Source organism: Aeromonas encheleia, assembly GCF_900637545.1.
GTDB classification, from domain to species: Bacteria; Pseudomonadota; Gammaproteobacteria; order Enterobacterales; family Aeromonadaceae; genus Aeromonas; species Aeromonas encheleia.
The window spans coordinates 695001-751518 of sequence record NZ_LR134376.1; the positions used below are offsets into that span (position 1 = coordinate 695001).

General features: G+C 62.4%; 50 protein-coding genes, 1 tRNA gene, 2 rRNA genes, 1 pseudogene and 1 riboswitch (2 of these 55 only partly in view). Of the genes and pseudogenes, 39 read left to right on the top strand and 15 right to left on the bottom strand.

Going from position 1 to position 56518, the window contains the following annotated elements; translation table 11 throughout:
* The 9 genes from EL255_RS03325 to cbl form a co-directional block, all read left to right on the top strand.
* Positions 1 to 1709 (top strand): 23S ribosomal RNA (locus EL255_RS03325) (it extends 1181 nt beyond the left edge of the window).
* 124 nt (positions 1710 to 1833) lie between these two features.
* Positions 1834 to 1948 (top strand): 5S ribosomal RNA (gene rrf / locus EL255_RS03330).
* Between the two features lie 96 nt (positions 1949 to 2044).
* Positions 2045 to 2121, top strand: a tRNA-Asp gene (locus EL255_RS03335).
* Positions 2122 to 2465: 344 nt separating this feature from the next.
* Complete coding sequence (locus tag EL255_RS03340; protein WP_042653331.1) at positions 2466 to 3467, top strand: sulfate ABC transporter substrate-binding protein; 1002 nt, start codon at positions 2466 to 2468, stop codon at positions 3465 to 3467.
* 39 nt (positions 3468 to 3506) lie between these two features.
* On the top strand, positions 3507 to 4082 hold the full coding sequence (locus EL255_RS03345; RefSeq protein WP_042653332.1) for an RBBP9/YdeN family alpha/beta hydrolase: 576 nt from the start codon (positions 3507 to 3509) through the stop codon (positions 4080 to 4082).
* A gap of 289 nt (positions 4083 to 4371) precedes the next feature.
* Positions 4372 to 5211 carry a sulfate ABC transporter permease subunit CysT gene (gene cysT / locus EL255_RS03350; RefSeq protein WP_042653333.1) on the top strand — a complete coding sequence of 280 codons (840 nt, stop codon included), beginning with the start codon at positions 4372 to 4374 and terminating at the stop codon, positions 5209 to 5211.
* Entirely contained in the window at positions 5208 to 6095 is an 888-nt protein-coding gene (cysW, locus tag EL255_RS03355) for a sulfate ABC transporter permease subunit CysW (protein ID WP_042653334.1), read from the top strand. The genes cysT and cysW overlap by 4 nt, the downstream gene beginning before the upstream one ends.
* Positions 6096 to 6192: 97 nt before the next feature.
* Positions 6193 to 7260, top strand: a complete 1068-nt coding sequence (locus tag EL255_RS03360) for a sulfate/molybdate ABC transporter ATP-binding protein (RefSeq protein WP_042653335.1) — start codon at positions 6193 to 6195, stop codon at positions 7258 to 7260.
* A 357-nt stretch (positions 7261 to 7617) separates the two neighbouring features.
* The gene (gene cbl / locus EL255_RS03365) at positions 7618 to 8565 is read left to right on the top strand and encodes an HTH-type transcriptional regulator Cbl (protein ID WP_042653336.1); all 948 of its coding nucleotides are present in this window, start codon (positions 7618 to 7620) and stop codon (positions 8563 to 8565) included.
* Positions 8566 to 8632: 67 nt separating this feature from the next.
* Here the strand turns inward: cbl and gbpA are convergent, their stop codons facing one another.
* On the bottom strand, positions 8633 to 10057 hold the full coding sequence (gene gbpA, locus EL255_RS03370) for an N-acetylglucosamine-binding protein GbpA (protein ID WP_042653337.1): 1425 nt from the start codon (positions 10055 to 10057) through the stop codon (positions 8633 to 8635).
* A gap of 65 nt (positions 10058 to 10122) precedes the next feature.
* Positions 10123 to 10208, bottom strand: a riboswitch (cyclic di-GMP riboswitch).
* 465 nt (positions 10209 to 10673) lie between these two features.
* On the opposite strand from gbpA, the gene EL255_RS03375 reads away from it, so the two are divergent.
* The 7 genes from EL255_RS03375 (at position 10674) to EL255_RS03405 (ending at position 17539) form a co-directional block, all read left to right on the top strand.
* Positions 10674 to 12524, top strand: coding sequence for a M3 family metallopeptidase (locus EL255_RS03375; protein WP_042653338.1), 1851 nt, complete (start codon positions 10674 to 10676; stop codon positions 12522 to 12524).
* Between the two features lie 410 nt (positions 12525 to 12934).
* A complete protein-coding gene (locus tag EL255_RS03380; RefSeq protein WP_042653339.1) occupies positions 12935 to 13411 on the top strand; it encodes a L,D-transpeptidase family protein in 477 nt (158 codons plus the stop codon).
* A 121-nt stretch (positions 13412 to 13532) separates the two neighbouring features.
* The gene (locus tag EL255_RS03385) at positions 13533 to 14246 is read left to right on the top strand and encodes an AzlC family ABC transporter permease (protein ID WP_042653340.1); all 714 of its coding nucleotides are present in this window, start codon (positions 13533 to 13535) and stop codon (positions 14244 to 14246) included.
* A gap of 2 nt (positions 14247 to 14248) precedes the next feature.
* A complete protein-coding gene (locus EL255_RS03390) occupies positions 14249 to 14590 on the top strand; it encodes an AzlD domain-containing protein (protein WP_042653341.1) in 342 nt (113 codons plus the stop codon).
* Between the two features lie 116 nt (positions 14591 to 14706).
* A complete protein-coding gene (locus tag EL255_RS03395; protein WP_042653342.1) occupies positions 14707 to 16233 on the top strand; it encodes a YjjI family glycine radical enzyme in 1527 nt (508 codons plus the stop codon).
* Positions 16234 to 16243: 10 nt separating this feature from the next.
* Positions 16244 to 17113 (top strand): YjjW family glycine radical enzyme activase, encoded by an 870-nt coding sequence (locus EL255_RS03400; RefSeq protein ID WP_042653343.1) that lies wholly within the window; start codon positions 16244 to 16246, stop codon positions 17111 to 17113.
* Positions 17114 to 17215: 102 nt separating this feature from the next.
* Positions 17216 to 17539 carry a DUF1820 family protein gene (locus EL255_RS03405; protein WP_042653376.1) on the top strand — a complete coding sequence of 108 codons (324 nt, stop codon included), beginning with the start codon at positions 17216 to 17218 and terminating at the stop codon, positions 17537 to 17539.
* Positions 17540 to 17590: 51 nt separating this feature from the next.
* Here EL255_RS03405 and EL255_RS03410 read toward each other — a convergent pair whose 3' ends face one another.
* The 3 genes from EL255_RS03410 to EL255_RS03420 form a co-directional block, all read right to left on the bottom strand.
* Entirely contained in the window at positions 17591 to 18514 is a 924-nt protein-coding gene (locus EL255_RS03410) for a LysR family transcriptional regulator (protein ID WP_042653344.1), read from the bottom strand.
* Positions 18515 to 18666: 152 nt separating this feature from the next.
* On the bottom strand, positions 18667 to 19863 hold the full coding sequence (locus tag EL255_RS03415; RefSeq protein WP_042653345.1) for an amino acid aminotransferase: 1197 nt from the start codon (positions 19861 to 19863) through the stop codon (positions 18667 to 18669).
* 147 nt (positions 19864 to 20010) lie between these two features.
* Positions 20011 to 20286 (bottom strand): metal/formaldehyde-sensitive transcriptional repressor, encoded by a 276-nt coding sequence (locus EL255_RS03420; RefSeq protein ID WP_042653346.1) that lies wholly within the window; start codon positions 20284 to 20286, stop codon positions 20011 to 20013.
* A 71-nt stretch (positions 20287 to 20357) separates the two neighbouring features.
* On the opposite strand from EL255_RS03420, the gene dmeF reads away from it, so the two are divergent.
* Complete coding sequence (dmeF, locus tag EL255_RS03425; RefSeq protein WP_042653347.1) at positions 20358 to 21290, top strand: CDF family Co(II)/Ni(II) efflux transporter DmeF; 933 nt, start codon at positions 20358 to 20360, stop codon at positions 21288 to 21290.
* A gap of 20 nt (positions 21291 to 21310) precedes the next feature.
* Here the strand turns inward: dmeF and EL255_RS03430 are convergent, their stop codons facing one another.
* The gene (locus EL255_RS03430; protein ID WP_042653377.1) at positions 21311 to 21721 is read right to left on the bottom strand and encodes a hypothetical protein; all 411 of its coding nucleotides are present in this window, start codon (positions 21719 to 21721) and stop codon (positions 21311 to 21313) included.
* A 262-nt stretch (positions 21722 to 21983) separates the two neighbouring features.
* On the opposite strand from EL255_RS03430, the gene pulA reads away from it, so the two are divergent.
* Entirely contained in the window at positions 21984 to 26018 is a 4035-nt protein-coding gene (gene pulA / locus EL255_RS03435; RefSeq protein WP_042653348.1) for a pullulanase-type alpha-1,6-glucosidase, read from the top strand.
* Positions 26019 to 26236: 218 nt separating this feature from the next.
* Here the strand turns inward: pulA and EL255_RS03440 are convergent, their stop codons facing one another.
* Entirely contained in the window at positions 26237 to 28735 is a 2499-nt protein-coding gene (locus tag EL255_RS03440; RefSeq protein WP_042653349.1) for a zinc/cadmium/mercury/lead-transporting ATPase, read from the bottom strand.
* Between the two features lie 280 nt (positions 28736 to 29015).
* Here EL255_RS03440 and tpx point away from each other — a divergent pair, with 280 nt between their 5' ends.
* The 3 genes from tpx to EL255_RS03455 all read left to right on the top strand — a co-directional run bounded on the left by tpx (position 29016) and on the right by EL255_RS03455 (position 32544).
* Positions 29016 to 29516 (top strand): thiol peroxidase, encoded by a 501-nt coding sequence (tpx, locus tag EL255_RS03445; RefSeq protein WP_042653350.1) that lies wholly within the window; start codon positions 29016 to 29018, stop codon positions 29514 to 29516.
* 213 nt (positions 29517 to 29729) lie between these two features.
* Positions 29730 to 30950 carry a DEAD/DEAH box helicase gene (locus tag EL255_RS03450; RefSeq protein WP_042653351.1) on the top strand — a complete coding sequence of 407 codons (1221 nt, stop codon included), beginning with the start codon at positions 29730 to 29732 and terminating at the stop codon, positions 30948 to 30950.
* A 100-nt stretch (positions 30951 to 31050) separates the two neighbouring features.
* Entirely contained in the window at positions 31051 to 32544 is a 1494-nt protein-coding gene (locus EL255_RS03455) for an alkaline phosphatase D family protein (RefSeq protein WP_042653352.1), read from the top strand.
* A gap of 80 nt (positions 32545 to 32624) precedes the next feature.
* On the opposite strand, the gene EL255_RS03460 is transcribed toward EL255_RS03455, so the two are convergent.
* The 4 genes from EL255_RS03460 to EL255_RS03475 form a co-directional block, all read right to left on the bottom strand.
* Positions 32625 to 33416 carry a hypothetical protein gene (locus EL255_RS03460; protein ID WP_042653353.1) on the bottom strand — a complete coding sequence of 264 codons (792 nt, stop codon included), beginning with the start codon at positions 33414 to 33416 and terminating at the stop codon, positions 32625 to 32627.
* Positions 33413 to 34729, bottom strand: a complete 1317-nt coding sequence (locus EL255_RS03465; protein ID WP_042653354.1) for a sphingomyelin phosphodiesterase — start codon at positions 34727 to 34729, stop codon at positions 33413 to 33415. Before EL255_RS03465 ends, EL255_RS03460 begins: the two co-directional genes overlap by 4 nt.
* Before the next feature lie 314 nt (positions 34730 to 35043).
* Positions 35044 to 35343, bottom strand: coding sequence for a hypothetical protein (locus tag EL255_RS03470; protein WP_042653355.1), 300 nt, complete (start codon positions 35341 to 35343; stop codon positions 35044 to 35046).
* A 110-nt stretch (positions 35344 to 35453) separates the two neighbouring features.
* Complete coding sequence (locus EL255_RS03475; RefSeq protein WP_042653356.1) at positions 35454 to 37058, bottom strand: peptide ABC transporter substrate-binding protein; 1605 nt, start codon at positions 37056 to 37058, stop codon at positions 35454 to 35456.
* Positions 37059 to 37235: 177 nt separating this feature from the next.
* Between EL255_RS03475 and EL255_RS03480 the strand changes: the two genes are divergently transcribed.
* Positions 37236 to 37943 carry a ParB-like protein gene (locus tag EL255_RS03480; protein WP_042653357.1) on the top strand — a complete coding sequence of 236 codons (708 nt, stop codon included), beginning with the start codon at positions 37236 to 37238 and terminating at the stop codon, positions 37941 to 37943.
* A 48-nt stretch (positions 37944 to 37991) separates the two neighbouring features.
* Here EL255_RS03480 and EL255_RS03485 read toward each other — a convergent pair whose 3' ends face one another.
* A complete protein-coding gene (locus EL255_RS03485; protein WP_042653358.1) occupies positions 37992 to 38657 on the bottom strand; it encodes a CatB-related O-acetyltransferase in 666 nt (221 codons plus the stop codon).
* Between the two features lie 293 nt (positions 38658 to 38950).
* Here EL255_RS03485 and EL255_RS03490 point away from each other — a divergent pair, with 293 nt between their 5' ends.
* On the top strand, positions 38951 to 39379 hold the full coding sequence (locus EL255_RS03490) for a DUF2753 family protein (protein WP_042653359.1): 429 nt from the start codon (positions 38951 to 38953) through the stop codon (positions 39377 to 39379).
* Here EL255_RS03490 and EL255_RS03495 read toward each other — a convergent pair.
* Entirely contained in the window at positions 39372 to 40127 is a 756-nt protein-coding gene (locus tag EL255_RS03495) for an enoyl-CoA hydratase-related protein (protein ID WP_042653360.1), read from the bottom strand. The genes EL255_RS03490 and EL255_RS03495 overlap by 8 nt on opposite strands.
* Before the next feature lie 89 nt (positions 40128 to 40216).
* Here EL255_RS03495 and EL255_RS03500 point away from each other — a divergent pair, with 89 nt between their 5' ends.
* The 3 genes from EL255_RS03500 (at position 40217) to EL255_RS03510 (ending at position 42114) form a co-directional block, all read left to right on the top strand.
* Entirely contained in the window at positions 40217 to 40657 is a 441-nt protein-coding gene (locus tag EL255_RS03500) for a copper chaperone PCu(A)C (RefSeq protein WP_042653361.1), read from the top strand.
* A 92-nt stretch (positions 40658 to 40749) separates the two neighbouring features.
* Entirely contained in the window at positions 40750 to 41379 is a 630-nt protein-coding gene (locus EL255_RS03505; protein WP_042653378.1) for a TIGR04219 family outer membrane beta-barrel protein, read from the top strand.
* Positions 41380 to 41433: 54 nt separating this feature from the next.
* Positions 41434 to 42114 (top strand): SDR family oxidoreductase, encoded by a 681-nt coding sequence (locus tag EL255_RS03510; RefSeq protein WP_042653362.1) that lies wholly within the window; start codon positions 41434 to 41436, stop codon positions 42112 to 42114.
* Positions 42115 to 42199: 85 nt separating this feature from the next.
* Here EL255_RS03510 and EL255_RS21670 read toward each other — a convergent pair.
* From EL255_RS21670 to EL255_RS03520, 3 genes and pseudogenes are all read right to left on the bottom strand, one after another.
* Positions 42200 to 42319 (bottom strand): annotated as a pseudogene (locus tag EL255_RS21670) (His/Gly/Thr/Pro-type tRNA ligase C-terminal domain-containing protein); the annotation flags it as partial.
* A gap of 287 nt (positions 42320 to 42606) precedes the next feature.
* Positions 42607 to 43236, bottom strand: coding sequence for a 3'-5' exonuclease (locus EL255_RS03515; protein WP_042653363.1), 630 nt, complete (start codon positions 43234 to 43236; stop codon positions 42607 to 42609).
* A gap of 195 nt (positions 43237 to 43431) precedes the next feature.
* Entirely contained in the window at positions 43432 to 45156 is a 1725-nt protein-coding gene (locus EL255_RS03520; protein WP_042653364.1) for a proline--tRNA ligase, read from the bottom strand.
* Between the two features lie 250 nt (positions 45157 to 45406).
* Between EL255_RS03520 and ruvA the strand changes: the two genes are divergently transcribed.
* The 13 genes from ruvA to ybgF all read left to right on the top strand — a co-directional run.
* Positions 45407 to 46021, top strand: a complete 615-nt coding sequence (gene ruvA / locus EL255_RS03525; protein ID WP_042653365.1) for a Holliday junction branch migration protein RuvA — start codon at positions 45407 to 45409, stop codon at positions 46019 to 46021.
* Positions 46022 to 46081: 60 nt separating this feature from the next.
* Positions 46082 to 47092, top strand: a complete 1011-nt coding sequence (ruvB, locus tag EL255_RS03530; RefSeq protein ID WP_042653366.1) for a Holliday junction branch migration DNA helicase RuvB — start codon at positions 46082 to 46084, stop codon at positions 47090 to 47092.
* Between the two features lie 935 nt (positions 47093 to 48027).
* Complete coding sequence (gene cydA, locus EL255_RS03535; protein ID WP_042653367.1) at positions 48028 to 49584, top strand: cytochrome ubiquinol oxidase subunit I; 1557 nt, start codon at positions 48028 to 48030, stop codon at positions 49582 to 49584.
* A gap of 12 nt (positions 49585 to 49596) precedes the next feature.
* Positions 49597 to 50733, top strand: a complete 1137-nt coding sequence (cydB, locus tag EL255_RS03540; protein WP_042653368.1) for a cytochrome d ubiquinol oxidase subunit II — start codon at positions 49597 to 49599, stop codon at positions 50731 to 50733.
* A 14-nt stretch (positions 50734 to 50747) separates the two neighbouring features.
* Positions 50748 to 50864: a cytochrome bd-I oxidase subunit CydX gene (cydX, locus tag EL255_RS03545; RefSeq protein ID WP_033130708.1), complete on the top strand. Its 117-nt coding sequence runs from the start codon at positions 50748 to 50750 to the stop codon at positions 50862 to 50864.
* Positions 50851 to 51162: a cyd operon YbgE family protein gene (locus tag EL255_RS03550; RefSeq protein ID WP_042653369.1), complete on the top strand. Its 312-nt coding sequence runs from the start codon at positions 50851 to 50853 to the stop codon at positions 51160 to 51162. The genes cydX and EL255_RS03550 overlap by 14 nt, the downstream gene beginning before the upstream one ends.
* A 269-nt stretch (positions 51163 to 51431) precedes the next feature.
* The gene (gene ybgC / locus EL255_RS03555; RefSeq protein ID WP_042653370.1) at positions 51432 to 51839 is read left to right on the top strand and encodes a tol-pal system-associated acyl-CoA thioesterase; all 408 of its coding nucleotides are present in this window, start codon (positions 51432 to 51434) and stop codon (positions 51837 to 51839) included.
* A complete protein-coding gene (gene tolQ / locus EL255_RS03560) occupies positions 51829 to 52518 on the top strand; it encodes a protein TolQ (RefSeq protein WP_042653371.1) in 690 nt (229 codons plus the stop codon). Before ybgC ends, tolQ begins: the two co-directional genes overlap by 11 nt.
* Entirely contained in the window at positions 52519 to 52965 is a 447-nt protein-coding gene (gene tolR / locus EL255_RS03565) for a protein TolR (RefSeq protein ID WP_042653372.1), read from the top strand.
* Between the two features lie 5 nt (positions 52966 to 52970).
* Positions 52971 to 54113: a cell envelope integrity protein TolA gene (gene tolA / locus EL255_RS03570; RefSeq protein WP_042653373.1), complete on the top strand. Its 1143-nt coding sequence runs from the start codon at positions 52971 to 52973 to the stop codon at positions 54111 to 54113.
* Positions 54114 to 54206: 93 nt separating this feature from the next.
* Positions 54207 to 55532, top strand: a complete 1326-nt coding sequence (tolB, locus tag EL255_RS03575) for a Tol-Pal system beta propeller repeat protein TolB (RefSeq protein ID WP_042653374.1) — start codon at positions 54207 to 54209, stop codon at positions 55530 to 55532.
* A gap of 51 nt (positions 55533 to 55583) precedes the next feature.
* On the top strand, positions 55584 to 56108 hold the full coding sequence (pal, locus tag EL255_RS03580) for a peptidoglycan-associated lipoprotein Pal (RefSeq protein WP_042013644.1): 525 nt from the start codon (positions 55584 to 55586) through the stop codon (positions 56106 to 56108).
* 12 nt (positions 56109 to 56120) lie between these two features.
* A protein-coding gene (gene ybgF, locus EL255_RS03585) for a tol-pal system protein YbgF (RefSeq protein WP_042653375.1) crosses the window boundary here: on the top strand, positions 56121 to 56518 show its 5' end (the start). Its footprint extends 403 nt past the window's final position; the window shows 398 of its 801 coding nt (coding positions 1–398); its start codon is at positions 56121 to 56123; the stop codon falls past the right edge of the window.

Consider the following 56518-nt stretch of genomic DNA (forward strand, 5'->3'; position numbering starts at 1 on the left):
GCGTTCTGTAAGTCTGCGAAGGTGTATCGAGAGGTATGCTGGAGATATCAGAAGTGCGAATGCTGACGTAAGTAACGATAAAGGGGGTGAAAAGCCTCCTCGCCGGAAGACCAAGGGTTCCTGTCCAACGTTAATCGGGGCAGGGTGAGTCGACCCCTAAGGTGAGGCCGAAAGGCGTAATCGATGGGAAGCAGGTTAATATTCCTGCACGACTTGTAATTGCGATGGGGGGACGGAGAAGGCTAGGTGGGCCAGGCGACGGTTGTCCTGGTGAAAGTGCGTAGGCGGTATCTCTAGGCAAATCCGGAGATGCAACGCTGAGACACGAGACGAAGCCACTACGGTGGTGAAGCCATTGATGCCATGCTTCCAGGAAAAGCCTCTAAGCTTCAGATTACAAGTCATCGTACCCCAAACCGACACAGGTGGTCGGGTAGAGAATACCAAGGCGCTTGAGAGAACTCGGGTGAAGGAACTAGGCAAAATAGAACCGTAACTTCGGGAGAAGGTTCGCTCTTGACAGTGAAGTCCCTTGCGGATGGAGCAGTTGGGAGTCGCAGTGACCAGATGGCTGGGACTGTTTATCAAAAACACAGCACTCTGCAAACACGAAAGTGGACGTATAGGGTGTGACACCTGCCCGGTGCCGGAAGGTTAATTGATGGGGTTAGCGCAAGCGAAGCTCTTGATCGAAGCCCCGGTAAACGGCGGCCGTAACTATAACGGTCCTAAGGTAGCGAAATTCCTTGTCGGGTAAGTTCCGACCTGCACGAATGGTGTAACCATGGCCATGCTGTCTCCACCCGAGACTCAGTGAAATCGAATTCGCCGTGAAGATGCGGTGTACCCGCGGCTAGACGGAAAGACCCCGTGAACCTTTACTACAGCTTGGCACTGAACATTGAACCTACATGTGTAGGATAGGTGGGAGGCTTTGAAGGCGTGACGCCAGTTGCGCTGGAGCCGTCCTTGAAATACCACCCTTGTATGTTTGATGTTCTAACGCAGGGCCCTGAATCGGGCTCGCGGACAGTGCCTGGTGGGTAGTTTGACTGGGGCGGTCTCCTCCCAAAGAGTAACGGAGGAGCACGAAGGTTGGCTAATCCTGGTCGGACATCAGGAGGTTAGTGCAATGGCATAAGCCAGCTTAACTGCGAGACGGACAGGTCGAGCAGGTACGAAAGTAGGTCATAGTGATCCGGTGGTTCTGAATGGAAGGGCCATCGCTCAACGGATAAAAGGTACTCCGGGGATAACAGGCTGATACCGCCCAAGAGTTCATATCGACGGCGGTGTTTGGCACCTCGATGTCGGCTCATCACATCCTGGGGCTGAAGTCGGTCCCAAGGGTATGGCTGTTCGCCATTTAAAGTGGTACGCGAGCTGGGTTCAGAACGTCGTGAGACAGTTCGGTCCCTATCTGCCGTGGGCGTTGGATGATTGAAGGGAGTTGCTCCTAGTACGAGAGGACCGGAGTGAACGAACCTCTGGTGTTCGGGTTGTCACGCCAGTGGCACTGCCCGGTAGCTAAGTTCGGAATCGATAACCGCTGAAAGCATCTAAGCGGGAAGCGAGCCCTGAGATGAGTCATCCCTGACCCCTTGAGGGTCCTAAAGGGCCGTTGGAGACCACAACGTTGATAGGTGGGGTGTGTAAGCGCGGCGACGTGTTGAGCTAACCCATACTAATTACCCGTGAGGCTTAACCATACAACACCCAAGAAGTGTTCTGGGCCTTGTAGCAGATGAAGAACTACTTACTTAATTCAGTGATAGTGACCAAGCTAAGCGCTTAGTCGTTATTCACGTCAGCTTTCCGAGATTGAAGTTTTTGCCTGGCGGCCATAGCGCCGTGGAACCACCTGATCCCATGCCGAACTCAGAAGTGAAACGCGGTAGCGCCGATGGTAGTGTGGCATTCGCCATGCGAGAGTAGGACACTGCCAGGCTCCCAATTAAACAACGACGTGCACATCACGACGTTGGCCGAGAGGATGACACCTCGCTGAAACGGCAGACGATTTAGCAGAAGCTAGCCAAATTGCGGAGCGGTAGTTCAGTTGGTTAGAATACCGGCCTGTCACGCCGGGGGTCGCGGGTTCGAGTCCCGTCCGCTCCGCCAATATTAAGAAGCCCAGTCGAAAGACTGGGCTTTTTTTCATGTCTGCAATTTGCCAAATTCCCTCGATTTCACCTTCATACAGCCTGGCTTGGCGGCCTTTTGCATTACCACCATGGTTCGCATCCCATCCCTATCCCATTCCTCTGTCAGCCTGGCTGAATTCAGCCCCTTCCAGATACGCCACTAGCACGTCGCAGGGCGGTGGAGAGGTGGCTGGCAGGATGCATCGCCGTTCAAGGTTTACCTGATATGCGTAAAAGAGATAAGCAAAGCGCTATTTCTTTCTTCCTGGTATATGAAGGAGGAGGCATCCTGTACTCAACCCAACGATATGGAGTATCACCATGAAACTGCGAATGACCGCCCTGACCCTGTTATCCCTGCTGGCACTCGGCCAGGCCAATGCCGCCGAGATCCGTCTGCTCAACGTCTCCTACGATCCGACCCGCGAGTTGTTCCAGGCATATAACGGCGCCTTCGCCAAGGAGTGGAAGGCCAAGACTGGCGATGATGTGGTGGTTAGCCAGTCGCACGGTGGCTCCGGCAAGCAGGCTCGCGCCGTGGTAGATGGACTGGAGGCCGATGTGGTGTCGCTGGCGCTGGCCTATGACGTCGATGCCGTGGCCAAGGCGGGTCTCACCGCCGCGGACTGGGAGAGCCGCCAAGCCAACAATGCGTCCCCCTATACCTCCACCATCGTCTTCCTGGTGCGCAAGGGCAATCCCAAGCAGATCAAGGACTGGGATGATCTGGTGCGCAAGGATGTGTCCATCGTGACCCCCAACCCCAAGACCTCCGGCGGGGCGCGCTGGAACTATCTGGCGGCCTGGGGCTATGCCCTGAAGAAGAGCGGCACTGAGGAGGGGGCCAAGCAGTTCGTCGGCGATCTGTTCAAGAACGTGAAGGTGCTGGATTCTGGCGCTCGTGGCGCGACCACCAGCTTCATCGAGCGTGGCCTCGGCGACGTCTTGCTGGCTTGGGAAAACGAGGCCCTGTTGGTGCTGGGGCAGCCAGGTACCAGTGACAAGTTTGAACTCGTGGTGCCGTCTGTCTCCATCCTGGCAGAACCGCCGGTCGCTGTGGTGGACAAGGTCGCCAAGAAACACGGCACCGAAGTCGTCGCCAAGGCCTATCTCGACTACCTCTACTCCGATGAGGGTCAGCGCATCATCGCCAAGTATCACTATCGTCCCAGCAACCCGGCGATCCTAAAGGAGACCTCGGCTCAGTTCCCCACGCTGACTCTCTTCACCGTCAAGGATCTGGAAGGGGATTGGGACAAGGCGCAGAAGAAGCACTTCGCCCAGGGCGGACTGTTTGACCAGATCTACCAACCGGGCAGCTAAGCCACGCTGGCCCCTGTGCCAGCAGATAGGAGCACCATGATGAACAAGATCCTTCTGGTTCCCGGTCTGCACAACAGTGGGCCGGATCACTGGCAGAGCCGCTGGCATCAGCACTTCCCCCACTGGCAGCGGATGGTCGGTCTGCCATGGGACAAGCCGGACCTCACCGTCTGGAGCGCCAAACTGGCGAGTAAACTCAGGAGCCGGCGCAGTCAGGTTCACTTGGTGGCGCACTCCTTCGGGGCACTGACGGCCATCGCCGCCGCCAGGCTGCAACCGGAGAAGGTCGCCTCGATCCTGATAGTGGCGCCTGCGGATCCGGCTCGCTTCGGCATCCCGGACGAGGCACTGGCAGGCTCCGTCAAGGTCTCCGCCCAGCTCATCGCCAGCCGCAACGATCCCTGGATGACTTTCGAGCGGGCCGAGTACTGGAGCCGCCAGTGGCAGGTGCCGCTGTTCGATGCCGGCGAGGTGGGCCATATCAATGCCCAGTCCGGCCATGGGGAGTGGGGCCAGGGGCTCAATCTGCTGGGTACCCTCTATCGCCGGGCCGAGATGGTGGTCGAGCCGGTCCCGACGGAATGGGGCAAGCGGGCGGCCCTCAGTTTTCGTTAACCTTTTCACCATCAGACAGGGCAAGGGGGCTCACCGCCATCAGATCATTCGTCATATCCGTCAGCGTGCGCTCGTCGCGCTGACCTCAGGTTTCAAGGTTTCACGGCTCCGTTTGGTTAGGTCTTTTATTTATATAAAAGACCTTTTTTATTTTTACTGGGCTAAAAGCCCTGTTCCGCCGTCGTTAGACAAAAAAGTGATTAGCAAAGGCGTTATTGGTGTTTGTTGCCCCTGGCAGGAGTGAGCAGAATCGCTATATCGAAAGATGTTTATAACAAATGGATGTGTTATGCGATTAAGTTCTTATTCCGTCCTGCCAGGCCTGGGCCCGACGCTGGGCTTCAGCCTGCTCTACCTGAGCATACTGGTGCTGCTGCCACTCTCGGCGCTGGTGCTGTTTGCGGTGAACCACCTGAGCGCCGCCGAGTTCTGGCAGGTTATCGGCTCTCCCCGGGTACTCGCCTCCTTTAGGCTCAGCTTCGGGGCGGCCTTCATCGCGGCCCTGCTCAACAGCCTGTTCGGCCTGATCCTGGCCTGGGTGCTGGTGCGTTACACCTTCCCCGGCCGTCGCCTAGTGGATGCGCTGATCGACCTGCCGTTCGCCATGCCCACCGCGGTGTCCGGTATCGCCCTGTGCGCCATCTTCGCCCCCAACGGCTGGATCGGCCAGTGGGTTGCCCCCTTTGGCATCGAGCTCGCCTACAACCCAATCGGGGTGGTGATCGCACTCACCTTCATCGGTCTGCCCTTCGTGGTGCGCACCCTGCAACCCGTGCTGCGGGAGGCCGAGAGCGAGCAGGAGGAGGCCGCCGCCAGCCTGGGTGCCAACCGCTGGCAGACCTTCGCCCGGGTGCTCTGGCCTACTCTGATCCCGGCGCTGCTCACCGGCTTCGCGCTGGCGTTTGCCCGCGGGGTGGGGGAGTACGGCTCCGTCATCTTCATCGCTGGCAACCTGCCCATGGTGTCCGAGATAGCGCCCCTGATGATCATGAGCCACCTGGAGGAGTACGACTACGCAGGTGCTTCCGCCATCGCCGCCGTCATGCTGCTCATCTCCTTCATCCTGTTATTGCTGATCAACAAGTTGCAAGCCTGGAGCTGGGCCCGCATCGGAGGGAGCCGGATATGAACACCTCGACCATTACCCTGGACACCGTTATCCAGACGAGTGCGGCGGAGCGACATCAGGCCGTCACCCGCGAGCCGGTCTGGGTCAAGTGGCTGCTGATTGTACTCGGACTTGGCTGGTTCGCCGCGCTCTTGCTGTTGCCGCTGGCGACCGTCTTCATCCAGGCATTGTCACCGGGATTGGTCTTCTTCTGGCACGCCATCAGCGAGCCGGATGCCCTGAGCGCGCTCGGGCTCACCGCCCTGGTGACCCTCTGCTCGGTGCCGCTCAATCTGCTGTTCGGGCTCGCCGCCGCCTGGGCAATCGCCCGTTTTCGCTTCCCGGGCCGACAATTGCTCATCACCATCATCGATCTGCCGTTCTCGGTCTCGCCGGTGATAGCGGGGCTGATGTTCGTGCTGATGTTCGGCAGCCGCGGCTGGTTTGGCGACTGGCTCAGCGAGCACGACATCAAGATCATCTTCGCCACCCCGGGGATCATCCTGGCGACCACCTTCATCACTGTGCCCTTCGTGGTGCGCGAGCTGCTGCCGCAGATGGAGGCCCGCGGGCCGGAAGAGGAGGAGGCTGCCATCATGCTGGGGGCGAGCGGCCTGCAGATGTTCTGGCGGGTGACCCTGCCCGGCATTCGCTGGAGCCTGATGTATGGGGTGCTGCTCTGCACCGCCAGGGCTGTGGGGGAATTTGGTGCCGTCTCAGTGGTGTCGGGCCACATTCGCGGCCAGACCAACACCCTGCCGCTGCACATCGAGATCCTCTACAACGAGTACCAGACCGGCGCCGCCTTCGCGGTGGCCAGCCTGTTGGCCCTGTTCGGGATCTTCACCCTGCTGGGGGAGACCCTGTTGGCCAGGTTGCGTGGTCAGCCCACCAAATCCCATTGATATGGATTCGGGGATTATTGCGCGAGTGGCTCGGCGGAGTGCTCAGCCCAACCCAATCCATCACTGATTTCGATTTAACGGTTTACGAGAGGCAGCCATGAGCATTCAGGTCCAAGGACTCAACAAGCACTTCAACCAATATGCGGCCCTGGCCGACATCAACCTCGACTTTCACGACGGTGAACTGGTGGCGCTGCTGGGGCCGTCCGGCTGCGGCAAGACCACGCTGCTGCGCATCATCGCCGGGCTGGAGCAGGCTGACAGCGGCAACGTCATCATCCGGGGGGAGGATGCCTCGGCCCTCCATGTGCGCGAGCGCAACGTCGGCTTCGTGTTTCAGCACTATGCGCTGTTCCGTCACATGACGGTGTTCGAGAACGTGGCGTTCGGCCTGCGGGTCAAGCCGAGGAGCGAGCGCCCGAGCGAGGCTGCCATCCGCAGCCGGGTCAAGGAGCTGCTGGATCTGGTCCAGCTCAGCCACGTGGCCGACCGTTATCCGACCCAGCTCTCCGGTGGCCAGCGCCAGCGGGTCGCCCTGGCCCGCGCCCTGGCGGTGCAGCCCAAGGTGCTGCTGCTGGATGAGCCGTTCGGCGCCCTCGACGCCCAGGTGCGCAAGGAGTTGCGCCGCTGGCTGCGGGAACTGCACGACGAGCTGCACGTCACCAGCCTGTTCGTGACCCACGATCAGGAGGAGGCGCTGGAGGTGGCGGATCGCGTCGTCTTGATGAACGCCGGCCGAGTCGAGCAGATCGGCACCCCGGCCGAGGTCTATGACCAGCCCGCCAGCTCCTTCGTACACAGCTTCCTCGGCAGCGTGAATCTGTTCCGCGGCCGGGTGGCGGAGCAGGGGCTCGGCATCGGCGAACAGCGGCTGGGGGGATCCGCCATCTCCCATCTGGCCCAGGGCAGTGCCGCCATCGCCTATGTGCGACCCCACGAGCTGGAGATCCTGCCCGCTGATGCGCCCGGTGGCATCAGTGCCACCATCACCCGCCTGCTGCCCATGGGGCCGCGGATCCGGGTCGAGCTGCGCGGCACCGGGGATACCCAGGGGGCGCATTTCGAGGCCGAGCTGAGCAAGGAGGCCGCCCGGGCCTTCGCGCCGGGGCAGGGGGTGCGCCTGGTGGCCAAGCAGGCGCAGCTCTATCCGGACTATCAGATCTGATGGAGCGGACTCCGTTCATGGCTGTTAAGGCTCGGCTCTATCCCAAATCATCAGATCTGATGGAGCGGACTCCGTTCATGGCTGTTAAGGCTCGGCTCTATCCCAAATCATCAGATCTGATGGAGCGGACTCCGTTCGTGGCTGTTAAGGCTCGGCTCTATCCCAAATCATCAGATCTGAGGGAGCCGAATACGTGGTGGGGAGTCTTGGCTCTTATCCCCGGAAGAGCGGTGGCGGCTTGCCCGCGCCGGTGACACAGTTTCAGGTTTGCGGCCCGGTATGAGCCCGGGCTGGCAATAAAACAAGAAAGCGGCGGCGGGGCAGACCCGACGACCGGTCAGCGCAGGAGGCGATGACGTGAATTTTCAGCAACTACGCATTATCCGGGAGGCGGCGCGGCGGGACTACAACCTGACCGAGGTTGCCAACGCCCTGTTCACCTCCCAGTCCGGGGTCAGCCGCCATATCCGCGAGCTGGAGGAGGAGCTTGGGCTGGAGCTGTTCATTCGCTACGGCAAGCGACTGCTCGGCATGACGGAGCCAGGCAAGGAACTGCTGGTGATCGCCGAGCGCATCCTCAACGACGCCAACAACATCCGCAAGTTGGCCAGCACCTTCGCCAACCGGGATTCGGGCCGGCTGTTGGTGGCGACCACGCACACCCAGGCGCGCTACGCCCTGCCGCGGGTGGTGAAGGCCTTTCGCGAGCAGTTCCCGCTGGTGCAGCTGGAACTGCGCCAGGGCGGGCCGGAAGAGATAGTGCGGCTGGTGCAGACCGGCGAGGTGGATATCGGCATCAGCAGCGAGCAGCTCGACAAGAGCGAAGGGGTGGTGGCCTTCCCCTACTACCGCTGGCATCACAACATAGTGGTGCCAGAGCAGCACCCCCTGACCGCCGAGCGGGAGCTGACCCTGGAGGCGCTGGCGAACTGGCCCATCATCACCTACCAGGCCGGGCTGACCGGACGGGCGCGGGTGGATGAGGCCTTCGCCGAGGCGGGGATAGCGCCGCAGATCCTGCTGACCGCCCAGGACTCCGACGTCATCAAGACCTATGTCGAGCTGGAGATGGGGGTCGGCATACTGGCGGACATGGCGTTCGACGCCCAGCGTGACAAGGGGCTGGTGCAGCTCGATGGCAGCCGGCTGTTCGCACCGCACACCGCCTGGATCGGGCTCAAGCAGGGGCAGTTCCAGCACAACTTCGCCTGGCAGTTCATCCAGCTCTGCAACCCGGAACTGGCGCTGGCCGAGATCCAGGCCCGCGCCATGAGCCACGAGCCGGCCCTCGATTACCAGATCTGAATGGGCTGACATGCCATAAACAAACAGGGAGCCATCGGCTCCCTGTTTGCTTATCTGTCGACGCGCGTTATTTCAGTTCGGTCCAGGCATCCTGCCAGTTGCTGCCCACGCCGGGCTCATACTGGGTCGCCGAGCTGGACCAGATAGTGCACCAGCCGCTGTAGGGGTAGGGCTTGCACTGATACACCTTGCCGTTCTTGGGCTGCAGCACCTTGGTGCCTGCGGTGTAGGACTTCAGGCCCTCCGGGAAGCTGAACTGGTAGTCACCGCCGCTGGCCGGATCCTTGAGCATCAGATCCAGGGTCTGCTGCAGCGGCTCGCCACCCGCCTTGGGCTTGCCCTCGATCACCAGCTGATGGTGACCCGCGCTCAGGCCGCTCACCGGCATGGTGAAGCTCTGGCTGCTGTCCTTGATGTCGGCGCCGGTCTGGCCCTTGGCGACACCGCCATGGTCATACAGGGTATTGGTGACGGCGAGGTCCCCTTGCGCCGTGACGGTGAAGGCCAGGGTGACGCTGCCGTTGTCGAGCAGGTACTCGCTCTCCAGACCGCTCACGTTGATGTCGTTGCCCACCGGCGGTTGTTGCTGTTCGAGCTGGATCTCGACCCGTTGCAGGTTGCTGCCCGCCTTCAGGTAGATGGGGTTCTGGCCGTAGACCGGGTTGAACTGGCCGTCGCCACCCTGCTGACCGGCACGGATCTGGCTCTGCTCGGCGTTGATCTTGCCCGCCAGATCGTGAGCCCAGTTGTTCTTCTGGCCCTGCTCGGCGTTGGCGATGGTCAGCACCGTCTGCAGATCGGTGCGCTCGCCGCTGGCGTCGAACACCCGGGTCCTGGCCTTGTCGCCGGCCGCGAGATCGGTGGAGGGGTAGATGGTCCCGCCCTGGCTCCAGCTCAGCGGGGGCTGGGTGCCGCCTTCGAAGCGGGCGTCGATCAGGTTGTAGAAGCTGTTGGCGGTATCGCCCACTTCCCACACCCCGAGAATGACCTGGTAGCCGGTGCGTGCCGGCAGGGTGCACTGGTGGGTGACCTGCTTGGGCGGCTGCACCATGTTGCCTTCGATCACGCAGAATGGATTGAGATCGAAGGAGTCGCGGGTCAGCGGCTGGTTCGGGTTCCACTCCTGCTTGGTGAGGTAGTAGCGCCAGTTGCGGGTCACGTGGTTGGCGGTGAAGCTCCAGCTGATAGCGAAGGGCCCGGCCTGCACCTCGCGCTTGGTCCAGCGATCGCTGGTCTGGGCATTGAGCTCACCGAATTGCGGGTGGCCGGCCGAGGCGATCTGGCCGTCGGCGGGGCCGCCGTTGGGGAAGCCGGACGGTGCCTCCAGGCTCTGGGGCTCCCACTGGATGGCGCCACACTGGCTGTTGCCGCCGGTCTTGCACAGATAGTTGCGACCCTCCGGCTGGTTGATATAGCCGTGGGCGAGTGCGCCGCCACTGGCCAGCAACGCCAGCGCCGCGGCCACATGATTGAGTTGAATTTTTGCTGCCATACATTCCTCTGTTCGGTGATGTGGGCAGTCAAGTTGGCAGGGGAAATCCCCGATACACACCTGGGTGTGGCAACCCCGCTATCCTGGACGACATGTCTTTAGACCGGAGGCTTTGCGTCCTGGCCTTTCAACCAGTTTGCCAAATGACTACATAAATGGTCATGGTGTCGCGTTTGAAGACGACGACATCATCATGACTTATTTTGATTAAATTATTAAGTGTAAATCTTTACGGTTCGACTCATCGGAGTAGTGCCATTACTTAACTTTCTGTTTTTGCATGGGTATTCCCCTGGTCATGTTCACTGCCCCGGATTGTTGTTCTGATTAATATTCAGATTTCACGCATCTTATGCCGAGGCGGCATCCCCTTGCCGACCCTGGACTCCATGGCAGGGGAGGGATCCTGGATCGAGGTGGATCCTTTATGGCTCAGCCGGCTGCCCAGGATCGCGGGATGTCCGCTCATTGCCCCCATGAGCAGCAGACAGACAGGCCCACTTTTGATAGCGTGGTGACGCGCATCCCGGCGCACGTTTGTCCCGGCCCCGACCGGGGAGGGACACCACCAAAAAGGAACGGATGGCCAGGCGCCACCGATAACAAGAGGGAATTTATGAGTTCCATTGCCAGGAATTACCTGAACCAGCTCAACGCCGACTACCTGCGGGTGCACAGGCGCAAGGAGGATCTGTTCTGGTCCACCTACATGGGCACCAGCGACGATCAGGCCGGCTTCACCGCCGCCGAGCAGGCCTACAAGGCGTTCTGTGCCAATCCGGCGCGGCTGCCGGAGCTGAGGGAGATGCTCGCCCAGGCCGACGGGGCGGATCTCAGACGCGGCCTGGGGGGCTGGATCGCCTTCTTCGAGTGCAACGTCATCGAGGATCCGGCGGCGGCGGCCCTGATGGACGAGCTGGTGGTCGCCGAGGCGGACCTGTTCTCCCGTCGCAAGGGCTTGAAGCTGAGCCTGCTGGACGAGCGGGGCCGCCAGGTGGCCGGCAGCCTGCCGGCGGCCAGCACCAGCCTGGCCGCCAGCCCGAGCGAGGCGGTGCGCCAGAGTGCCCTCGACATGTTCCACAGCCTGGAGCAGTGGGTGGTCGACCATGGCTACCTGGACGTAGTGGCGCTGCGCAACCGCTTCGCCCGCGCCATGGGCTATCGCGACTACTTCGATTACAAGGTGCGCAAGAACGAGCAGATGAGCCCGGAGCAGCTGTTTGCGGTGCTGGATGACTTCATCGAGCGCACCGAAGAGCGGGTGCACCTGAGCCTGGCCGAGCTGAAGGCGGCGAAGGGGGAGGCGGCGCTGCTGCCCCACAACCTGCGCTACTTCGTCAGCGGCGACGTGACCCGCCAGCTCGACCCCTACGTGCCCTTCTCGCGGGCGCTGCAGGATTGGGTCGAGAGCTTCCGCCGGCTCGGCATCCAGTATCGGGAGGCGACCCTCACCCTGGACTTGCTGACCCGGGAGGGGAAATACGAGAACGGCTTCTGCCACGGTCCGGTGCCGAGCTTCTGGCAGGAGGGGCAGTGGGTGCCCGCCGTGGTCAACTTCACCAGCCTGGCCAATCCGTCCCAGGTGGGCAGTGGCTGGAGCGGCCTCAACACCCTGTTCCACGAGGGGGGCCACGCCGCCCACTTCGCGAACGTGACCGGCAACGCCCCCTGCTTCTCCCAGGAGTTCCCGCCCACCTCCATGGCCTATGCCGAGACCCAGTCCATGTTCTGCGACAGCCTGCTGGACGATGCGGACTGGCTCAAGCGCTATGCCAGGAGCGAGAGCGGGGAGCCCATCCCGGATGCGCTCATCGGGGCCATGATAGAGGCGCGGCAGCCATTTCGCGCCTTCAACGAGCGGCAGATCGCGCTGGTCTCCTACTTCGAGCGGGATCTCTACGCCATGGCCGATGGCGATCGCACCCCGGCCGCGGTGCTGGCGCTGGCGCGCCGCTGGGAGCGCAAGATCCTGGGGGTGGAGAGCCCGCGGCCGCTGCTGGCGATCCCGCACCTGCTCAACCAGGAGTCGGCCTGCGCCTACCACGGCTACCTGCTGGCGCTGATGGCGGTGGAGCAGACCCGTGCCTATTTCCTGCGGCGCGACGGTTATCTCACCGACAACCCGCGCATCGGACCGGATCTGGCCGCCCATTACTGGGGGCCGGGCAACGGCATGACCCACGATCAGACCCTGCAGAGCCTCACCGGCGAGGGCTTCAGCGCCGCTCCCCTGGCCCGGGTCTGCAACCGGAGCGTAGCCGAGGCCTGGGAGCTGGCATCGGCCAGCATGGCGGCGGCGCGGCAGCGGCCGCCGGCAGGCGAGGGCAGCCCGCTCAATGCCCGCATCCGGGTGGTGCACGGGGAGGCGCTCATCGCCGACAACAGCGAGTCGGAGGCGCGCATGCTGGCCGACTTCGAGGCCTGGATCCGGCGCCACTACCAGGCCGAGCCAGCTTCTATCGGCTAAGGGATCCCCACCCACCACAGAGTCCTGCCCCTTGGCAGGGCTCTGTCATTTCTGCGCGCTGGTGACGCCCTCGGTCGCGCGGCTGGACGGGGTTATCGGGGACGGCTGGCGGCGGGAAGGCGCGACGGCGCCTGCGGGGGCAGGCCGGATCCCGAGGTGGGGGCTGAGAGGGGGCTTGAATGAAACACTTAAAACGACCGCTTGGCGCCATCTAGCTGTTTTAGCTATTAATTAATGTGATGGGGCGGTGGATGGACGGGGCGTTCGTCACGCTGGTCACAGATATGTTTCTCTGGATATATTGAGTATTGATGGCGATCCCATATCATGGCGCTCGCTCGTCACCAGAGAGTGGCGATATTCAGATGATTTGCTAACAAAAAAGCCCTGAAGGCTTGTCGAGGGATGGAATGAGAGCCGTATTACTGTGTTTGCTGGGGCTGTGGCCCGCCTTAAGTTTTGCCACCCTGTCTGCCGACATGATAGTGGTCAAGAAGTCGAGCTATAGCCTGACCCTGATGAAGGATGGCAAGGAAGTCAAACGCTACTGGATCGCCCTGGGCCCGGCCCCGAAGGGACACAAGTTGCGGGAAGGGGATCAGCGCACACCGGAAGGGCGTTACATCCTCGACTACAAGAAGACCAACTCCGGCTATTACAAGGCCATCCACATCAACTACCCGAATCTGGATGACATCAAGATGGCCAACGAGAAGGGCGTCAATCCCGGTGGCATGATCATGATCCACGGTCAGCGCAACGACATCGGCAACCGTCGTCTGCAGCCGTCCAACTGGACCAACGGCTGCATCGCCATGCTCAACCATGATCTGGACGAGGTGTGGAGCGCCATCGAACCCGGCACCCCCATCATCATCCAGCCCTGATCCCGGTTCCTCACGCCCGCCATCGCGCGGGCGTGTCATTTCCCCCTGACGATGGCGTGACATCCCCGCCTGCACCGTGCTAGTTTTTCCGGCTCGCCGTGGATGTAACAAGGATGATCCCATGATGTCAGGAACGAGCGCCCCCGCGCCCGAGAGTACCAGCGCGCTCTGGTGGCGTGCCTCCCTCGATATTTTGCCCCTCTCCATCTCCGTCATCCCCTGGGGGATACTGTGCGGTGCCCTGGCGCTGCAGGTGGGGCTGAGCCCGTTGCAGGCCCAGCTGATGTCGCTGCTGGTCTATGCCGGCGCCGCCCAGCTCTCGGCCACCACCCTGTTCGGGGCCGGCACCCCCTTGCTGCCCATAGTGGGCTCCACCTTCGTCATCACCTCCCAGCACCTGCTGTACGGCTTCACCTTTCGCCGGGACGTGCTGCCGCTCTCCCTGCGCTGGCGCGCCAGCCTCGCCTTCTTCCTGACCGACGAGATGTTCGCGGTGGCGCTCAAGGAGAGGGAGCGTCAGGGCCGCTTCAATCCCGCCTATGCGCTGATCGCGGGCTTCGTCTTCTACCTGTTCTGGAACCTGGCGACCCTGCTCGGCATCGCCGCCGGTCAGTACATAGACGGGCTGGATCGGATGGGGCTGGACTTTGCCATCGCCGCCACCTTCATCGCCATGACCATACCCGCCCTCAAGAACCTGCCCATGGTGGCGGCGACTGTGGTGAGCGGCGGCACGGCGCTGCTCACCAAGCCGCTGCTGGCGGAGGTCTACATCATCATCTCGGCGCTGGCCGGCATGCTGGTGGGCTATGTGCTGCACCGGATGAGGAGATAACCATGAGCTGGCTGATGATAGGCCTGCTGGCCCTGATCACCTTCTTCAACCGCTTCGCCTTCTTCTCGCGGCTGACCCGCTATCAGCCGGGCGCCGAGATGGGGGCCTTCCTCAGCTTCTCGGCCCAGTCGGTGCTGACCGCCATCTGGCTGCCCATCGTCTTCAGCTATGAGCCGGGCAAGGGGTTGGACTGGGATCCTGACTATCTGGCCGCGACCCTGCTGGTGACGGCCCTGACCCTGTTGCGCCTGCCGACCCTGCTGGTGGTCGTGATCGGCATGGGGGGCTTCTTCCTGCTGCGCTGGCAGGGTGGGCTCGCCAGCGTGTTACCCTGGTTGGGCTAGGGCGTGATCCCGCATAACGGATGTCTTTTTATGACATCCGTTATGTTGTGAATGTCACTTCAAAAAAGGCCTCTCAAGTGTGAGGATTTAGGGACTATCCGCCAAGGAGCTCCCCCATGTCTTTCACCGCAACCTGCCAGCGCATAGTGCGCGATCCCCTGCTCTCCCCGGCTCAGAAGAGCCACGCCCTGGCCCTGGCCGCCGAGAATGCGCTGCCTTATCCCGAGTTGCCCGCGGCGGTGGCCGAGGCGATGGCACAAGGGGTGCTCTGCGACATGTTCGAGGGGCACACGCCCTACAAGCCGCGCTACGTGCTGCCGGATTACCAGAAGTTCCTGAGTCAGGGCTCGGCCTGGCTGGAGCTGGCGCCGCCCCGGGATTTCGACGAGGCGCTCGATGCCCTGCGCATCCTCTACCACCACGTGCCCTCGGTGACCGGCATGCCGGTCTGGCTGGGGCGGCTGGATCACCTGCTGCTGCCCTTCGTCGGCACGCTGGATGACGAGGCGCTCTATCGCAAGCTGAAGGGGTTCTGGATCTACCTGGACCGGGTGCTGCCGGATGCCTTCATGCACGTCAACATAGGCCCGGATGACAACCGGCTCTGCCGCCTGATCCTGCGCATCGACGGCGAGCTCAAGCAGGTGGCGCCTAACCTCAGCCTGTTCCACGATCCCGCCTCGACCCCGGACAGCCTGCTGCTGCAGGCGGTGCGGAACATCGCCGAGTGCAGCAAGCCGCACATCGTCAACTACCCGCTGCACCGCGACACCTTCGACGAGCGCGGCTTCGGCATCGTCAGCTGTTACAACGCCCTGCCCCAGGCGGGCGGGGCCAACACCCTGGTGCGCCTCTCCCTCAAGCGGGTGGCCGAGCGGAGCACCGGCATCGACGACTTCCTGGAGTTGTGGCTGCCCCACCATTGCGAGCTGGCCTCCCGGCTCATCGCGGCGCGGGCCGCCTTCCTGCACGAGGAGTCCGGCTTCTTCGACAGCTTCCTGGTGCAGGAGGGGCTGCTCGACGAGGGGCGCTTCGTGCCCATGTTCGGCATCTACGGCATGGCGGAGGCGGTCAACATCCTGCTGGGCAAGGAGGGGCTGGTGGGGCGCTATGGCCATGACGAGGGGGCGAACCGGCTCGGCCATCGCATCTCGGCCGCGCTCTCGGACTATGTGACCGGGGCGCCGCAGCCTCACGCCTGGCGGGGACGTGCCCTGCTCCATGCCCAGGGCGGCCTCAGCCTGGATCGCGGGGTGACCCCCGGTGTGCGCATCCCCTATGGCGAGGAGCCGGATCCCGCCAGCCACGTGCTGGCGCTGGCGCCCCACCACAGCTTCTACGGCTCCGGCATCAGCGAGATCCTGACCCTGGAGCCCACCATCCGTCAGAACCCTCAAGCCCTGCTGCAACTGTGCAAGGGGGCCTTCGCCCTCGGCATGCGCGAGTTCAGCGCCAACGTGGCGGACAGCGATCTGGTGCGGGTTACGGGTTACATGATCCGCAAGAGCGATCTCGCCCGCTTCGCCACCGACGGTTCCCGGCTGCAGACCACCTGCCTCGGCGCCGAGGCGAGCGAGCTGACCGGCATTCGCCAGCGCGCCCCGCGGGTGGTGGGGCTCGAAGCCAGCCTCTGTGACTATTGAGTCAGGCTCGATGACTCGCACCGCCATCGTCAGCCGGTTGCTGCCCTTCTCCTGCGTGGATGGACCTGGCAACCGGCTGGTGCTGTTCCTGCAAGGCTGCAACTTTCGCTGCCCTGGCTGCCACAACCCCCACACCATAGGGCTGTGCGATCACTGTGGCGACTGTGTGCCGGGCTGCCCGAGCGGCGCCCTGAGGCTGCACCAGGGGCGGGTGAGCTGGCAGCAAGATCTTTGCACCCACTGCGATCGCTGCCTCGACATCTGCCCGCGCCAGGCCAGCCCCAAGACCGAGTCCATGTCGGTGGCTGAGGTGCTGGCCCAGCTGCGCCGCTACGGCCCGCTGCTGAGCGGCATCACGGTCTCCGGCGGCGAGGCGACCACCCAGCTGCCCTTCGTCGTGGCGCTGTTCACTGCCATCAAACAGGCGTCGGATCTCGCTCATCTGAGCTGTCTGCTCGACAGCAACGGCTCCCTGGCCGAGACCGGCTGGCAGCGGCTGCTGCCGGTGCTGGACGGCGCCATGATCGATCTCAAGGGGTGGCGCGACTCGGTGCACCATGCCCTGACCGGCCAGGGCCGCGAACGGGTGCTGGCCTCACTGCAGCTGCTGGCCAGCCGGGGCAAGCTGAGCGAGCTGCGGCTGCTGCATGTGCCGGGGCGCAGCGATTTTCTCGACGGGAGCGGCGAGCTGGACGAGGGGCTCGCCCGCTTCCTGCAGGGCCTGGGGCCCGTGCCCATCCGGCTCAATGGCTTTCGTCGGCACGGGGTACGCGGTGGGGCGCTCGACTGGCGGGAGGCGACCCGCCCCGAGCTGGAGTCGCTCGCCAAGGCGCTGATCGCCAAGGGATTGGGCCCCATCGCTCTGCCGGCGATCTGCTGAGTCGTTTTGAGACTCGATATGACGCAACTGTGAACTTCGTCTATAGGGCGCGTGGGAAGTGGCCGCTAGAATGGGAAAACCGTCCACCATCAACAGATGCCCATGAGTGAAGCCAGCGCCTTATACCGAGTGCAGTTTATTTGCCACAACGAGCGTTACGAGGTCTATGTCAGGGAGGTGAACCAGGGTCAGCTGTTCGGTTTCATCGAGATCGCGAACTTCGTGTGGGACAACCACACGGCGCTCATCGTCGATCCCAGCCACGAGAAGCTGAAGAGCGAGTTTGTCGACGTCAATCGCACTCTGATCCCCATGCACCAGGTGCTGCGCATCGATCAGGTGCGCAAGCAGGGGGCCGCCCGCATCACAGAGCTGGGCAACAACGTCTCTCCCTTCCCCAGCCCCATCTATACCAAGAAACCCTGAGGCCGCTTATGCCGGCGCGTCCTGCCATCTGAGGGCAGGGCGTTGCCGGCATCAGGCCAACCCCTGGGCGAGTTGCAGGATCCGCTGCCGGAACCAGCGGCGGGCCGGCTCCTCCCCGGCCGGGCCGTACCACACCAGGCTGTGGGTCACGGCGCCATAGTCGAAGGGGACGGGCAGGCCAACCAGTCCAGGGAGCCTGGCCTGCTCGGCCCAACCTTTGACTGCTGTGAGGATCAGATCGCTCTGCGCCAGCAGGGCCGCCGCGCCGCCGAAATCCGGCAGGGTGGCGCCTATCCGGCGCCTGACCTGCAGCTGGGCCAGGCTCTGCTCGAAGAAGGGATTGGCCAGCTCGGTATCGCGGATGGCGATGTGGCGCCAGCTCAGGTAGGCATCCAGATCCCAGGGCATGGCGAGGGCCGGATGGCCCTCCCGCACCAGGCAGACCAGCTGGTCCTCCCGCAGGGTCTCCCATACCAGACCGGGTTGGCGGGGCAGGGGTTGGCTCTGATCATGGGGCAGGATCAGGAAGTCGAGCCTGCCCGCCGCCAGCGCCTCAAGCCCCCGCTCATCCTTGTTCCAGACGACGGGCACCAGCCCCGGCACCTCCCGCATCAACTGACCCAGAATGGGGCCCATGGGCCAGACCATGCCGCTCTCGCGCAGGGCAAATTTAAGCTCCCCCTGCCAGCTGGCGGGATCGAAGCCACCCTGGCTGGTGAGGCCGTTCAGCTCGCTCAATAGCCGGTGCAGACTGGGGCCGAGGCGCTCGGCGAAAGGGGTGAGCAGCAGCTGGTTGCCCTGGCGGTAGAGCAGTTGATCCCCCAGCAGATCCCGCAGCTGGTTGAGGGTCTTGCTGACGGAGGAGGGGGTGGTGCAGAGCCGTTCCGCCGTGCGGGTGACGCTCTGGCTGTCCAGCAGCAGATGCAGGGTGACCAGATGGCGTCCCCCCAGGCGGGAGAGGGCGATCAGATCCATGGAGCCTCCTGAGGCGGGACAAGAGCGGGCAGGGGATGCGGGGCGACCAGATGGCGTGCTCTCGGGCGGGAGAGGGCGATCAGATCCATGGGAACTCCTGAGAAAAGGCTGAGAGGGGAAACAAAAAGCCCCGCCGAAGCGGGGCTGAAGGCTTAGCCCTTGAGCACGGCGGCCATGGCGTCGGCCACGTAATCGACGTTGCGGCTGTTGAGGCCGGCCACGCACATGCGACCCGAGCGCACCAGATAGACGGCGAACTCCTCACGCAGGCGATCGACCTGCTCCGGGGTGAAGCCGGTGTAGCTGAACATGCCGCGCTGGCTGATGAAGTAGCCAAAGTCGCGGCCCGGCACCTTGGCGCTCAGCACCTCGAACAGCTTCTGGCGCATGGCCTTGATGCGGGTGCGCATCTCGCTCACCTCGTCCACCCAGAGGGCGTGCAGCTTGGCGTCGTTCATCACGGCCGCGGCTACCTGGCCACCGTGGGTGGGGGGGCTGGAGTAGTTGCGACGCACTGTCGCCTTCATCTGGCCCAGCACCCGGCCCGCTTCCTCTGCATCCTGGCAGATCACCGACAGGCCGCCGCAGCGCTCGCCGTAGAAGGAGAGGTTCTTGGAGAAGGAGTTGCTGACGAAGAAGCTGACACCGGCGGCCACCATGGCGCGGATGGCGTAGGCATCCTCTTCCAGCCCGTCACCGAAGCCCTGATAGGCGATATCCATGAAGGGGATCAGGTTCTTCTCGACCACCAGCGCGATCACCTGGTCCCATTGGGCGCGGGAGAGATCCACCCCAGTCGGGTTGTGACAGCAGGGGTGCAGCAACACTATGCTCTTGGCGGGCAGGCTAGCCAGGCAGTCGAGCATGGCATCGAACTGCACGCCGCCGCTGGCCTCGTCGTAGTAGGGGTAGTCGTGCACCTTGATGCCGGCCCCCTCGAACATGGCCTTGTGGTTGTCCCAGGTCGGATTGCTGACCCACACCTCTGAGCTCGGGAAGTAGCGCTTGAGCAGATCGGCGCCGATCTTCAGCGCACCCGAGCCGCCTATGGTCTGGATGGTGGCGATGCGGCCGGCCTTGACCGCCTCGTGGTCGGCGCCAAACAGCAGGTGCTGCACGGCGCTGCGGTAGTTGGCGGCCCCTTCCATCGGCTGGTAGGGGCGCGGCGCCGGGGCGGCGGCACGCTGGGCTTCGGCCTGCTGCACCGAGGCCAGCAGCGGAATGCGGCCCTGCTCGTCGTAATAGAGGCCGATCCCCAGGTTCACCTTCTGCTCACGGGTGTCTTTGTGGAAGGTCTCGACTAGCGTCAGTATGGGGTCGCCAGCATAGGCATCGACGTGTTCAAACATGGGGGGTCCTTGCGAAATGGAATCCAGGGTAAGGCGATCAACGATCGGCGGTCATCATGGCGTAAAGCGGGCGAGGGCTCAAGTCTGAAACGGCTTCGCCCAGCCTGCTTGACGACAGTATTCTATGGCAAGCAGGCAGGGGAGCCCTTACTTCAGGTAGGAGCGCAGCACCCTCACCACCTGATCCAGATCCTCAAGCCGCTCGGCCTGGGTGGCCTCTTCGGCCCCGAGATGTTCGCGCATGTGACCCTCCAGCACCTCCAGCATCAGGCCGTTGACGGCGCCACGGATGGCGGCTATCTGCTGCAAGATGGCGGCGCAGTCGGTCTCCTGCTCCAGGGCGCTCTCCAGCGCACCTGTCTGACCCTTGATGCGGCGCACCCGCGCCAGCAGCTTCTTCTTGTTGTGTACCGTGTGTGACATGCAGGATCCTCTCACGCGATAAAACTATACTGGGGTATAGTATATTGTATTGTCGCCCTCAGGAGAAATTCATGTCATCCGTCGCTAGCTTCCACTGCCATCAACCCGTCGTGCACGAAGGGAATCCGCTGGCCGAACAGAAGACCCGCTGGGCCGTGCTGCTCACCCTCATCATGATGGTGGCGGAGATCGCGGGTGGCTGGGTGTTCAACTCCATGGCGCTGCTGGCGGATGGCTGGCACATGAGCTCCCACGCGCTGGCGCTCGGTCTCTCGGTGCTGGCCTATCGCGCCGCCCGCCACTTCGCCCGGGATCACAGATTCAGCTTCGGCACCTGGAAGATAGAGGTGCTTGGCGGCTTCACCAGCGCCCTGCTGCTGGTGGGGGTGGCCGGCCTGATGCTGTTCGAGTCGGTCACCCGGCTGCTGGATCCCAGCCCGATCCACTATCAGCAGGCGATCGGTATCGCCCTGCTCGGCCTGCTGGTGAACCTGGCCTGTGCCTGGCTGCTCAAGGATGATCATCACCACGATCATCACGGTCACCAGCACGATCACCATGATCACGACCACGGCCATGCTCATCATGATCTGAATCTGCGGGCCGCCTATCTCCATGTGCTGGCCGATGCGGCCACGTCGGTACTGGCCATCTTCGCCCTGGTGGGCGGCATGCTGTGGGGCGCCGACTGGCTGGATCCCCTGATGGGGATAGTGGGCGCGGTGCTGGTGGCCCTGTGGGCCAAGGGCCTGCTGCGCGACACCGGTCGCGTGCTGCTGGATGCCGAGATGGATACCCCCCTGGTGGCGGAGATCCGCGAGGTGATCGCCGAGGGGCCGGCGGCGGAGATCCGCGATCTGCACGTCTGGCGGGTGGGGCAGCAGCAGTATGCCTGCGTGCTGTCGCTGCGGATGGCACAGCCGGTGCCGCCGCAGCAGATCCGCGAGCGGCTCGCCATCCACGAGGAGCTGGTCCATGTGACCATAGAGATAGCTCAGGGCTGAGGCGCGGCCGCCGCACCGGCTCAGTGAGGCTGGCTGGTGGCTGCCGAGGACTTATCCTTCCAGATGGAGCCGATCAGCAGCTTGAGCAGCAGCCCGGGCGGGTTGTCCAGCAGGCGGCCCGACTCCAGCAGCAGATGGCCGTCGGCCCTGAATCCCAGGCTGGCATGGAGCTGCTCCTCCTCATCGACGATCTGGATGATGCCGTGCAGGATGCCGTGTTCCCCCGGCTGGCAATGGAGCCGCAGCTCGCGCGGCTCCCCCAGCAGGGTGAAGGCCCGGATCCGCGGCGGTGTCTCCTCGTAGTCGGGCCACTTTAAGAAGCGGTACTGCTCGGCGAGCGCCCCGGCCTGCTGGCAAAACTGATCGAACAGCTGACTGATGGCCTGATACTCCTCATCCAGTCGCCTCGCTTGCTCATCGATTCGCGTCATCTGCATCACCCTCGGTATCCAGTTGATCGGAAATTGGTTTTTCCTGCGTCATGGGGTTCTCCCAAGTGATGGGGTGAATATCGCCCCAAGTCTGTGAGCTCGCTCCAATTTTCGTTATGAAAACGTTATCTTGTTGAAACTGGTTGGTTTTTTTTGCCTGCCTGCTCACATTTACAACAATCCCCGCTGACTAATATGACACCGCTCGGCTGCGACCGGGTACTCGAATATCGAGACTAACTACAGCGGGAATTATAAAAAAATGGATATGAAAAAGACCAAGGTGGCGCTGGTAACAGCCTCACTGCTCGCGCTTTTGTCTGGCTGTAATGACAACGGCTCCTCGCCCTCCACTCCACCCTCCCAGGATGGGCCCGTCGCCCGCCTCCCCAATGTACAGCCTCCGGCCGAGCAGCTGGTGGCCGGGCCCGATCAGGCGGTGATCGCCCTGGTTGACACCCAGACCGGCGCGGCGCGCGGCATCGAAGGGCCCTTCGCCGGCCACAGCCTGCACCTGTGGAACAACGATGCCTGTAATGCCACCGCCGACAGCGGCCTGAACGCGAGCTGGGATGACGCCAGCAAGACACCGGCGGCGGTGGACGGCTTCGGTCCCAGCTGGGTGGTGCCGCTCGCCAAGATGGAAGGCTGCATCAACTTCATCGCCCGCAACGGCGATATGGCGAACCTGACCGGCGCCGACATGAAGGTGATCTTCAGCGAGCACCCGGATCGCACCGTGGCCATAGTTGCGGGCAAGAGCGAGATCTTCGGCAGCCGTGCCGAGGCCTTCAGCGCCGCCTTCGGCGTGGCCGGGGCCAGCGCCCACCTGATCGATGGCAACACCCTGATCTGGCAAGGGGGCAAGGACAAACCCCATGTGCGGCTCTACTACACAGAGTCCGGCACCATCAAGGCCAATGCGGAAGGGGTGTTCGACTTCCCCTACCTCAGCCTGACCCCGACCAGTCTCAGTGCCGAGCAGCAGGCCAAGTATCCGCACCTCAAGGATGCCGCCGCCTTCGCCCTTCCTGCCGGTAAGGATCTCAAGCCCCTGCTCAAGGGTGAGCTGGTAGCGATCGGTACCGATGCCGAGGGCATACTGCAGGGGGCCACCCTGGTGCAGAGCGCCGGCGCCCTGGATGCAGTCTATGCCGAGGCCGCCACCAAGCTGAGCTATGGCGCCATGGTTGAGGGTGGCAACGTCACCTTCCGGCTGTGGGCGCCGACCGCCAAGTCGGTCAAGCTGGCGCTGTTCGATGAGCAGCATCAGTCCCTCGGCGAGCGTGCCATGACACAAGACGAGGCCAGCGGCAGCTGGAGCCTGCAGGGCGGCGCGGATCTGGTGGGCAAGTACTACCGCTACGCCATCGAGGTCTATCACCCCCTCAGCCGCAAGCTGGAATCCTACCAGGTGACCGACCCCTATTCCCTGAGCCTCGCCATGAACTCCGAGTTCAGCCAGGTGGTGGACCTGGACGATCCGGCCCTCAAGCCGGCGGGCTGGGACAGCCTGAAGGCGCCCCACAGCCAGCAGAACCCGGCCGACATCACCATCTACGAGGCCCATGTCCGGGATCTGACCGGCAACGATGAGAGCACCTTGCCTGCGCACCGCGGCAAGTTCCTGGGGCTGACCGACGGCGACAGCAAGCCGGTCACCCACCTGAAGGCCCTGGCCAAGAGCGGCGTCAGCCACCTGCACCTGCTGCCGGTGTTCGACATCGCCACCATCAACGAAGATCCGGCCAAGGTCGCCAACATCGGCGACGACTTCAGCAAGCTGTGCGAGGTGAATGCCGAGGTCAAGAACTCCAAGTTCGCCAGCCACTGTGGCGGCGGCCAGACCATAGAATCGGTGCTGACCGAGCTGCAGAGCGTAGACAGCAAGGAGAACCCCGTGGTGCAGGAGCTGTATGGCTATCTGCGCGGGGTGGACTCCTTCAACTGGGGTTATGACCCCTATCACTACACCGCCCCGGAAGGCTCCTACGCCACCAATGCGGAGGGGACGACCCGGATCAAGGAGTTCCGCGAGATGGTGCAGGCCATCAAGCAGAACATCGGCATGAACGTGGTGATGGACGTGGTCTACAACCACACCAACGAGGCCGGGCTCGGCGCCAAGTCGGTGCTCGACAAGATAGTGCCCTGGTACTACCAGCGCCTGAACCCGGAGACCGGCTCGGTCGAGAACTCCACCTGCTGCTCCAACACGGCGCCGGAACACGCCATGTTCGCCAAGCTCGTCGACGACTCCCTGGTGACCTGGGCGCGGGACTACAAGATCGATGCCTTCCGCTTCGATCTGATGGGTCACCATCCCAAGGATCAGATAGTGCAGGCGCTGGCCGAGGTGAAGAAGGTCAACCCCGAGATGTATTTCTACGGCGAGGGCTGGAACTTCGGCGAGGTGCAGGATGACAAGCGCTTCGTGCAGGCCACCCAGAAACACCTTGGCGGCACCGGCATCGGCTCCTTCTCCGACCGGCTGCGGGATGCGGTCCGTGGCGGCAGCCCGTTTGACGGCGGCGACCTCATTCGCAAGACCCAGGGCTTCGGCAACGGCGCCTTCGTGGATCCGAACGAGGTGGACGGCGTCGATCTGGCGACCGCGCTGCACCAGTCCGATCTGGTGCGCCTCGGCATGGCCGGCAACCTCAAGGAGTTCGTGCTGACCGACAAGGACGGCATGCCGAAGAAGGGGGCGGACATCGACTACAACGGTCAGCCCGCCGGTTATGCCCAGGATCCGACCGAGATCCAGAACTATGTCTCCAAGCACGACAACCAGACCCTGTTCGACAACCTGGTCTACAAGGCGCCGGCAGGGGCCGATCTGGTGCGGATGCAGGGGGTGTCGCTCGCGACTGCCATGCTGGGGCAGGGCATTCCCTTCACCCATGCCGGCAGTGAACTGCTGCGCTCCAAGTCCATGGAGCGGGACAGCTACGACTCCGGTGACTGGTACAACCGGGTCGATTACACCCAGGCCGACAACAACTTCGACAAGGGTTTGCCGCGCAAGGACAAGGATGGTGACAACTATCCGCTGATCGAGCAGGTGCTCGGCCAGCACGTCAAGCCGAGCGGGGCTGACATGGAGCGCATGCTGGGCTTCTATCAGGAGCTGGCCGAGCTGCGTCAATCCTCCCGTCTGCTGCGTCTTGGCAGCGGTGCCGAGGTGATCAAGCGGGTCGACTTCCGCAACACCGGGCCGGATCAGATCCCGGGCCTCATAGTGATGTCGGTGGATGACGGCGCGAGCGCCGGGGCGGATCTGGACCCGGCCATCGATGGCCTGGTGGTGATGATCAACGCCACCAACGCCAGCCAGAGTATCGGCGACTTCCGTGACGGCAAGGATCAACCTGTCGATCTCTCCGGCATGGTGTTGAGCAGCGCTCATCACGCTGGTAGCAGCATCGCCAGTGGCGCTGCGTTCGACAACGGCCAGCTGACGCTGGGGGCCTGGTCGGCCGCCGTGTTCGTCAAGCCACAGGCCGGTGCCCAGGGTACGGGCCTGCCGGTGGGCAAGAAGACGGACCTGAGCACGGTGCCACCCTTCGGTGATACCGAGGTCTTCGTGCGCGGTTTCCTGAACCAGTGGGATCCGGTCAACAAGATGAACTTCGGTGGCAACTTCAGCTACGAGTTCACCACCGAAGTGACGGCGGATCAGCTGGGGATGACTCAGGTGAAGATCGCCGGTAGCGACTGGGGTGGACCGATCAACTACGGCAAGTGCAGCGATACCGACCAGTTGGCGACGGGCCAGATCAGCGGGCTCTGTGCCAACGGTGGGGATCTGCCGTTCAATGCAGACAAGGCCGGCACCTACAAGTTCGTGTTTACCGCCATGAACAAGGACAAGCCCAGCCTGAGCGTCAGCTTCACCGAGCCGGTGCAGAGTTGCAAGGTGCTGGATACCGTAGCGGGCAATCCGCTCGGCTACAACCTGTTCGTCAAGGGTGAGCTGTCCGGCTGGAACGCCCAGCCCCAGTACCAGTTGAGCTACAAGGGGATGGACGGCGCACTCGCCATCTATCAGACCGCGTTCAGCTATGCGGGCACCACTGAGTTCAAGGTTGCCAACGAAGACTGGAGCAAGGAGTACCTGCTCAATGGTGGCGGTGCCGTCCAGCCCGAAACGGGTTACCCCTTCGCCTTCTCCGAGCCGGGGAGCTCCAACAACAGCATCACCCTGCCGCAAGGCCTGTGGAGCGTGCTGGTGAAGGTTGACCCGGCAGGGGTCAGCGCCGGTACCGTGGTCATTCAGGAGTGCAGCGCCAAGTAAGGAGACCCATCGAGCTCTGGGCTGGCTCGGCAGCCCAGGGTTGAATTCCACCTCGCCAAGGGTGGGATAAGCCGAGAGACTAAGCACAAAGCGCGACTGCCAGAGGGCAGCCGCGCTTTTTCTTTGCAGGTTCTGCTTCGCTGGTGCCAGGGGGAGGGGGAAAGAGAAAAGCCGTCACCCCGGGGTGACGGCTTTTGGTGTGTGGCCGGAGCCGAGGATCAGCGCTTGCGCAGCAGCCGCAGGGCGTTGGCGGTGACCAGGGCGGTGGCGCCGGTATCGGCCAGCACCGCTATCCAGAGCCCGGTGATGCCGAGCAGGCTGGTGACCAGGAAGATGGCCTTGAGCCCCAGCGCCAGCGCTATGTTCTGGTGGATGTTGGCGAGCGCCGAGCGCGACAGCCGGATCATGGCGGCGAGGCCACCGAGCTGGTTGTGGGTCAGGGCCGCATCGGCGGTCTCCAGCGCCACGTCGGTGCCGCCGCCCATGGCGATGCCTATGCTGGCCCGCTTCATGGCGGGGGCGTCGTTGATGCCATCCCCTATCATGGCCACCTTGCGGTGCTCGGCCAGCTTGGCGATCTCCTCCACCTTGCCCTCCGGCAGCAGGCTGGCGCGCCAGCCCATGCCGAGCTCGGTGGCAATGGCCTCGGCGGCGCGGGGGTTGTCCCCGGTCAGCATGATGCTCTGCAGCCCCAGCGCCCTCAGCTCCTGCAGCGCCGCGGCGGCGTCTGGCCGGATCTGGTCGCGCAGCGCCAACAGAGCGACCGGTGTGGTGAGAGCAGTTCCCTCTCCCTCTGGGAGAGGGTGGGGTGAGGGTGCCTGACAGAGCACCACCACCGTCTTGCCCTGTGCCTCCAGGCGGCTGACTTGCTGGTTGATGGCCTCATCTAGGCTCGGGATCCGGCTCGGGGCCAGCAGTTGCCAGAGGGCGCCGTCGATGAGTCCCTCCACCCCCATGCCCGGCAGGGCACGCAGTTCGCTTGCCGCGGCCAGGGTCAGCCCCTGCTCGCTGGCGGCGGCCACCACGGCCTTGGCCAGCGGGTGATGGGAGCCCTGCTCGATGGCGGCGGCCAGCGCCAGCAGCTCGGCCTCTGGTCGGCCATCCAGGCTTATCAGCTCGGTCAGCTGCGGCTTGCCCAGGGTCAGGGTGCCGGTCTTGTCGAAGGCGACCGTGTCCACGTGGGCCAGCCGCTCCAGTGCCGCGCCCCCCTTGATCAGGGCCCCTTGCCGGGTCGCCGCCGCCAGGGCGGAGGTCACCGCCGCCGGAGTGGAGATCACCAGGGCGCAGGGGCAGCCGATGAGCAGCAGCGCCAGCCCGCGGTAGATCCACTCGTCCCAGCTCTGGCCGAAGGCGAGCGGCGGCACTATCACCACCAGCAGGGCGACCAGCATCATGGCCGGGGTGTACCAGCGGCTGAAGCGGTCGATGAAGCGCTCTATGGGCGCGCGCTGGGTCTCGGCCTCCTCGATCAGGTGCAGTATGCGGTCGATGGCGTTGTTGCCGGGCTCGGAGACCACCTCCAGGCGCAGCACCCGATCCGCCGCCAGGCTGCCGGCGGGCACCTTGTCGCCCTGACGGCGCTCCACCGGGATGGATTCACCGGTCAGGGCGCTCTCATCAAAGGCCCCGAGGGCGTCCAGCAGGCGGGCATCCGCCGGCAGGCGGGCGCCGGGGGCTATCTCTATGATGTCGCCGGGGCGCAGCTCGTCGGCCGCGACCTCCTCCCGTTCCTCACCCTGTGTCGTGGTGCGAATGCGCAGCGCCTTGTCGGGCACCAGCGCCATCAGGGCGGTGACGCCGGCGCGGGCGCGGCCGGCGGCATAGGCCTCCAGGTGCTCCCCCAGCATGAACAGCAGCAGCACCATGGCCGCCTCGGCGGTCTCGCCGAGGAAGAGGGCGCCGAGCGCCGCCACCGTCATCAGGGTCTCGATGGCGAAGGGGGAGCCGCTTCTGGTCAGGGCCCAGGCCTTGCGGGCGACGGGCCAGAGTCCCCACAGGGTCGCCAGGATAAACAGCGGCTGGCCGATCTGGGCCGGCAGCAGGGCGGCCACCAGCATCAGGGCGGCCAGGGAGAGGGGTTGCCCATATTTGCCAAATAAGTTGCCGAGCAGGCTCATCACCGGGCTGCGGTGGGTTTCGGCCGTCTTGCCCCGGGTCTCGCCCTTGAGCCGGAAGCCTGCGGCCAGCACGGCGGCTGTGACGGGATCGGGGGAGAGCTCGGGGGCGAGATCCACCACCAGCTTCTCGGTGGCAAACAGCACCCGTGCCTGCTGCACGCCAGGGACCCGGCTGACGGCGGTCTCTATCTTGCGGGCGCAGCTGGGGCAATCCATCCCCAGCACCTGCCAGCTGTGGCGGCGACTGTGCTGCTCCGGCGCGCCCAAGGGCTCGCTCGCCTCGGCCGCTTCGGCATGATGCTCATGCTCATGCTCATGCTCATGCTCATGGTCATGGTCGTGGGAGGGGGACGGGCTGCAGCAGCCCTGGCCGTGACAGCCTCCTCGGGGGGGCTCGTCATCCCCGGGCGATTCGTTCCCCCCCTTATCCTGATGATCATGGGGGGCCGGGCTGGCGCAGGCGCTGACCGGCGCGACCTGGTCGCAGCAGTGGCTGTCGTGCCGATGCTGGGCCTGGCCGGTGTCTGCCCTATTTACGGCCTTGTTGACGGCCTTGATGGGGGCTGCGGCGTGCTGATGATTACAGCAGGATTTGCTCATGGTGAATCCCTCTTGAGTGGATCCCGTCGGTGCGGGAGCGCTGAAAACTGAGGGGAGTGTAAACCTTGGTGCTTAGTCCAAGGTCAAGCCCTAATCTCCCCTCTTGTTCGGGAGGCGGTTTGTCAGTCAGGGGATGAGGATATATCCCGCTCTTATTGTGGTGAGGGTAAGTCGACTTGAGCCGAACGGGACATATCCCTCTTATTGGCGGGTGTTTGTCCCGTCCGGCTGGGCCTATACTGGGAGCCTGGATCCCCCTTAGATAATTAGAGGACACAACATGAGCAATACCGTCACCCTGCAAGGCAACCCCGTCTCCGTTTCCGGTCACCTCCCCGTCGCCGGTGAGCAGGCCAAGGCCTTCTCCCTGGTTGCCAAGGATCTGTCCGATGTGACCCTGGCGGACTACGCCGGTCAGCGCAAGATCCTGAACATCTTCCCGAGCGTCGATACGCCGACCTGCGCCACCTCTGTGCGCAAGTTCAACGAGCAGGCCAGCGCCCTGAACAACGCCGTGGTGCTGTGCATCTCCGCCGATCTGCCGTTCGCCCAGTCCCGCTTCTGCGGCGCCGAAGGCCTGGACAAGGTCGTGAGCCTGTCCACCATGCGTGGCGTCTCCTTCCTGCAGGATTACGGCGTGGCCTTCTCCTCCGGTCCGCTGGTTGGCCTGGCCGCCCGTGCCATCGTCGTGCTGGATGAGCACAACAAGGTGCTGCACAGCGAGCTGGTAGCCGAAGTCGCCGACGAGCCGAACTACGCCGCCGCCCTGGCCGTGCTGTAATCTCGTAAGCACCCTGATTGCCCGACGGCCTGCCCTGTTTCAACACAGGCGCAGGCCGTTTTTATTTCTGGCGCGGGGAGTTCACCCCCGTTTCTTTATCCTGCCCCCCACAATCCTTGGCGGCGCCGGAGTCGGCACCATCCTTTTACTTATCAGGGCAGTCTGGCTAGACTTCGCCTCCCACTTCTTATTCAGCCGATACCTGCCTAGCCCATGACCTTTAACGAACTCGCCCTAGCTCCCGCCCTGCTGGCCGCCCTGCCTGCCGACTTGCATACCCCGACCCGCATCCAGCAACTAGCCATTCCGGTGGCGCTGGCGGGGCAGGATCTGCTGGCGCTGGCCCAGACCGGCAGCGGCAAGACCCTGGCGTTCGGTCTGCCGTTGCTGCAACGGCTGGACTCGACCTCCGATCGGGTGCAGGGGCTGGTGCTGGTGCCGACCCGCGAGCTGGCCACCCAGGTGAGCGCCGCGCTGCAGGGAGGTGCCGAGGCGCTGGGGCTGCGTGTCCTGACCCTGTGTGGCGGGGTGGCGCAGGAGCAGCAACAGGCCGAGCTGGCGCTGGGGCCGCAACTGCTGGTGGCGACCCCGGGGCGGCTGCGCGACTTGCTGGCCCAGCGCTTGCTGGGGTTGAGCAACCTGCGTGCGCTGGTGCTGGATGAGGCGGATCGCCTGCTGGAGATGGGCTTCTGGCCCGATATCCAGTGGCTGATGAACGCCATGCCTGCGCAGCGGCAGAACCTGCTGTTCTCCGCCACCCTGCCAACCGAGCTGGAGAGCCTGGCCACCGGTCTGCTGACGAACCCGGTGCGCATCGAGGCGGATCCGCTCAACGGCCTGGTGAGCGAGATCGAGGAGCGGCTCTATCTGGTCAACAAGAGCGGCAAGGTGCCGGCGCTGATCGGCTTGCTCAAGGAGCAGGATTGGCCTCAGGTGCTGGTGTTTATCAGCGCCAGGGACGATGCCGACGGGGTGGCCAGGAAGCTCGCCAAGGCGGGTATAGCGGTGGCGGCCCTGCATGGGGACAAGGATCAGGCGGTGCGGGAGCAGGCGCTTGCCGACTTTAAGGCGGGCAAGGTACGGGTGCTGGTGGCCACGGACCTGATGGCGCGTGGCATCCATGTGGAGGCGCTGCCCGTGGTGATCAACCTGGACCTGCCCGCCAGCGCCCCCGTCTATGTGCATCGCATCGGCCGCACCGCCCGCGCCGGGCGCAAGGGGCTCGCCATGTCCCTGGTCTGCCACGGCGAGACCGAGACCCTCGCCGCCATCCGCACCCTGACCGGCCGTGAGCTGGCGCTGGCCGAACTGGCCGGCTTCCCGGTGACCGACCAGCCCGCCAGCGGGGAGGGCAAGCGCGCCCCCAGAGACAAGCAGGCGAATCGCCGCACCGCCAACAAGCGCAGCGTCAAGCAGTTCAAGGGCAAGGCGTGATGTCGCTCGCCGCCGCCTGAGATAGCGCCTCCCAGCTGGTCAGTATCAAAGGACGCCTGTTTCGCTATGCTGCATGGGTGAAATCATGGAGGGATAAGCGATGACGACTTTGGTAATGGGCCCCCTGCTGGGGCTCGAATCCGACACACAATACAGCATCTGTTTTCTGGCGGGAGCGGACTGCAAGGCGGCTGACGTCAGAGTCAATGGCAAGCTGCTGGCCGCCAGCAAGCAGGCGGATACCCCCAAAGGCGGCTTCTGGCGAGCGCTCTGGTCGGCCCCCGCCAAGGCCAAGACCGGCACCATCGGCTACGAGATCCTGCTGGATGGGGTGCCCGCCCAGGATCTGGCCGGGGCTGAGCAGTGGCAGTTTCATCTGCCGGGCCTGAAAGATCAGGTGCTGATTGGCTATGCCTCCTGCAACGGTTTCTCCGACTTCAAGCTGCTCACCTCCACCCCCCAGCCCTACGCCATGTGGGACAAGCTTGCCGCTGAACACCAGGCGCATCCCTTCTCTCTGCTGCTGATGGGGGGGGATCAGGTCTATGCCGATTCTCTCTGGACCACGGTGCCGACCCTGAAGGCCTGGAACGAGCTGGACAGAACCGAGAAGGTCAAACGCAAGGCGACCCGCACCATGGAGGAGCAGATCGATCGTTTCTATTGCGAGCTCTACTGCAAGCAGTGGGGCCGCCCCGAGGTGGCGCGCATGCTGGCCCGGGTGCCCAATGCCATGATGTGGGACGATCACGACATCTTCGATGGCTGGGGCAGCTACCCCGCCGACTTGCAGGGCTGCGAGGTCTACCAGGCCATCTATGCCGCCGCCGCCAAGTATTTCCGGCTGTTCCAGCTGCGCTCCGGCGCCAATGGATCCTTGCTGGATCCGGTGAACCTGAGTCACCACTCCTGGCGGCTGACCTTTAGGGGCTATCAGATCCTGGCGCTGGACAACAGGGCGACCCGCAGCCAGAGCCAGGTGATGAGCCGGGGGCAGTGGGATCAGGTCAATGGGGCGCTGGCCGCTTGCAGCGAGGGGCACCTGCTGGTGATGGCGGGGGTGCCGGTGGTCTATCGGGACTTCGCCTTCACCGAGGCGGCGCTGGATGCCACCCCCTGGGAGGAGGAGCTGACCGACGATCTCAAGGATCACTGGCGCGCCAAGGCGCACGAGGGGGAGCGGGCCCGCCTCATCATGCGGCTGCTGGACAACGCCCAGCAGCGGCGCAAGGCCGACAAGGGGGCGTCCAGAACCCTGATCCTGTCGGGGGATGTGCACGTGGGTTGCCTCGGGGTCATTCAGGACAGGCGGGTGGGCAAGGGGGTGATGAATGTGCATCAGCTGGTCTCCTCCGGCATAGTGCATCCCTGCCCGACCCAGTTCCAGTGGATGGGGATCCTCGCCATGACCAACGATGAGCCCGAGTATCTCGACGAGAGCCGGCTGATCCGCACCGAGCTGATCAAGCCGTTCGGCGCCACCCTCTACCTGCGCACCCGCAACTTCGCCACCCTGCAGATGGGCAGCGATGACAAGCTGTGGGCCAACTGGCATTGCGAGAACGGGCTGGCGGCCAGCTACCCGCTGGCCTGAGGCGATTGAGCAATAAAAAGGGCCCGTAACGGGCCCTTTTTCGTGTCTGCTGCGTGCCGGACCGTGATGTCAGCCTGGCGTCAATCCGTTCGGGGCCTGCCCTGCTCCTGGACGAAGAAGTCGCGCCTGAACTGGCCAAGCACCTGCTCCCTGTGCTGCTGCCAGCGCTCGTCGTCCATGGCGCCCTGACTGGCCGCGAGTTGCTGTTCCAGCTCGGCCAGCTGCAGCTGATAGCGGCTGCGTTGATCCAGCTGCTGCTGGCGCGCCCCGGCGAAGGCCAGGCTGGCCTCGGCCCGCCCGGCGGGCAGGAAGTGGCGCGCCAGGGTCTCCAGCTCCTCGTCCCCCCATAGCTGACGCGCCTGCTGCAGGCGGGCATCCGGGTTGAACAGATCCGCCGCCAGATCCGGGTATTGCGCCGCCCACTCATCCTGCAGCCGGGTCAGGGCGGCCAGCCGCTCGGCCAGGGTCAGCTGTTCGCCATCGCTGGCCAGCTGCGCCAGCGCCTCGGCGTAGCGCCCCTGCAACAGGGTCAGGCTCTCCCCCTCGCTCAGCCACTGCGACTCCACGCCGGCCAGATTGGCCAGCCGCTCGACCAGCGGCTGATCGCTGTCGGCGATGTCACCGGCGAGCTGCTGGCTCATCCCCTCCGGCATGGCGCGCCAGCTCTGGGGTGCCTTGGTGGCGCCAGTGGCCGCGGTGGCGGTGGCGTCATGTGCGGCGACCCCCGGCTGAACGGGCTGCGGCGGGCTGGCACTCGGCGGCGTCCCTGCTTGGGAGGCTGCCGCCGCCGATCCGGACTCATCCTGCCGGCCGAGCGTGAGCAGCAACAGCGAGAGGACCGCCAGGGCCAGGATCCCGTGGCGGCGTTTCATCGGGCTATCTCTCCCTTGACCGGGAAGTGATCGGAGAGGTTGCTGGCGGGCCAGAGGCTGCCATCGCTGCTGCGCGGGATCCAGACGCTGTTGAGGTTGTGGCTGGCGGCGCCGTACTCCCGGCTCACCAGCAGATAGTCCAGGTACTCGACGTTGGCACCGCCGGAGAGGGGCCCGCCAGCGTAGGGATTGAGCCTGGGATCGAAGGTGGCCTCGGTGTAGCCGCCATAGGCGGGGGCATGGGCGTTCAGATTGGCCAGCATGTTGGCGTAGTCGTCGGCGAACTTGCGCTTGTTGACGTTGAAGTCGCCGCCGTAGATGACGGTGTCCGTGGCCGGGATCTTGAGGCTGGTGGCCAGGCTGCGGATCTGGCCGAACTGGATCTGGCGCAGCCGCCTCGCCTCGTCGGTGTCGAAGCTGGCGGTGTGGGTGGCGAACAGGTGCCAGGCCTTGCCGCCCTTGATCACCTCGGCGTACATCACCCCCTTGTCGGCGAAGCAGTCGGTGCCGGTGCACTGGGGATAGACCAGCTGGGCCTCGCGCACTATGGGGTAGCGGCTGACGATCACCACGCCGCCGTCGTGGATGTTGATCCCCGGCTTGTCGAGCACCTTGGTCTGGTAGGGATACTCCTTCGCCAGCGCCTGCAGGAAGCCCTCGCGCCGGCCATCGAACACCTCCTGCAGCAGCAGGGCGTCATAGCCCTTGAGATAGTCGGGCAGCAGGGTCAGCCGCTCGCCGATGCTGGAGGCGATCACCGGCAGGGCCCAGACGTTGTAGCTGGCCACCTTGAGCTTGTCCTCCGCCGGCTCCGGCTGTTCCTCTTGCCGGGCGGGGGTCAGCATATAGTGCAGATCGTCGTAACGGCCGGTGTACTTGGCGGCGAAGGCCAGCTCCTGCGGGCCTTGGGTGCGATGCAGGACGCGATCGCTCTGCCAGCCGGAGCTGGCGGTCGGCGTCTCACCGCCGTGCTGCAGTGTGGTGTTCCACCAGGTACCCTCCATCAGCTGGTTGAGGCGATAGGTGTCGCCGCCGGCGGTGGTGACACGGGTCTCGAACAGATAGTTTTTGCCCGCCTTCACCCCCTCGTAGCGATTGAAGCTGAGCACCATGGCGCTCTCCCAGGGGCCCAGCTCTGTCCTGTGCTGAGTCCACTGGCTGCCCGGCTGCAACTGGCCGCTGCCGCTCTGGCGGATCTCCAGCTGCAAGGGCTCGGGGCCGTTGTTGGTGAGGTAGACGTCGGTATCGGCCAGCGCCTGCAACGGCAACTGGCAGGCCAGCAGCAGGGCGGAGTAACTCAGGGTCTTGTGCATCATGAAGTCCTTTTGGTTGAGGCACGGTGGAAACTGACTGTTATGGCGGGCATAGAGGTCATTTCATTTACATTTTTGTTACAAGTAAATGAAAGGCCCCATATGGGTAGAGTGGGATTTATGGAGGGGAGTGAACGGTGCGGGGAGGGGCGCTGGTGTGGTCGGGGGCTCAGGGAGGCGAAGGGCGCGTTAAGGTCATGGACGAGTCGGCAGGAGCCGACTCAGGTATTGGTTCTATGGCTAAAAGGGGGACGCTGGCGGGAGAGGGTTAGCAGCCGCTGTCGCGACGGAGGGAACTGGTCGCGGGCCGGGGCTTAGCGCACCTGGCTGAAGTCGTGGATCTCGCCGGCCCTCGGGTTGAAGCGGGGATCCCTGTCCTGATCGCGGGCGACCCAGGCCATGGCCTGGCAGAAGCTCTCCCGCTTGGCGAACTCCTCGCGCACCTGATCGATGGCACGCTCGGCCTTGCGCCGCTCCATCTTGCTGGCCTTGCGATCGCTGAACTGCTGTTGCTGATCCAGCATCCATTCGGTGAAGGCCTGTCGGCATTCGGCTTCATTGGCCGCCTGGACGGGCAGGGCGCCGCACAGGGCAAGCAGGAGGAGAACACGCATTACGGATGGGGACGGGTGGCCGGCTGGAGTCAGGATGGCGGCATTTTATGCCGAGAGCGGGGATCGGGACAATGCCGAAATGGGGCCAGTCGGGCTGGCCCCGTTCCGTATCAGTGCTTGATGAGGTAGAGCTGGCGGCTGTAGGCCACGTCTTCCGGATTGTTGATGGGGTAGCCCTTGAGCCAGGGCTTGATCAGCCGGGCATTGGTGTACTGGTAGATGGGGGCGATCGGCGCCTCATCCAGCAGTATGGTCTCGGCCTCATCGAACAGCCGGGCCCGCTCGCGCTCATCCTGGCTCCTGGCCGCCAGGGCCAGCAGCTCGTCGTAGCGGGCGTTGGCGAAGCGGGCCATGTTACCGCTGTGATGAGAGCCCCACAGGCCGAGGAAGGCGGAAGGATCGTTGTAATCGGCCACCCAGGAGGAGCGGATCACCTCGAACTGGCCGCTCTGGCGGCTGTCGAGATAGGTCTTCCACTCCTGATTGGTGAGCTCGACCTGGGCCCCCAGTTTCTGCTTCCACAGGCTGGCGATGGCCAGCGCCATCTTCTTGTGGATCTCCGCCGTGTTGTAGAGCAGGGTCAGCTTGAGTGGCCTGGTCGGGCCGTAGCCCGCCTCTTTCAGCAAGGCCCTGGCCTTCTCGTCCAGCTCGCGCTGGCTGCTGCTGGAGAGCAGGTTGGCGGCGGGCTCAAAGCCCGCGGTCACGTCCGGGGTGAAGTGATAGGCCGGCTTCTCGCCGGTGCCCAGCACCTTGTTGGCGATCAGCCCCCGATCGATGCTGTAGGAGAGCGCCTTGCGCACCCGCACATCGTTCAGCGGCGCCTGCTGGGTGTTGAAGGCGTAGTAGTAGGTGCCGAGCTGCTCCGGGGTATAGACCTCCCCCGGGATCTGCTTCATCAGCTTCTGGTACAGCTCCTTGGGGAAGGATTCGGTGATCTGCAGATCGCCCGCCAGGTAGCGCTTGGTGGCGGCGCTCTCCTGGTTGATGGGCACGAAGGTAACCCTGGTCAGCACTGTGTGGGCGCGATCCCAGTAGTAGGGGTTCGGGGTCAGCTCCAGCTTCTCGTTCACCACCCGGTGACTCAGCACGAAGGCGCCGTTGCCGACCAGCTTGCCCGGCTGGGTCCACTGGTTGCCATATTGCTCCATGCTGGCTCGGTGCAGCGGCGACAGGCTGGGGTGGGTCAGCAGGCTCAGGAAGTAGGGCACCGGCTGGGAGAGCCTGACCCTCAGGGTGTGGTCGTCGAGCGCCTCCACCCCGAGTGCCTCGGGAGCCAGCTTGCCCGCCACTATCTCGTCCACGTTGGTGAAGTGGGCCAGCTGGGCGAACCAGGCGAAGGTGGCGGCCTCCTTGGGATCCACCAGCTTGCGCCAGCCGTAGACGAAGTCGGCGGCCCGCACCGGATCCCCGTTGGACCAGCGCGCATCCGGTCGCAGATGGAACGTAAACTGCTGGTTATCCTCGCTCTCCCAGCGTTCGGCGACCCCGGGCAATACCTTGCCATCCGGCCCCTGGGTCAGCAACCCCTCGTAGAGATCCCGCAGCACCTGCAGCTCGGGCAGACCGACCAGCTTGAGCGGGCTCAGGCTGGTCGGCTCGTCCTTGAGATGACGCACGACCGCCTGCTCAGCGGCGAGTTGGGTGCCGGGGGGAACATCGGCGGCCTGGACACAGGCGGCGCCAAGCAGGGCCAGCAGGGGACTCCATCCTTTCATGGTTGATCCTTCAAATTGTGTGAAGCGGGGAGAAAACTCGGCGAGAAATGATCGCCGCCAGATGGGAAATTATGATATCCCCTTTGCTGGTCAGACCGCCAGCCTGAGTCCCCTGATATCCGGGGCCTCATGGCGCCTTATTTGTCCCCGCGCCGCGCGCGGGAAGAGGAGTGAACGATGAGAGCATGGATGTTGCTGGCTTGCCTACTGAGCCAGGGTGCCTGGGCGCTGGCGCCCTGCGAGCGCACCAGCCAGGTGGGCAGCTGGTGCGAGGTCAGTCTGGATCAGCTGCACCCGACCCAGGGCGGTGTGGGCCAGATACAGGTCGACAGCACCCAGGCCGAGCTGGCCGACAAGAGTGCAGAGCAGCTCGACAAGTTGATGAAGAAGAAGGAGATCCCCGTCGTCATCGCCCCCGATGGCGGCTACTGGCTGGTGGACCGGCACCACCTGAGCAAGGCGCTGTGGCAGCAGGGGGTGAAGCGGGCGCGGGTCAAGGTGATCGCCCGGCTGCAGGACAAGGCCAGCTTCTGGAGCCAGATGCAGAATCACCACTGGGCCTGGCTGAAGGATGAGCAGGGCCAGCCGCTGACCCCGCAGCAGTTGCCGAGGCACATCGGCGAGCTGCCGGATTACCCCTACCGAACCCTGGCGGGCCTGCTGCAGGATGCGGGCTATTTCAGCAAGAAGGATCAGGTCTACTTCGTCGAGTTTGCCTGGGCCAGCTGGCTCGGCCAGCAGATGGACTGGCTGCCGGTCAATGCCGCCAACCTGGCGGATCGCCTCGCCCAGGCCAAGCGGCTGGCGTGCAATGACAAGGCCAAGGGCTTGCCGGGCTATCCCGGCAAGCAGTGTCGCCTCAACCCGCCGCGCAGTGGCAGCTGAATCAGGGGCAAGAATGGGACTGATGCGGGGCGCCTGGGCGCCCCGCATCTATTCTCCCTGGCTGGCATCCTGCCAGCGGGCGGCGGCTTGTTCCAGCAGCGCCACCTCTCCTTGCTGGATCAGCGGTAGCAGGGCCTGCACCTGCTCATCCGGCCAATCCCACCAGGCCAGCGCCAGCAACCGGGTTATCTCGTCCTGGGGGAAGCGCTGGCGGATCACTCTGGCGGGGGAGCCGGCCACCACGCAATAGGGCGGCACATCCCGGGTGACCAGGCTGCGGGCGGCGATGATGGCGCCATCCCCTATGGTGACGCCCGGCATGATCATGGCTTCCATGCCGATCCAGACGTCATTGCCGATGCGGGTATCGCCGGCGGGTCTATAGCTGCGTTGCAGGGCCTCCGGGGTGGCGAAGGGATAGGTGCTGATGAAGGCCGGGTTGTGGGTGTGGTTGCCGCCCATGATGATCTTCACCCCGGCGGCGATCTGCACATAGTCGCCTAGATGGAGCCGGTCTATGTGCCAGATCGGCTCCCAGCCGGTGTCGGCGGAGCGGCTCCAGCGGTCGCCGTGCAGGTAGCGCACGACTTCCTCTTCGAAGGGGCCGTCCCAGGCTCCCGAGTAGTAGCTGTGTCGCCCCTTGAGGCAGATGTTGGGATTGGTCACCGTCAGATGCAGGTATTCGACCTGCGACCAGTGTTGGCAGATGGTCATTGCTGTGTTCCTCGTTGAATGGATCGGGATTGGATGCGCGAGTCGGCGCAGCTAATAGATCCAGACCAGCAGGCGGGGCACGCACAGGATGGAGCAGCCCAGCGCCTGGGATGAACGGGTTTTTTGCATGAGGAAGGGGCTCCCGACAGAAGAGGCCAGATGGTAAGGGATGGGGAGGGCGATGCCAAGTCGATGGGGCAGAGGTGGTCAAAACCTGCACAAAGGGTCTGGTTGATATTTATTCTCAATTGGCCATGATACAGGCTCCACTCATGTAGGTAGAGGAGAGGAAGATGACGAATCAGAACTGGCAGCGTTACATGCTGGAGGCGGAGAATGCCCTCGGCAAGGGGGCACTGGGGGCGGCCATCTGCCTCTATCAGCAGGCCCTTGGCGAGGTGTATGAGCTGGCGTCCGGCGATCTGGACGAACTGGCCAGCATGCGGGTCGCCACCTGTCACCGGCTGGCCGATTTCTGGCGCGCCATGGAAGAGCCCGCCTACGAGCTGCGTTACCTCAAGCTCGCCTCCGAACTGGTCACCGCCCTGGTGCCGCAATGTCCCAACCGCGAGTGCGAGAGCCTGATCAGCGAGCTGGGCTGCTGTCGCGCCGCCCTGCTCTCCTTCCTCAAGCGCCACCCCAATCCCGAGATCGCCAGGCTGATCCAGCTGCAGGACAAGGTGCAGGGCTGCGAGCTGATCGGCCGCTTCCGCCTCAACTAGCGGCTGTGCGCCTGAGCTTGTGGGCGATGCGTTCCTGGGCCTCTTCCCCCTGCAGGGCGAGGGAGAAGGCGCGGGCCTCCAGATCGATGACGAAATGCACCGCCTGCTTGAGCTCCTGCCTGAGCAGGGCCTTGCTCTTCTGCAGCGCCTTCGGCGGCTTGGCCGCCAGCTTCAGCCCTTGTGCTCTGGCAAAGGGGAGCAGTTCATCCACCGCCAGCACCCGGTTGGCGAGGCCGAGCCGCAGCGCCTCCGCGGCATCGATAGCCTCCGCCAGCAGCAACAGCTCGGCCGCCTTCAGGTGGCCGACGGCCCGGGGCAGCAGCAGGCTGGAGGCAAACTCCGGCACCAGCCCCAGCTCGACGAACGGCAGCTGCAAACGGGCATTCTGTGCCAGATAGACCAGATCGCAGTGCAGCAGCAGGGTGGTGCCTATGCCGACCGCCGGGCCGGCGACGGCGGCGATGACGGGCTTGGGGAAATCCACCAGGGTGTGCAGGAATTGCAGTATGGGGTCGTCCGCCGCCAGAGCCGACTTGCCGACGAAGTCGGCGAGATCGTTGCCGGCGGTGAAGCAATCCTGCTGCCCCTGCAACAACAGCACATGGACCCGCTCGTCCAGCGCCGCCTGCTGCAGCGCCTGGGTGAGGGCCAGATACATCTCGGTGTTGAGGGCATTGCGCTTGTCCGGCCGGTTGAGGGTCAGGATGAGCAAGCCATCCTGCTGCTCGGCCAGAATTGTGAGGGCCATGTCTGAATCCTTGTTGTCGGGGGCTGTCAAAGCCCTCTCTTGAGGGTAAGCTTCGCTTCGTTTGACAACATCATAAAAGGATTTCAACCATGTTTAAACGTGCGTTCTACTCCATCCTGACCCTGTGTCTGGCGGCCCCCGCCCTGGCCAAGGTCGAGGCCGTCGATGGCTATGTCCGCCTGCTGCCCCCCGGCTCCCCGAACACGGCCGCCTTCATGGTGCTCAAGAATGATGGTGACCAGCCGGTGACCCTGACCGCCGTCTCCTCCCCCGAGGCCGCACGGGCCGAGCTGCACACCCATCTGCACGAAAACGGGGTGATGAAGATGCGCCAGGTCGATGGCATCCAGATCCCGGCCAAGGGCGAGGTCACCCTCAAACCCGGCAGTTTCCACATCATGCTGTTCGAGGTGCGCGACCTCTCGCAGACCGTCCCTGTCCCCCTGACCCTGACGCTGGACGATGGCCAGAGCCTCACTCTGAGCCTGCCGGTGAAGCCGGTTGAGCCGACGAAAGGCATGCAGCACTGACATTAATGGACGCGTGTTCAGCTTTTTACTCTAGGTATTCCCGAAACACTGGGTAAAATGATGGCCTTTCCAGTCCATTAGGGAGCGATATGATGAAAAAGACTTTGATTGCCGGCAGCATGCTGGCCCTGTTCAGCCATGCAGCCATGGCCGCCGATGACTGGCGTTTCGCGGTTGGCGCCGACATGTGGAACTCCCAGGGGAGCGGCCAGGTCAGCGGTGTCGATGCCGATGGCAGCTATGACGACAACTACAACTGGAGCGGCTACCTGCAACTGGAGCACGGCATCATCTTGCTGCCCAATGCCAAGCTCGAGATGACCGACTTCAGCACCAGCGGCGGCGCATTCAACAACGATCTGCTGGCCTATGATCTGAGCCTCTACTACCGCCTGATGAACAACGACATGTTCCAGCTCGATCTGGGTCTGACCGGTCGTCGTTACGATGGTGACTTCAACACCCAGCACTACTCCTATGACAAAGACGTGCTGATGGCCTACACCGGTGGTGAAGTGCGCATCCCGGGGACCGGCTTTGCCGCCTTCGGCGATCTGCGCATGCAGGATGGCGACAACTACGACTACCGTCTGGGTGGTTCCTACAAGTTTACCTCCCTGCCGCTCAAGATCCGTGCCGGCTGGCGTGAAGCCGAGATGGACTTCGACAAGGTCGATCAGAACATCGACGGCTGGTTCATCGGTGGTGAATTCACCTTCTGATCGGACGGGACATGATGATGGGCTCCATCATCGGCATGTGACGAGGACAATATAATGGGCCACATCATAGTGACTGGCGCAGGCTCCGGCCTCGGACGCGCGCTGACAATCGGACTGGTTGAGCGCGGTCATCGGGTCTCCATGATGGGGCGCCGTTATCAGAAGCTGCAGGAGCAGGAGCGGCTGCTTGGCCACGCGGTGGTCGGCATCGCCGCCGATCTGGCCCACCACGAAGAGGTGGAGATGGCGTTTTCCGCTGCCGTGGCCTGGGGTGGTTTGCCTGATCTGGTGATCCATTGTGCCGGCGTGGGCGAATTCGGCCCGGTCGGCGTCTACACCGCCGAGCAGGTGCGCAGGGTGGTGGAGAGCAATCTCATCTCCACCATACTGGTGGCCCAGCAGACGGTGCGCCTCATCGGCAGCAAGGGCGGCGTGCTCGCCAACGTGCTCTCCTCCGCGGCGCAGACCGGCAAGGCCAACGAGAGCCTCTATTGCGCCTCCAAATGGGGCATGCGAGGCTTCCTGGAGTCCTTGCGGGCCGAGCTCAAGGGTTCGCCCCTGCGACTGGTGAACCTCTATCCGAGCGGGATCCGCAGCGAGTTCTGGGATGGATCCTCCCATGTGGATTCGAGCAACTTCATGACGCCGGAAGACGCCGCCGCCTATATGTTGGATGCGTTGGAAGCCAGAAGCAGCTGCCATGTGACCGATCTCTTCATCGGTCGCAACGAGTAAGCCCCGCCTCGCCACGCCTTCCCGGCAGGCAGACAACAAAAAGCGCGCCATTGGCGCGCTTTTTTATTGCTGCATGGCGGCGGTATTAACGACCCGGCTTGCCCTTGAGCAGGGCGACGATGTCGTCGATCGCCACTTCCTGCTTCTCGCCGGAGCGGCGGCACTTGTACTCCACCACACCGTTGTCCAGGCCGCGATCGCCGATGTTCTGGGGCATCGCCAGCGGGGCATGGGGAATATGTTGTGCAATTGGATGTGGGAATGATGGATATATTTTAAGGCCGACAATGCAATGTATTAACTAAGGTAGAAATTATCAACATGTAAAAATAAATGTTTAGAGTGAAATGACAAAAGCACCGATTTTTATAATGCGTTATCGCTACTTACTACTCCAGTATTTAATGTTTAGAATATAATAAACGTATATCCAGTCCCATGCAGAATCATATTTAACTTCTGGTGGAGATTAGCTAATCGTACCTGAAGTTATCATTTTTTAGCCGCATATCCCTGCAGGAAGGACTGAACTGCATGCTTTGATTTTTTGCCAAGGGTTAGCAGCAATTCAAAATCAGGGTTGATAATGCCATGCCGGCACTCTAATTCCTTTAACAGGGCGAGCCACAGGTGCGCCGTCACCTCGGCATCCGCCAGTGCGCGGTGAAATACCCCGTCATTGGGTAAGCTCTGGTACTGTACCAAGGTAGCCAACTTATGGTTCGGCGCCTCGGGGAATAACCGTCTCGACAGCAGCAAGGAGCAGGCGAACTGCCCAGGATAGTGCGTCGAAAGTCGCTCTATTTCAGCATCCAGAAAGCGCTTGTCGAAGGAGGCATTATGGGCGACCAGATTATCATCACCGATAAACTCGACGAAGTCCGCCATCACCTCCCCGCAAGGTGGCGCCTGTTTCAGCATGGCATTGCTGATCCCGGTATATTGCTCAATAAAGCTGCTGACGTTAAAGCCAGGATTCATCAACGCCGAAAAACGTTCACTGATATGGCCGTTTTCAATCCGGACGGCGCCAATTTCGATCGCTCTATCACCTTGTCCCGGTGAGAGCCCGGTAGTCTCGAAATCGAGCACGACGACGGTATTGGCTAAGGCGCTGGACATAATCTCTCGGGCAATCTGGATAAAGAACGTCAGTCTAGGAAATCTGCTACTTCATGTACAGCGCAATATCGCGATACAACTGGAGCCTTGTGTTTGTGATGAGCAGCAGAGACAGGCAACATATAAAAAGCCCCGAGTGCAATTCACACTCGGGGCTTTTTTATCGAAAACGAAAAGCAGAGTTAGCAGGCGCTATTAGCGACCCAGCTTGCCCTTGAGCAGGGCGACGATGTCGGCGATCGCCACTTCCTGCTTCTCGCCGGAGCGGCGGCACTTGTACTCCACCACGCCGTTGTCCAGGCCGCGATCGCCGATGACGATGGCGTGCGGGATACCGATCAGCTCCATGTCGGCGAACATCACGCCCGGACGCTCCTTGCGGTCATCGAACAGCACGTCCACGCCGGCGGCCTTCAGCTCGGCGTAGAACTGCTGCGCCTGCTCGGCGACGCGCTCGGACTTGTGCATGTTCATCGGCACTATGGCCACTTCGAACGGGGCTATGGCCTCCGGCCAGATGATGCCGTACTGGTCGTTGTTCTGCTCGATGGCGGCGGCCACCAGGCGGGAGACCCCGATGCCGTAGCAACCCATCTCCATGGTGACGGACTTGCCGCCCTCGTTCAGCACGCTGGCCTTCATGGCCTCGGAGTACTTGGTACCCAGCTGGAAGATGTGGCCCACTTCGATGCCGCGCTTGAGCAGCAGCTTGCCCTGGCCGCAGGGGCTGGGGTCGCCTTCCACCACGTTGCGCAGATCGGCCACTTCATAAGTGGCGATGTCGCGATCCCAGTTGGCACCGGTCAGGTGGAAGCCGGTCTCGTTGGCGCCGCAGACAAAATCGGCAAGATGGGCGGCGCTGCGATCGGCGATGATGCGACCATTGAAGCCGACCGGGCCGATGGAGCCCGCATCACAGCCGGCGGCGGCCTTGATCTGCTCCTCGCTCGCGAAGGTCAGCGGGTTGGCGACACCTAGCAGCTTCTCGGCCTTGATCTCGTTCAGCTCGTGGTCGCCACGCAGCACCAGGGCGATGACCGCCTGCTGGCCGTGCTCGTCCGCCTCGGCCAGCACCAGCAGGGTCTTGGCGATGACAGCCGGCGCGACACTCAGGAAGGCGGCCACTTCATCTATGGTGTGGACGGCCGGAGTCGCCACCTTGGTCAGGGCGGCAGTGGCTGCGGCGCGCACGCCGGCCGGTGCCAGCGCCTCGGCCATCTCGATGTTGGCGGCGTAATCGGAGCTGTCGGAGAAGGCGATCAGATCTTCACCACTCTCGGCCAGCACCTGGAATTCGTGGGAGCCGGTACCGCCGATGGAGCCGGTATCGGCCTGCACCGGACGGAAATTCAGCCCCATGCGGGTGAAGGCGGTGCAGTAGGCCGCGTGCATCTTCTCGTAGGTCTCGATCAGCGAGGCCTTGTCGATATGGAAGGAGTAGGCGTCCTTCATCAGGAACTCGCGTCCACGCATCACGCCGAAACGGGGACGCACCTCATCGCGGAACTTGGTCTGGATCTGGTAGAGGTTGAGCGGCAGCTGCTTGTAGCTGTTCACTTCGTAACGGACCAGCGAGGTGATCACCTCTTCGTGGGTCGGGCCCAGCACGAAGGGACGGTTGTGGCGGTCGGTCAGACGGCACAGCTCGGGGCCGTAGTCGTCCCAGCGGCCGGACTCCTGCCACAGCTCGGCCGGTTGCACCACCGGCATGGAGACTTCGATGGCACCAGCATTGTTCATCTCTTCGCGAACAATGTTCTCGATCTTCTTCAGTACCCGCAGGCCGGACGGCAGCCAGGCATACATGCCGGAGGCCAGTTTGCGGATCATGCCGGCGCGCAGCATCAGCTGATGGCTGACGACTTCCGCATCGGAGGGGGTTTCCTTGAGAGTGGAAAGCAGATATTGGCTGGTACGCATCGCGGTAGACCTTAGCTAGTTCGGGCGCTGGACCCTGGAAAATTTCAAGGGCCGGATTTTAACATGGGTCCATATCCTAACGCGATTTTCTATCTTCAATAAGTGACTAAATGCGGCCGGGTCGTCGTCATCCTGGCCTTATATGGCGGCCAGAGGCAGACACTGTCATCAGTATGCTGGATACTTATCCAGTAATTATTTAAGCTAAGCGCTACTTTATGGCTGGCTGTGTTGGTTGAGGAGAGATGTCGTGATTGGTCGCGTGAGAGGCATTGTGATTGAGAAGAATCCCCCCGAGGTGTTGCTCGAGGTGGGTGGCGTGGGCTATGAGGTACAGATGCCCATGAGCTGCTTCTATGATCTGCCCGAGCTCGGGAAGGAAGCGACCATTCACACTCATTTCGTGGTGCGGGAAGATGCCCAGCTGCTCTATGGCTTCAACCACAAGCAGGAGCGGGCGCTGTTTCGCGAGCTGATCAAGACCAATGGGGTCGGCCCCAAGCTGGCGCTGGCGATCCTGTCCGGCATGACTGCCACCCAGTTCGTGCTGAGCGTCGAGCGCGAGGAGATAAGCTCCCTGGTGAAGCTACCCGGCGTGGGCAAGAAGACCGCCGAGCGACTGGTGGTGGAGATGAAGGACCGCCTCAAGGGCTGGGTCAGCCACGATCTGTTCTCCCCCGCCACCATCAGTCTGCCCGCCCAGGAGAGCCAGCTGCGCGCCCCCGATGCGAGCGAAGAGGCCGCCAGCGCCCTGGTGGCACTCGGCTACAAGCCGCAGCAGGCGAGCCAGATTGTCAGCAAGGTGGCCAAGGAGGGGATGTCGGTTGAGTCGATCATCCGTGAATCCCTGCGTAGCCTGGTGTGAGGATGAACATGAATCAAGCGGCTCGCCCTGTCTCGATCTTCGGTGTACGTGGGGTAATGCATGATTGAAGCGGATCGTCTTATCTCGGCCGGTGCCGCTCGCGAGGAGGAGGTCATCGATCGGGCCATCCGGCCCAAGAAACTGGCCGATTACACCGGTCAGGATCCCGTCTGCGCCCAGATGGAGATCTTCATCGAGGCCGCGCGCCAGCGCGGGGAGGCGCTCGATCATTTGCTGATCTTCGGCCCGCCCGGCCTTGGCAAGACCACGCTCGCCAATATCGTGGCCAACGAGATGGGGGTCAATATCAAGACCACCTCGGGTCCGGTGCTGGAGAAGGCGGGGGATCTGGCGGCGCTGCTCACCAACCTCGAGCCGAACGACGTGCTGTTCATCGACGAGATCCACCGTCTCAGCCCTGTGGTGGAGGAGGTGCTCTATCCGGCCATGGAGGATTACCAGCTCGACATCATGATAGGGGAAGGGCCTGCTGCCCGCTCCATCAAGCTGGATCTGCCCCCCTTCACCCTGATCGGCGCCACCACCCGGGCCGGCTCGCTGACCAGCCCGCTGCGGGACAGATTCGGTATCGTCCAGCGGCTGGAGTTCTACAACGTCAAGGATCTCACCGACATAGTCGCGCGCAGCGCCCGTTGCCTCGGGCTCGAGATGTCGGGGGATGGGGCGTTGGAAGTGGCGCGCCGCTCCCGGGGTACGCCGCGGATTGCTAACCGTTTGTTGCGGCGGGTACGGGATTTCGCCCAGGTGAAATCTGATGGCCGGATTGATGGACCCATAGCGGCCCGTGCCATGGACATGCTGGACGTGGATAATCAGGGTTTCGACTTCATGGACCGCAAGTTATTGTTGGCTGTCATCGACAAGTTTATGGGGGGCCCGGTCGGCCTCGATAACCTGGCGGCCGCGATCGGCGAAGAGAAAGACACCATAGAAGATGTGCTTGAGCCTTATCTCATCCAGCAGGGCTACCTGCAGCGCACACCCAGAGGGCGGCTGGCGACCCCGAGAGCCTATGCTCACTTCGGCCTGCAACGGCCCGATGAGGGATAAAAACAGCTGATTGAACAAAAAACCGCCTCCAGGGGCGGTTTTTTACTATTCTGACAAAAAAAAGCCCACCGCTGAGCAGGGTGGGCAAAGACAATTCAGGATGGATGTTCACAGACAGTGAGAGTGTCCAGAGACAGACCGGAAAAACACAAAGGAGCCGTCGCGAGGCTTCAGAGTCGGTTCATTTGATAGAGCTGAACGAACGAAAGCTTGTAGTAACGAATGGTCTTGGCAACAAACTTTTTCATCTTAAATTCCAACAAACAGGTTCGAGATGTTCATCGAATACATACCGGGAACCCAGAATGACCGGCCTGTACTCAGGGGCGTACCCTCACTGCGAGGCGCATTGTAGGAGCTCTTTCCGGGCCGGGCAAACAAGAAAATTTACCTGTTTCGGATTAGATAAAGTAATTGATATGGTGGCCGGTCAAATAAGCATAAACATGTGTTTTTGTTGGTTTTAAATTGGAATTGCCGCGGGTGGTTCAGATTGGGAAATACAGAATGAAATCGCCCCGTCACACTATTCTTTTAACAGAATTGAAACTAATATCGATTTATCTAAAGTTGATTTAAATCAAACATTTAAAGGTAAGTGTTTTTTGTGAACAAGCTCTCAAAATTAACCTGCACCCGTTGGTAAGTTGCCTTGAAAAGGCATGTATTGATGATGGTTTTACATTGATTTCAATCAAATAAAGGTGATATAAAACGGCGGTCATTATAGGCGGGAATGGAATTACAGTTCTTGTTTATTAAATGTTAAACATTAGCTTTTTTTGTTCCTGTATATTGCCTTGTTGTTAATGTGGTGGCAGTCGAATCCGGTCACCGGTGTCAACCGGGGTGTGACCGACCATTCGGGGACTTCCAATGGAAGCTTTGTCCTTAAAACTTAAAATAGCCGTGCCAATAATCGGTGAGGAAACATCATGATTGCTGAGCATGTGGTAGACCTATCGCGGTTCCAATTTGCCGCGACGGCCCTTTATCACTTCCTGTTTGTACCCCTGACGCTGGGAATGGCCTTCATTCTGGCGATCATGGAGTCTGTCTATGTGATGACCAACAACTCTGTTTACCGGGACATGACCAAGTTCTGGGGCAAGTTGTTCGGGATCAACTTCGCCCTCGGGGTCACCACTGGGCTCACCATGGAGTTTCAGTTCGGTACCAACTGGGCTTACTACTCCCACTATGTCGGCGACATCTTCGGTGCCCCGCTGGCCATCGAAGGGCTGATGGCCTTCTTCCTGGAGTCCACCTTCGTCGGTATGTTCTTCTTCGGTTGGGATCGCCTCACCAAGCGCCAGCATCTGGCGGCCACCTGGTTGATGGCGCTGGGGACCAACCTCTCCGCCCTCTGGATCCTGGTCGCCAACGGCTGGATGCAGAACCCGGTCGGTGCCGAGTTCAACTTCGAGTCCATGCGGATGGAGATGGTGAGCTTTGCCGATCTGGTGTTCAACCCGGTTGCGCAGGTCAAGTTCGTCCACACGGTGGCGGCTGGCTATACCACGGGTGCCATGTTCGTGCTGGGTATCTCCTCCTATTACCTGCTGAAGAGTCGTGATGTGGCCTTCGCCCGTCGCTCCTTCGCCATCGCGGCCGCGTTCGGCATGGCCTCTATCCTGTCCGTGCTGATCCTGGGTGACGAGTCCGGTTACGAGACGGGTGAAGTGCAGAAGGTGAAACTGGCCGCCATCGAGGCGGAGTGGAACACCGAGCCGGCACCGGCTTCCTTTACCCTGTTCGGCATCCCGAATCAGGAAGAGATGCGCACCGATTACGCCATCAAGATCCCCTATGCCCTCGGCATCATCGCGACCCGTTCCCTGGACGGCCAGGTGACCGGTCTGAAGGATCTGAAGAGCGAGCATGAACTGCGCGTGCGCAACGGCATGGTGGCCTATGACCTGCTGACCAAGCTGCAATCCGGTGACAAGTCCGACGATACCCGCGCCCGTTTCGACGAGGTGAAGCAGGATCTGGGCTACGGTCTGCTGCTCAAGCGTTACACCAGCAACGTGACCGACGCGACCGACGAGCAGATCAAGTCCGCCGTGGATGACTCCATCCCGCAGGTGGCCCCGCTGTTCTTCGCCTTCCGCATCATGGTGGCGTGCGGCATGTTGATGCTGCTGCTGATCGGCCTGGCCTTCTATGACAGCACTCGCCACAAGATCGGTGAGCGCAAGTGGCTGCTCAAGGCGCTGCTGTGGGGTATCCCGCTGCCCTGGATCGCCATCGAGTGTGGCTGGTTCGTGGCGGAATATGGCCGTCAGCCCTGGACCATAGCCGAAGTGCTGCCGACCTCGGTCTCCGCATCCAACATTCCTGCGTCCGAGATCTGGTTCTCCCTGATCGGGATCTGCCTGTTCTACACGGTGCTGCTCATCATCGAGATGTACCTGATGTTCAAGTATGCGCGTCTGGGCCCCAGCAGTCTGAAAACGGGCAAGTACCACTTCGAACAGAGCAAGGCATAAGGAGAGGATCTCATGTTTGATTACGAATTATTGCGCTTGATCTGGTGGGTGCTGGTCGGTGTCCTGCTGATCGGGTTCGCCGTCACCGACGGTTTCGACATGGGGGTGGGCGCTCTGCTCCCCTTCGTCGGCAAGAAGGATGTTGAGCGTCGGGTGATGCTCAACACCATGGGCCCGCACTGGGAAGGTAACCAGGTCTGGCTGGTCACGGCGGGTGGGGCACTGTTCGCCGCCTGGCCCATGGTCTATGCGGCGGCCTTCTCAGGCTTCTACATCGCCATGATCCTGACCCTGATGGCGCTGTTCTTCCGTCCGGTCGGCTTCAAGTACCGCTCCCTGCAGGAAGGCGCCAAGTGGCGCAACAACTGGGACTGGGCACTGTTCATCGGTAGCGCCGTGCCGCCGATCATCTTCGGGGTGGCCTTCGGCAACCTGCTGCAGGGTGTGCCGTTCAGCTTCAACCAGTTCCTGATGCTGACCTACCACGGCAACTTCTTCGGTCTGCTCAACCCGTTCGGTCTGCTGACCGGCCTGGTCAGCCTGTTCATGATCGTGACCCAGGGCGCCGCCTGGCTGATGATGAAGACCGAGGGTGAAGTGCTGGCCCGTTCCCGCACCGCCGCCACTGTGTTCTCGCTGTTGACCTTGGTCACCTTCGCGCTGGCCGGTGTCTGGGTCAGTGGCATGGATGGCTATGTAGTGGTCAGCAACATGGCGACCGATGCCGTCACCAACCCCCTGCACAAGGAAGTGGTGGTGCAGGCCGGTGCCTGGATGCAGAACTACAACCTCTACCCCTGGATGATTGCCGCCCCCGTGCTGGGTCTGGTGATGAGCCTGCTGACCGCGCTTGCGGCCAAGCTGGGCAAGGGCTGGATGGCGTTCCTGTTCTCCTCCCTGGCCATCGCGGGCATCATCTTGACGGCGGGCTTCTCCATGTTCCCGTTCATCATGCCTTCCAGCCTGGAGCCATCCCAGAGCCTGACCATGTGGGATGCCACCGCCTCCTTCAACACCCTCAAGGTGATGACGGTCGTCGCGGCCATCTTTGTCCCGACCGTGCTGGCCTATACCATCTGGACCTACATCAAGATGTTTGGCCGGGTGAGTAACAAGCACATCGAAGACAACCAACAATCGCTCTACTAAGAAGGTGCCCTGATATGTGGTATTTCACCTGGATACTGGGTCTGTTGCTGGCTTGCGCGTTTGGGATCATCAATGCGCTCTGGCTGGAACACACCGAGAACCTGGATCGTCAGATCGATGAAAACAAGTGATCGCCTCGCCCGGTTGGCCGCTCCGCTGGAGCGCCAACCCTGGCAAGGAGCGATGCTGGTGGCGGCGACCCTGCTGGCCGTCGCCATCTTGCAGGCCCCCAACCTGATCGCCGCCAACACCAGCGAGCACGGCCTCTGGCTAGCGCCCTGGCTGATGTGGGCGGTCTGTTGCGGGGTGATGCACGGGCTGGGGTTCCACCCCTGCAGCCTGGTCGGTCGTCTGTTGTTTTGCCCCTGGCTCGCCATGCCAAGTCTGTTGTACGGACTCTGGTTGACCAGCGGTTATTTCCTGCCATAACAAACGGGGGAGGCGAGAATTGCTCTGTCTCCCTCTGTCTCCCTCTGTCTCCCTCTGTCTCCCCCTGCTTACCGACCATCGGTTGGCTGCTGTTTTGCTCCCTGGTTTGCCCTGCCAGCCCGTTGCGTGGGCTCCGGTTGACCATGAGCTATTCCCTGCCATAAAAAACGGGAGGAGGTGGGATTTCCCTGTCTCCCCCTGCTTCTTTCCTATTCAGCCCTGCGCTATGATAGCCCCCCATCTGACTGTCGAATGGATCACAGATTTTTATGGGGGAAGTCTCTGAGTTTCCGGTACGTGTCTACTACGAAGACACAGACGCCGGAGGCATCGTCTACAACGCCAACTATCTCAAGTTTATGGAACGGGCTCGTACCGAGTTCCTGCGCGCCGGCGGCATCGAACAGGATGTCCTGCTGCAAGAGGGGCTTGCCTTCGTGGTGAGTCGCACCGAGATCGATTTCCGCTCTGCGGCCCGCTTCAATGAACTACTGACCGTATTGACGCAAATGACTGAAGTGAAACGCGCCTCCATGCGCTTTTCACAACGGATCCTGGCGGCTGATGGACGACTGATCACCCAGGCCATGGTACAGATAGCCTGTGTCAGTCATCCGCATATGAAACCTGTTGCAATACCTGAAAATGTGAAGGGAGTGCTGTTAAGTGCACGCTGAAATTTCGTTTATTGGCCTGTTTTGGCAAGCCAGCCTGTTGGTAAAACTGGTCATGATGACCCTGATGGGTATGTCGGTCGTCTCCTGGGCGCTGATCTTCCAACGCTCCAAGGTCATCAAGGCGGCCAATCTCGCATCGGAGCAGTTTGAGGACAGATTCTGGTCCGGGGTCGACCTCAACCGTCTCTACCAGGAGTCCTCTTCCCGCCGCGATGACATCGAAGGCATGGAAGACATCTTCTATTCCGGCTTCAAGGAGTATGCCCGTCTGCTCAAGGCCGGTGCCCGTGGCCAGGATGCGGTGATGGACGGTACTTATCGTGCCATGAGGGTCTCTCTGTCCCGCGCGGTGGACGAGCTGGAATCCAACCTGCCGGTGCTGGCGACCGTCGGCTCCATCAGCCCTTACATAGGTCTGTTTGGTACAGTATGGGGCATCATGAACGCCTTTATCGCCCTGGGTCAGGTGCAGCAGGCCACCCTGCAGATGGTGGCTCCGGGTATCGCGGAGGCGCTGATCGCCACCGCCATGGGCCTGTTCGCGGCCATCCCTGCGGTCATCTTCTACAACAGGTTCACCAACAAGGTAGAGAAGCTGGAGAACGCTTACGCCAACTTCATGGACGAGTTCACTACCATTTTGAACCGCCAGATTGCTCAACAGCAGGGTGAGAAGTAAATGCAAACCTATCAGCGGATCCGGCGCAAGAAGGTGTGCGAGATCAACGTGGTGCCCTATATCGACGTCATGCTGGTGCTGCTCATCATCTTCATGGCGGTGACGCCGGTGATCACCCAGGGGGTCAAGGTTGACCTGCCCCAGGCGGAATCCGAGCAATTGCCGGAAGATGCCAAGCCCCCCTTCATCGTCAGCGTGAACACCGAGCGGGAGTACGTCATCAAGGCCGGCGAGGCGGATGACGAGCCGGTACCGAGCGGCACCCCGGAGGCGATGCAGCAATACATCACCGAGAAGGCCATGGGCTATCTGGCCATCAACCAGAATGCCCCCGTGGTGGTGGCGGGTGACAAGTCCGTACGCTACGAAGAGGTGATCCTGTTGATGGTCGCGCTCAAGAAAGCCGGTGTGCCTCAGGTTGGCCTGATGACGGATCCGGTGAACTGACGGAGATGGATGTGAAGCGTGGTATTTCCGGTTATCTCATCGCGTCGGTGCTGCTGCATCTGATCATCGGCATCATCCTGTTGGTTGGTGTCGACTTCAGCAAGCCGAAGCGACCCGAGTCGAAGGGCCAGATCGTCAATGCGGTGATGCTGGACAGCGAGTTCCTGGAGCAACAGGCGCAGCAGATCCAGCAGCAGAAGAAGGCGCAACCCAAGGCTGCGCAGCAGCAGAAAGAGAAGGACAAGGAAGACGCCGAACAGGTCAAGCGTGAGCTGGCGCAAGAGCAGGAGCGACTGCGCATCGCCGAGACCAAGCGTAAGGAAGCCGAGGAGGCGACCCGCAAGGCGGAGACCGAGAAGCAGAAGAAGGTAGCCGAGCAGAAGCAGGCGGAGGAGCAGGCACAGAAAGCCGAGGAAACCCGCAAGCTGGACGCCCAGAAGACCAAGCAGGCCGAGGCCAAGCGCGAGCAAGAGGAATTGGCCAAGGCACTGGCGCTGAAGAAAAAGAAAGAAGAGTTGGAGAAGCAGCAGGCCGACGAGAAGGTGAAGGAAAAAGCCAAGGCGGATGCGGCCAAGAAGGCGGAGGCTGACAAGAAAGCCAAGGCCGAGGCGGAGAAGAAAACCAAGGCGGAAGCCGAGAAGAAGGCCAAGGCCGAGGCCGATAAAAAGGCTGCAGACGAAGCTGCCAAGAAGGCAAAAGCTGACGCAGAGAAGAAGGCGAAGGCGGAGGCCGACAAGAAGGCCAAGGTAGAGGCGGAGCGCAAGCGCAAGGCCGCCGAAGAGGCCAAGCTGCAGAAAGAGATGGAAGCCATGATGCAGCAGCAGCTGGAGGCTGAGGCCAATTCCCGCAGTCAGGCCGCCTCGGCGGCAGCCAAGGGTGAGGTCGACAAGTATGCCGCTCTCATCAAGGCCACGGTCGAGCGCTACATGATTTTGGATCCCACCATGCGGGGCAAAACCTGTACTATCGGTGTCAAATTGGCCAGCAGCGGCTTCGTCATTTCGGTGGATAGCGGCCAGGGTGACCCGGCGGTCTGTCGCTCCGGCAAGGCGGCGGTGTTGAAGGCCAATCAGCTACCTGTGCCGAAGGATCCGGCGGCATTCGAGATGTTGAAGGAGTTTAACCTCAAGCTGGAGCCGAGCATCTAAGCGGACTAGCGCGGGGGCATTGAACGTGGTTGGCAGCATCTTGCTGATAAAGGAACTTACCTCTCATTTTTATTGGAATAGAGTACTAAAGCCATGATAAGAAAAGTATTGTTTGCTTTGGTTGGCTGCCTTCTGCTGGGCCAGAGCGCTCAGGCGGCCTTGGACATCGTCATTACCGGTGGGATTGACAGCGCACGCCCCATCGCGATTGCGCCCTTCAAATGGGAAGGCAATGGCCAGCTGCCGCAGGACATCGCCGAGGTGGTCTCCAACGATCTGATGCGCAGCGGCAAGTTCAAGCCGCTGGCCCGTGGTCAGATGCCGCAGACCCCGAGCAGCAGTGGTGAGATCAACTTCGCCCCCTGGGCCTCCCAGGGCGTCGAGGCCGTGGTGGTCGGTACCGTCTCGGCCGTGGGCGATGGCACCTACAAGATCAACTTCGAGCTGGTTGACGTGCTGAAGGGCCAGCTGGCCAAGACCCAGGGTGGGGAAGCCAACGGTTACATCCTCGATAGCCGCATGGCGACTATCCCGGGTGCCCAGATGCGCCAGTTTGCCCACCGCATCTCCGACATCGTCTATGAGCGCCTGACCGGCGAGCGTGGCGCCTTCCTGACACGTCTGGCCTATGTCTCCGTCCAGCAGGGGACCCAGTTCCCGTATCAGCTGCGGATCTCTGACTACGACGGTTACAACGAGAAGACCCTGCTGCGCTCCCGCGAGCCGCTGATGTCGCCGGCCTGGTCGCCGGATGGCAGCAAGCTGGCCTATGTCAGCTTCGAGAACCAGAAATCCGAGATCTACGTGCAGGACATCTACACCCAGCAGCGCAGCCTGATCAGCAGCTTCCGCGGTATCAATGGTGCGCCGGAATGGTCACCAGATGGTCGTCGATTGGCTATTGTTTTGTCCAAAGATGGGCAGCCTGATCTCTATGTCATTGATGTGGCAAGCAAGCAACTCACTCGAGTCACAAATAACCGCACCATAGATACCGAACCCTCCTGGTTGCCGGATGGCCAAACTTTGATGTTCACCTCTGAACGTGGTGGCAAACCCCAGATTTATAGCGTAAATTTGGCGACTGGCGTCACTCGCCGGATGACCTGGGAAGGGGATTCCAACCAGGGGGCATCCATCACGCCGGACGGCAAGTCCATGGTGATGGTGACCCGGGTTCAGGGACAATATCGCATCGCTCGTCAAGATATGGAAAGCGGGGCCATGTTGGTACTGACTCAGAGTGCTCTGGATGAGTCGCCAAGTGTGGCTCCCAATGGCAGCATGATTATCTATGCCACCATCTATCAGGGTCGCAAGAGCCTGGCTTTGGTATCGACCGACGGTCGTTTCAAGGCAGTGCTCCCGACCAGTAGCGGTGAAATTCGTGCACCAGCTTGGTCGCCCTTCTTGAATTGATAAAAAAAATCGATTGTTTTTTGTTTTGTTATAAAGGTTTAAGGAAATAGCATGCAACTCAATAAACTGCTCAAGGGTCTGGCCATCGCACTGCCACTGTTCACCCTGGCTGCCTGTAGTTCTTCTTCCGACTCCGACGCCGCTGGCGCCGAGTCTGGCATGACCGACGGCATGGGCGGTGTACAAACCGGTGGCGCCAACGGCATGTTGTCCCCGGAAGAGCAGATGCGTCAGAAGTTCGAAGCTCTGCAGCGCGACAACGTGATCTACTTCCCGTACGATGGTTACGACATTCAAGGTCAGTACGCCGACCTGCTGGATGCCCACGCCAGCTACCTGCGTGAGCGTCCGTCCGTCAAGGTGTTGATCGAAGGCCACGCCGATGAGCGCGGTACTCCGGAATACAACATCGCTCTGGGCGAGCGTCGTGCCAAGGCCGTTGCCAAGTATCTGCAAACCCTGGGTGTGCAGGCTGAGCAGCTCTCCATCGTCAGCTATGGCGAAGAGAAGCCGCTGGACATGTCTCATACCGAGGATGCCTTTGCCAAAAACCGCCGTGCGGTTCTGGTTTACTAAGGTTTGATCCGAATGAAATTCGTGTTTAAGCAAGCGGCCATTTCGATGGCCGTTTTATTTGCACTGAACGCTCAGGCGGCCGCGCCGGTGAGCGACCTCAGTGGCGATAGCGGCGGTGTGGTCCTCAGCGGCAACAACGGCGCCATAGTGCCCACGGGCAGCCTGGAAGACCGAGTTGCCTTGCTGGAGCGCACCCTCAATGCCCGTTTGCGTCTGCAGGCCGAGCTGCAGCAGCAAGTCGACTCGCTGCAAGGGGAAGTCTCCGAACTGCGTGGTCAGCTGGAGCAGCAAACCTATCAGATGGAGCAGTCGCAAGAGCGTCAGCGCCAGCTGTATCAGGAGCTCGACAAGGTGGCCAACAGCCAGCCTGCCGCTGCGTCTGCAGCTTCCGCTGCGGCCGCCCCGGCTCC

Coding starts and splice junctions, on each gene's coding strand:
- EL255_RS03340 (WP_042653331.1), top strand. CDS start 2,466: ATGAAACTGCGAATGACCGCCCTGACCCTGTTATCCCTGCTGGCACTC.
- EL255_RS03345 (WP_042653332.1), top strand. CDS start 3,507: ATGAACAAGATCCTTCTGGTTCCCGGTCTGCACAACAGTGGGCCGGAT.
- cysT (WP_042653333.1), top strand. CDS start 4,372: ATGCGATTAAGTTCTTATTCCGTCCTGCCAGGCCTGGGCCCGACGCTG.
- cysW (WP_042653334.1), top strand. CDS start 5,208: ATGAACACCTCGACCATTACCCTGGACACCGTTATCCAGACGAGTGCG.
- EL255_RS03360 (WP_042653335.1), top strand. CDS start 6,193: ATGAGCATTCAGGTCCAAGGACTCAACAAGCACTTCAACCAATATGCG.
- gbpA (WP_042653337.1), bottom strand. CDS start 10,057: ATGGCAGCAAAAATTCAACTCAATCATGTGGCCGCGGCGCTGGCGTTG.
- EL255_RS03375 (WP_042653338.1), top strand. CDS start 10,674: ATGAGTTCCATTGCCAGGAATTACCTGAACCAGCTCAACGCCGACTAC.
- EL255_RS03380 (WP_042653339.1), top strand. CDS start 12,935: ATGAGAGCCGTATTACTGTGTTTGCTGGGGCTGTGGCCCGCCTTAAGT.
- EL255_RS03385 (WP_042653340.1), top strand. CDS start 13,533: ATGATGTCAGGAACGAGCGCCCCCGCGCCCGAGAGTACCAGCGCGCTC.
- EL255_RS03390 (WP_042653341.1), top strand. CDS start 14,249: ATGAGCTGGCTGATGATAGGCCTGCTGGCCCTGATCACCTTCTTCAAC.
- EL255_RS03395 (WP_042653342.1), top strand. CDS start 14,707: ATGTCTTTCACCGCAACCTGCCAGCGCATAGTGCGCGATCCCCTGCTC.
- EL255_RS03400 (WP_042653343.1), top strand. CDS start 16,244: ATGACTCGCACCGCCATCGTCAGCCGGTTGCTGCCCTTCTCCTGCGTG.
- EL255_RS03405 (WP_042653376.1), top strand. CDS start 17,216: ATGAGTGAAGCCAGCGCCTTATACCGAGTGCAGTTTATTTGCCACAAC.
- EL255_RS03410 (WP_042653344.1), bottom strand. CDS start 18,514: ATGGATCTGATCGCCCTCTCCCGCCTGGGGGGACGCCATCTGGTCACC.
- EL255_RS03415 (WP_042653345.1), bottom strand. CDS start 19,863: ATGTTTGAACACGTCGATGCCTATGCTGGCGACCCCATACTGACGCTA.
- EL255_RS03420 (WP_042653346.1), bottom strand. CDS start 20,286: ATGTCACACACGGTACACAACAAGAAGAAGCTGCTGGCGCGGGTGCGC.
- dmeF (WP_042653347.1), top strand. CDS start 20,358: ATGTCATCCGTCGCTAGCTTCCACTGCCATCAACCCGTCGTGCACGAA.
- EL255_RS03430 (WP_042653377.1), bottom strand. CDS start 21,721: ATGACGCGAATCGATGAGCAAGCGAGGCGACTGGATGAGGAGTATCAG.
- pulA (WP_042653348.1), top strand. CDS start 21,984: ATGGATATGAAAAAGACCAAGGTGGCGCTGGTAACAGCCTCACTGCTC.
- EL255_RS03440 (WP_042653349.1), bottom strand. CDS start 28,735: ATGAGCAAATCCTGCTGTAATCATCAGCACGCCGCAGCCCCCATCAAG.
- tpx (WP_042653350.1), top strand. CDS start 29,016: ATGAGCAATACCGTCACCCTGCAAGGCAACCCCGTCTCCGTTTCCGGT.
- EL255_RS03450 (WP_042653351.1), top strand. CDS start 29,730: ATGACCTTTAACGAACTCGCCCTAGCTCCCGCCCTGCTGGCCGCCCTG.
- EL255_RS03455 (WP_042653352.1), top strand. CDS start 31,051: ATGACGACTTTGGTAATGGGCCCCCTGCTGGGGCTCGAATCCGACACA.
- EL255_RS03460 (WP_042653353.1), bottom strand. CDS start 33,416: ATGAAACGCCGCCACGGGATCCTGGCCCTGGCGGTCCTCTCGCTGTTG.
- EL255_RS03465 (WP_042653354.1), bottom strand. CDS start 34,729: ATGCACAAGACCCTGAGTTACTCCGCCCTGCTGCTGGCCTGCCAGTTG.
- EL255_RS03470 (WP_042653355.1), bottom strand. CDS start 35,343: ATGCGTGTTCTCCTCCTGCTTGCCCTGTGCGGCGCCCTGCCCGTCCAG.
- EL255_RS03475 (WP_042653356.1), bottom strand. CDS start 37,058: ATGAAAGGATGGAGTCCCCTGCTGGCCCTGCTTGGCGCCGCCTGTGTC.
- EL255_RS03480 (WP_042653357.1), top strand. CDS start 37,236: ATGAGAGCATGGATGTTGCTGGCTTGCCTACTGAGCCAGGGTGCCTGG.
- EL255_RS03485 (WP_042653358.1), bottom strand. CDS start 38,657: ATGACCATCTGCCAACACTGGTCGCAGGTCGAATACCTGCATCTGACG.
- EL255_RS03490 (WP_042653359.1), top strand. CDS start 38,951: ATGACGAATCAGAACTGGCAGCGTTACATGCTGGAGGCGGAGAATGCC.
- EL255_RS03495 (WP_042653360.1), bottom strand. CDS start 40,127: ATGGCCCTCACAATTCTGGCCGAGCAGCAGGATGGCTTGCTCATCCTG.
- EL255_RS03500 (WP_042653361.1), top strand. CDS start 40,217: ATGTTTAAACGTGCGTTCTACTCCATCCTGACCCTGTGTCTGGCGGCC.
- EL255_RS03505 (WP_042653378.1), top strand. CDS start 40,750: ATGAAAAAGACTTTGATTGCCGGCAGCATGCTGGCCCTGTTCAGCCAT.
- EL255_RS03510 (WP_042653362.1), top strand. CDS start 41,434: ATGGGCCACATCATAGTGACTGGCGCAGGCTCCGGCCTCGGACGCGCG.
- EL255_RS03515 (WP_042653363.1), bottom strand. CDS start 43,236: ATGTCCAGCGCCTTAGCCAATACCGTCGTCGTGCTCGATTTCGAGACT.
- EL255_RS03520 (WP_042653364.1), bottom strand. CDS start 45,156: ATGCGTACCAGCCAATATCTGCTTTCCACTCTCAAGGAAACCCCCTCC.
- ruvB (WP_042653366.1), top strand. CDS start 46,082: ATGATTGAAGCGGATCGTCTTATCTCGGCCGGTGCCGCTCGCGAGGAG.
- cydA (WP_042653367.1), top strand. CDS start 48,028: ATGATTGCTGAGCATGTGGTAGACCTATCGCGGTTCCAATTTGCCGCG.
- cydB (WP_042653368.1), top strand. CDS start 49,597: ATGTTTGATTACGAATTATTGCGCTTGATCTGGTGGGTGCTGGTCGGT.
- cydX (WP_033130708.1), top strand. CDS start 50,748: ATGTGGTATTTCACCTGGATACTGGGTCTGTTGCTGGCTTGCGCGTTT.
- EL255_RS03550 (WP_042653369.1), top strand. CDS start 50,851: ATGAAAACAAGTGATCGCCTCGCCCGGTTGGCCGCTCCGCTGGAGCGC.
- ybgC (WP_042653370.1), top strand. CDS start 51,432: ATGGGGGAAGTCTCTGAGTTTCCGGTACGTGTCTACTACGAAGACACA.
- tolR (WP_042653372.1), top strand. CDS start 52,519: ATGCAAACCTATCAGCGGATCCGGCGCAAGAAGGTGTGCGAGATCAAC.
- tolA (WP_042653373.1), top strand. CDS start 52,971: ATGGATGTGAAGCGTGGTATTTCCGGTTATCTCATCGCGTCGGTGCTG.
- tolB (WP_042653374.1), top strand. CDS start 54,207: ATGATAAGAAAAGTATTGTTTGCTTTGGTTGGCTGCCTTCTGCTGGGC.
- pal (WP_042013644.1), top strand. CDS start 55,584: ATGCAACTCAATAAACTGCTCAAGGGTCTGGCCATCGCACTGCCACTG.